Source organism: Staphylococcus sp. AntiMn-1, from assembly GCF_001663395.1.
In the GTDB taxonomy this organism is placed as follows: Bacteria; Bacillota; Bacilli; order Staphylococcales; family Staphylococcaceae; genus Staphylococcus; species Staphylococcus equorum.
In genome coordinates, this window is the sequence record NZ_CP012968.1 from 2,536,739 (window position 1) to 2,593,564 (window position 56,826).

General features: G+C 33.6%; 73 protein-coding genes and 4 pseudogenes (2 of these 77 only partly in view). 58 read left to right on the forward strand and 19 right to left on the reverse strand.

Features of this window, described 5'->3' with window-relative positions; all coding sequences use genetic code 11:
* The 6 genes from AOB58_RS12145 to AOB58_RS12170 all read left to right on the forward strand — a co-directional run.
* Positions 1-937 carry the 3' portion of a galactokinase gene (locus AOB58_RS12145; RefSeq protein ID WP_064783511.1) on the forward strand. The gene continues 224 nt to the left of window position 1, outside the view, so 937 of the gene's 1,161 nt are visible here — the last part of the coding sequence; the start codon falls outside the window, past its left edge; its stop codon occupies positions 935-937.
* Between the two features lie 35 nt (positions 938-972).
* Positions 973-1,974, forward strand: a complete 1,002-nt coding sequence (gene galE, locus AOB58_RS12150) for a UDP-glucose 4-epimerase GalE (RefSeq protein WP_064783512.1) — start codon at positions 973-975, stop codon at positions 1,972-1,974.
* A gap of 3 nt (positions 1,975-1,977) precedes the next feature.
* Positions 1,978-3,468 carry a UDP-glucose--hexose-1-phosphate uridylyltransferase gene (gene galT / locus AOB58_RS12155; protein ID WP_064783513.1) on the forward strand — a complete coding sequence of 497 codons (1,491 nt, stop codon included), beginning with the start codon at positions 1,978-1,980 and terminating at the stop codon, positions 3,466-3,468.
* A 116-nt stretch (positions 3,469-3,584) separates the two neighbouring features.
* Positions 3,585-4,370 carry a molybdate ABC transporter substrate-binding protein gene (gene modA, locus AOB58_RS12160; RefSeq protein WP_064783514.1) on the forward strand — a complete coding sequence of 262 codons (786 nt, stop codon included), beginning with the start codon at positions 3,585-3,587 and terminating at the stop codon, positions 4,368-4,370.
* A gap of 12 nt (positions 4,371-4,382) precedes the next feature.
* Positions 4,383-5,054, forward strand: a complete 672-nt coding sequence (gene modB / locus AOB58_RS12165; protein WP_064783515.1) for a molybdate ABC transporter permease subunit — start codon at positions 4,383-4,385, stop codon at positions 5,052-5,054.
* A gap of 48 nt (positions 5,055-5,102) precedes the next feature.
* Positions 5,103-5,660, forward strand: coding sequence for an ATP-binding cassette domain-containing protein (locus AOB58_RS12170; RefSeq protein ID WP_369965172.1), 558 nt, complete (start codon positions 5,103-5,105; stop codon positions 5,658-5,660).
* A gap of 135 nt (positions 5,661-5,795) precedes the next feature.
* Here AOB58_RS12170 and cudC read toward each other — a convergent pair whose 3' ends face one another.
* A complete protein-coding gene (cudC, locus tag AOB58_RS12175) occupies positions 5,796-6,350 on the reverse strand; it encodes a choline uptake/conversion transcriptional regulator CudC (protein WP_021338415.1) in 555 nt (184 codons plus the stop codon).
* Between the two features lie 271 nt (positions 6,351-6,621).
* Between cudC and AOB58_RS12180 the strand changes: the two are divergent.
* Positions 6,622-7,625 (forward strand): annotated as a pseudogene (locus AOB58_RS12180) (ThiF family adenylyltransferase).
* 12 nt (positions 7,626-7,637) lie between these two features.
* Positions 7,638-8,138: a MogA/MoaB family molybdenum cofactor biosynthesis protein gene (locus AOB58_RS12185; protein WP_064783517.1), complete on the forward strand. Its 501-nt coding sequence runs from the start codon at positions 7,638-7,640 to the stop codon at positions 8,136-8,138.
* A 193-nt stretch (positions 8,139-8,331) separates the two neighbouring features.
* Here the strand turns inward: AOB58_RS12185 and moaC are convergent, their stop codons facing one another.
* Positions 8,332-8,817 (reverse strand): cyclic pyranopterin monophosphate synthase MoaC, encoded by a 486-nt coding sequence (gene moaC, locus AOB58_RS12190; RefSeq protein ID WP_064783518.1) that lies wholly within the window; start codon positions 8,815-8,817, stop codon positions 8,332-8,334.
* 64 nt (positions 8,818-8,881) lie between these two features.
* Here moaC and AOB58_RS12195 point away from each other — a divergent pair, with 64 nt between their 5' ends.
* From AOB58_RS12195 to AOB58_RS12225, 7 genes and pseudogenes are all read left to right on the forward strand, one after another.
* Complete coding sequence (locus tag AOB58_RS12195) at positions 8,882-10,141, forward strand: molybdopterin molybdotransferase MoeA (protein ID WP_064783519.1); 1,260 nt, start codon at positions 8,882-8,884, stop codon at positions 10,139-10,141.
* A complete protein-coding gene (mobB, locus tag AOB58_RS12200; RefSeq protein ID WP_002506944.1) occupies positions 10,138-10,620 on the forward strand; it encodes a molybdopterin-guanine dinucleotide biosynthesis protein B in 483 nt (160 codons plus the stop codon). Before AOB58_RS12195 ends, mobB begins: the two co-directional genes overlap by 4 nt.
* 5 nt (positions 10,621-10,625) lie before the next feature.
* Positions 10,626-11,078, forward strand: a complete 453-nt coding sequence (locus tag AOB58_RS12205; protein WP_002506945.1) for a molybdenum cofactor biosynthesis protein MoaE — start codon at positions 10,626-10,628, stop codon at positions 11,076-11,078.
* On the forward strand, positions 11,075-11,308 hold the full coding sequence (gene moaD / locus AOB58_RS12210) for a molybdopterin converting factor subunit 1 (protein WP_002506946.1): 234 nt from the start codon (positions 11,075-11,077) through the stop codon (positions 11,306-11,308). Before AOB58_RS12205 ends, moaD begins: the two co-directional genes overlap by 4 nt.
* 7 nt (positions 11,309-11,315) lie before the next feature.
* Entirely contained in the window at positions 11,316-11,924 is a 609-nt protein-coding gene (gene mobA, locus AOB58_RS12215) for a molybdenum cofactor guanylyltransferase MobA (RefSeq protein ID WP_064783520.1), read from the forward strand.
* Positions 11,925-11,940: 16 nt separating this feature from the next.
* The gene (gene moaA, locus AOB58_RS12220) at positions 11,941-12,963 is read left to right on the forward strand and encodes a GTP 3',8-cyclase MoaA (RefSeq protein WP_056935824.1); all 1,023 of its coding nucleotides are present in this window, start codon (positions 11,941-11,943) and stop codon (positions 12,961-12,963) included.
* 441 nt (positions 12,964-13,404) lie between these two features.
* Positions 13,405-13,644 (forward strand): annotated as a pseudogene (locus AOB58_RS12225) (transcriptional regulator, SarA/Rot family); the annotation flags it as partial.
* 45 nt (positions 13,645-13,689) lie between these two features.
* Here the strand turns inward: AOB58_RS12225 and AOB58_RS12230 are convergent.
* From AOB58_RS12230 to AOB58_RS12245, 3 genes are all read right to left on the reverse strand, one after another.
* Positions 13,690-14,831, reverse strand: a protein-coding gene (locus AOB58_RS12230) for an IS3 family transposase (RefSeq protein WP_102134915.1) whose coding sequence is annotated in 2 segments (ribosomal slippage) — positions 13,690-14,561 and positions 14,561-14,831 — 1,143 coding nt in all. Because the reading frame shifts where the segments join, the coding sequence is not laid out codon by codon here.
* 137 nt (positions 14,832-14,968) lie between these two features.
* A complete protein-coding gene (locus tag AOB58_RS12240) occupies positions 14,969-16,162 on the reverse strand; it encodes an MFS transporter (RefSeq protein ID WP_064783521.1) in 1,194 nt (397 codons plus the stop codon).
* A 1-nt stretch (position 16,163) separates the two neighbouring features.
* The gene (locus tag AOB58_RS12245; protein WP_002506951.1) at positions 16,164-16,598 is read right to left on the reverse strand and encodes a MarR family winged helix-turn-helix transcriptional regulator; all 435 of its coding nucleotides are present in this window, start codon (positions 16,596-16,598) and stop codon (positions 16,164-16,166) included.
* Between the two features lie 220 nt (positions 16,599-16,818).
* On the opposite strand from AOB58_RS12245, the gene AOB58_RS12250 reads away from it, so the two are divergent.
* From AOB58_RS12250 to AOB58_RS12265, 3 genes and pseudogenes are all read left to right on the forward strand, one after another.
* Positions 16,819-17,580 carry a VOC family protein gene (locus AOB58_RS12250; RefSeq protein ID WP_064783522.1) on the forward strand — a complete coding sequence of 254 codons (762 nt, stop codon included), beginning with the start codon at positions 16,819-16,821 and terminating at the stop codon, positions 17,578-17,580.
* 367 nt (positions 17,581-17,947) lie between these two features.
* Entirely contained in the window at positions 17,948-19,198 is a 1,251-nt protein-coding gene (locus AOB58_RS12260; RefSeq protein WP_002506953.1) for a lipid II:glycine glycyltransferase FemX, read from the forward strand.
* A 209-nt stretch (positions 19,199-19,407) separates the two neighbouring features.
* Positions 19,408-22,601: pseudogene (locus tag AOB58_RS12265) on the forward strand (efflux RND transporter permease subunit).
* A gap of 224 nt (positions 22,602-22,825) precedes the next feature.
* On the opposite strand, the gene mspA reads toward AOB58_RS12265, so the two are convergent.
* Complete coding sequence (mspA, locus tag AOB58_RS12270; protein ID WP_064783523.1) at positions 22,826-23,143, reverse strand: membrane stabilizing protein MspA; 318 nt, start codon at positions 23,141-23,143, stop codon at positions 22,826-22,828.
* Positions 23,144-23,207: 64 nt separating this feature from the next.
* On the reverse strand, positions 23,208-23,384 hold the full coding sequence (locus tag AOB58_RS13690; protein ID WP_002511448.1) for an SE1832 family protein: 177 nt from the start codon (positions 23,382-23,384) through the stop codon (positions 23,208-23,210).
* A gap of 149 nt (positions 23,385-23,533) precedes the next feature.
* On the opposite strand from AOB58_RS13690, the gene AOB58_RS12275 reads away from it, so the two are divergent.
* Complete coding sequence (locus tag AOB58_RS12275; protein WP_064783524.1) at positions 23,534-24,442, forward strand: AEC family transporter; 909 nt, start codon at positions 23,534-23,536, stop codon at positions 24,440-24,442.
* Positions 24,443-24,745: 303 nt separating this feature from the next.
* Here the strand turns inward: AOB58_RS12275 and AOB58_RS12280 are convergent, their stop codons facing one another.
* From AOB58_RS12280 to AOB58_RS12290, 3 genes are all read right to left on the reverse strand, one after another.
* Positions 24,746-25,537 carry a glucose 1-dehydrogenase gene (locus tag AOB58_RS12280; RefSeq protein ID WP_064783525.1) on the reverse strand — a complete coding sequence of 264 codons (792 nt, stop codon included), beginning with the start codon at positions 25,535-25,537 and terminating at the stop codon, positions 24,746-24,748.
* Positions 25,538-25,707: 170 nt separating this feature from the next.
* Complete coding sequence (locus AOB58_RS12285; protein WP_002506959.1) at positions 25,708-26,565, reverse strand: RhaT/GlcU family sugar-proton symporter; 858 nt, start codon at positions 26,563-26,565, stop codon at positions 25,708-25,710.
* 248 nt (positions 26,566-26,813) lie between these two features.
* On the reverse strand, positions 26,814-27,683 hold the full coding sequence (locus AOB58_RS12290; protein WP_002506960.1) for a GNAT family N-acetyltransferase: 870 nt from the start codon (positions 27,681-27,683) through the stop codon (positions 26,814-26,816).
* Between the two features lie 122 nt (positions 27,684-27,805).
* Between AOB58_RS12290 and AOB58_RS12295 the strand changes: the two genes are divergently transcribed.
* The gene (locus AOB58_RS12295; protein WP_021338404.1) at positions 27,806-29,944 is read left to right on the forward strand and encodes a DNA topoisomerase III; all 2,139 of its coding nucleotides are present in this window, start codon (positions 27,806-27,808) and stop codon (positions 29,942-29,944) included.
* Between the two features lie 110 nt (positions 29,945-30,054).
* A complete protein-coding gene (locus AOB58_RS12300; RefSeq protein ID WP_064783526.1) occupies positions 30,055-31,389 on the forward strand; it encodes an NCS2 family permease in 1,335 nt (444 codons plus the stop codon).
* Positions 31,390-31,704: 315 nt separating this feature from the next.
* Here the strand turns inward: AOB58_RS12300 and AOB58_RS12305 are convergent, their stop codons facing one another.
* The gene (locus tag AOB58_RS12305; RefSeq protein ID WP_002506963.1) at positions 31,705-32,091 is read right to left on the reverse strand and encodes a hypothetical protein; all 387 of its coding nucleotides are present in this window, start codon (positions 32,089-32,091) and stop codon (positions 31,705-31,707) included.
* Between the two features lie 359 nt (positions 32,092-32,450).
* Here AOB58_RS12305 and rpsJ point away from each other — a divergent pair, with 359 nt between their 5' ends.
* From rpsJ to rpsI, 35 genes and pseudogenes are all read left to right on the forward strand, one after another.
* Positions 32,451-32,759 (forward strand): 30S ribosomal protein S10, encoded by a 309-nt coding sequence (gene rpsJ / locus AOB58_RS12310; protein WP_002482611.1) that lies wholly within the window; start codon positions 32,451-32,453, stop codon positions 32,757-32,759.
* A 27-nt stretch (positions 32,760-32,786) separates the two neighbouring features.
* Complete coding sequence (gene rplC / locus AOB58_RS12315) at positions 32,787-33,446, forward strand: 50S ribosomal protein L3 (protein WP_021338403.1); 660 nt, start codon at positions 32,787-32,789, stop codon at positions 33,444-33,446.
* Between the two features lie 26 nt (positions 33,447-33,472).
* Positions 33,473-34,096, forward strand: a complete 624-nt coding sequence (rplD, locus tag AOB58_RS12320) for a 50S ribosomal protein L4 (RefSeq protein ID WP_021338402.1) — start codon at positions 33,473-33,475, stop codon at positions 34,094-34,096.
* Positions 34,096-34,371 (forward strand): 50S ribosomal protein L23, encoded by a 276-nt coding sequence (gene rplW, locus AOB58_RS12325; protein ID WP_002506966.1) that lies wholly within the window; start codon positions 34,096-34,098, stop codon positions 34,369-34,371. The genes rplD and rplW overlap by 1 nt, the downstream gene beginning before the upstream one ends.
* Positions 34,372-34,399: 28 nt before the next feature.
* Complete coding sequence (gene rplB, locus AOB58_RS12330; protein ID WP_064783527.1) at positions 34,400-35,236, forward strand: 50S ribosomal protein L2; 837 nt, start codon at positions 34,400-34,402, stop codon at positions 35,234-35,236.
* Positions 35,237-35,300: 64 nt separating this feature from the next.
* On the forward strand, positions 35,301-35,579 hold the full coding sequence (rpsS, locus tag AOB58_RS12335) for a 30S ribosomal protein S19 (protein ID WP_002482616.1): 279 nt from the start codon (positions 35,301-35,303) through the stop codon (positions 35,577-35,579).
* A 28-nt stretch (positions 35,580-35,607) separates the two neighbouring features.
* Positions 35,608-35,961: a 50S ribosomal protein L22 gene (gene rplV / locus AOB58_RS12340; RefSeq protein WP_002482617.1), complete on the forward strand. Its 354-nt coding sequence runs from the start codon at positions 35,608-35,610 to the stop codon at positions 35,959-35,961.
* A gap of 23 nt (positions 35,962-35,984) precedes the next feature.
* The gene (rpsC, locus tag AOB58_RS12345; RefSeq protein ID WP_002506968.1) at positions 35,985-36,641 is read left to right on the forward strand and encodes a 30S ribosomal protein S3; all 657 of its coding nucleotides are present in this window, start codon (positions 35,985-35,987) and stop codon (positions 36,639-36,641) included.
* Positions 36,642-36,643: 2 nt separating this feature from the next.
* Positions 36,644-37,078, forward strand: coding sequence for a 50S ribosomal protein L16 (gene rplP / locus AOB58_RS12350; RefSeq protein WP_021338400.1), 435 nt, complete (start codon positions 36,644-36,646; stop codon positions 37,076-37,078).
* Positions 37,068-37,277 (forward strand): 50S ribosomal protein L29, encoded by a 210-nt coding sequence (gene rpmC / locus AOB58_RS12355; protein ID WP_002506970.1) that lies wholly within the window; start codon positions 37,068-37,070, stop codon positions 37,275-37,277. The genes rplP and rpmC overlap by 11 nt, the downstream gene beginning before the upstream one ends.
* A gap of 26 nt (positions 37,278-37,303) precedes the next feature.
* Positions 37,304-37,567 carry a 30S ribosomal protein S17 gene (rpsQ, locus tag AOB58_RS12360; RefSeq protein ID WP_002506971.1) on the forward strand — a complete coding sequence of 88 codons (264 nt, stop codon included), beginning with the start codon at positions 37,304-37,306 and terminating at the stop codon, positions 37,565-37,567.
* A gap of 30 nt (positions 37,568-37,597) precedes the next feature.
* Entirely contained in the window at positions 37,598-37,966 is a 369-nt protein-coding gene (gene rplN, locus AOB58_RS12365; protein WP_002506972.1) for a 50S ribosomal protein L14, read from the forward strand.
* A 41-nt stretch (positions 37,967-38,007) separates the two neighbouring features.
* Complete coding sequence (rplX, locus tag AOB58_RS12370; protein WP_002506973.1) at positions 38,008-38,325, forward strand: 50S ribosomal protein L24; 318 nt, start codon at positions 38,008-38,010, stop codon at positions 38,323-38,325.
* A 25-nt stretch (positions 38,326-38,350) separates the two neighbouring features.
* A complete protein-coding gene (gene rplE, locus AOB58_RS12375) occupies positions 38,351-38,890 on the forward strand; it encodes a 50S ribosomal protein L5 (protein WP_002506974.1) in 540 nt (179 codons plus the stop codon).
* Positions 38,891-38,911: 21 nt separating this feature from the next.
* Positions 38,912-39,097 (forward strand): type Z 30S ribosomal protein S14, encoded by a 186-nt coding sequence (locus AOB58_RS12380; RefSeq protein ID WP_002482625.1) that lies wholly within the window; start codon positions 38,912-38,914, stop codon positions 39,095-39,097.
* A 30-nt stretch (positions 39,098-39,127) separates the two neighbouring features.
* On the forward strand, positions 39,128-39,526 hold the full coding sequence (gene rpsH, locus AOB58_RS12385; RefSeq protein WP_002506975.1) for a 30S ribosomal protein S8: 399 nt from the start codon (positions 39,128-39,130) through the stop codon (positions 39,524-39,526).
* A gap of 27 nt (positions 39,527-39,553) precedes the next feature.
* Positions 39,554-40,089: pseudogene (gene rplF / locus AOB58_RS12390) on the forward strand (50S ribosomal protein L6).
* A 31-nt stretch (positions 40,090-40,120) separates the two neighbouring features.
* On the forward strand, positions 40,121-40,483 hold the full coding sequence (gene rplR, locus AOB58_RS12395) for a 50S ribosomal protein L18 (RefSeq protein ID WP_002506977.1): 363 nt from the start codon (positions 40,121-40,123) through the stop codon (positions 40,481-40,483).
* 20 nt (positions 40,484-40,503) lie between these two features.
* Complete coding sequence (rpsE, locus tag AOB58_RS12400; protein WP_002506978.1) at positions 40,504-41,001, forward strand: 30S ribosomal protein S5; 498 nt, start codon at positions 40,504-40,506, stop codon at positions 40,999-41,001.
* Between the two features lie 16 nt (positions 41,002-41,017).
* A complete protein-coding gene (gene rpmD / locus AOB58_RS12405) occupies positions 41,018-41,197 on the forward strand; it encodes a 50S ribosomal protein L30 (protein WP_021338399.1) in 180 nt (59 codons plus the stop codon).
* Between the two features lie 16 nt (positions 41,198-41,213).
* Complete coding sequence (gene rplO / locus AOB58_RS12410) at positions 41,214-41,654, forward strand: 50S ribosomal protein L15 (protein ID WP_021338398.1); 441 nt, start codon at positions 41,214-41,216, stop codon at positions 41,652-41,654.
* On the forward strand, positions 41,654-42,946 hold the full coding sequence (gene secY / locus AOB58_RS12415) for a preprotein translocase subunit SecY (RefSeq protein WP_002506981.1): 1,293 nt from the start codon (positions 41,654-41,656) through the stop codon (positions 42,944-42,946). The genes rplO and secY overlap by 1 nt, the downstream gene beginning before the upstream one ends.
* A gap of 17 nt (positions 42,947-42,963) precedes the next feature.
* Positions 42,964-43,614 carry an adenylate kinase gene (locus tag AOB58_RS12420; RefSeq protein ID WP_002506982.1) on the forward strand — a complete coding sequence of 217 codons (651 nt, stop codon included), beginning with the start codon at positions 42,964-42,966 and terminating at the stop codon, positions 43,612-43,614.
* A 171-nt stretch (positions 43,615-43,785) separates the two neighbouring features.
* Positions 43,786-44,004, forward strand: coding sequence for a translation initiation factor IF-1 (gene infA / locus AOB58_RS12425; protein WP_001118443.1), 219 nt, complete (start codon positions 43,786-43,788; stop codon positions 44,002-44,004).
* 31 nt (positions 44,005-44,035) lie between these two features.
* Positions 44,036-44,149, forward strand: a complete 114-nt coding sequence (gene rpmJ, locus AOB58_RS12430) for a 50S ribosomal protein L36 (protein WP_002482634.1) — start codon at positions 44,036-44,038, stop codon at positions 44,147-44,149.
* A 21-nt stretch (positions 44,150-44,170) separates the two neighbouring features.
* Entirely contained in the window at positions 44,171-44,536 is a 366-nt protein-coding gene (gene rpsM, locus AOB58_RS12435) for a 30S ribosomal protein S13 (protein WP_002506983.1), read from the forward strand.
* Between the two features lie 23 nt (positions 44,537-44,559).
* The gene (gene rpsK, locus AOB58_RS12440) at positions 44,560-44,949 is read left to right on the forward strand and encodes a 30S ribosomal protein S11 (protein WP_002506984.1); all 390 of its coding nucleotides are present in this window, start codon (positions 44,560-44,562) and stop codon (positions 44,947-44,949) included.
* A gap of 77 nt (positions 44,950-45,026) precedes the next feature.
* A complete protein-coding gene (locus tag AOB58_RS12445) occupies positions 45,027-45,971 on the forward strand; it encodes a DNA-directed RNA polymerase subunit alpha (protein WP_002506985.1) in 945 nt (314 codons plus the stop codon).
* A gap of 18 nt (positions 45,972-45,989) precedes the next feature.
* Positions 45,990-46,358: a 50S ribosomal protein L17 gene (gene rplQ, locus AOB58_RS12450; RefSeq protein WP_002506986.1), complete on the forward strand. Its 369-nt coding sequence runs from the start codon at positions 45,990-45,992 to the stop codon at positions 46,356-46,358.
* A gap of 619 nt (positions 46,359-46,977) precedes the next feature.
* Positions 46,978-47,787 (forward strand): energy-coupling factor transporter ATPase, encoded by an 810-nt coding sequence (locus tag AOB58_RS12455; RefSeq protein WP_064783529.1) that lies wholly within the window; start codon positions 46,978-46,980, stop codon positions 47,785-47,787.
* Positions 47,784-48,647 (forward strand): energy-coupling factor transporter ATPase, encoded by an 864-nt coding sequence (locus tag AOB58_RS12460; RefSeq protein ID WP_002511443.1) that lies wholly within the window; start codon positions 47,784-47,786, stop codon positions 48,645-48,647. Before AOB58_RS12455 ends, AOB58_RS12460 begins: the two co-directional genes overlap by 4 nt.
* Positions 48,637-49,443: an energy-coupling factor transporter transmembrane component T family protein gene (locus AOB58_RS12465; protein WP_021338395.1), complete on the forward strand. Its 807-nt coding sequence runs from the start codon at positions 48,637-48,639 to the stop codon at positions 49,441-49,443. The genes AOB58_RS12460 and AOB58_RS12465 overlap by 11 nt, the downstream gene beginning before the upstream one ends.
* 6 nt (positions 49,444-49,449) lie before the next feature.
* Positions 49,450-50,253: a tRNA pseudouridine(38-40) synthase TruA gene (gene truA / locus AOB58_RS12470; protein ID WP_064783597.1), complete on the forward strand. Its 804-nt coding sequence runs from the start codon at positions 49,450-49,452 to the stop codon at positions 50,251-50,253.
* Between the two features lie 207 nt (positions 50,254-50,460).
* The gene (gene rplM, locus AOB58_RS12475; protein WP_002506991.1) at positions 50,461-50,898 is read left to right on the forward strand and encodes a 50S ribosomal protein L13; all 438 of its coding nucleotides are present in this window, start codon (positions 50,461-50,463) and stop codon (positions 50,896-50,898) included.
* 19 nt (positions 50,899-50,917) lie between these two features.
* Positions 50,918-51,310, forward strand: coding sequence for a 30S ribosomal protein S9 (rpsI, locus tag AOB58_RS12480; protein WP_002506992.1), 393 nt, complete (start codon positions 50,918-50,920; stop codon positions 51,308-51,310).
* Positions 51,311-51,362: 52 nt separating this feature from the next.
* Here rpsI and AOB58_RS13855 read toward each other — a convergent pair whose 3' ends face one another.
* The 8 genes from AOB58_RS13855 to AOB58_RS12515 all read right to left on the reverse strand — a co-directional run bounded on the left by AOB58_RS13855 (position 51,363) and on the right by AOB58_RS12515 (position 55,890).
* A complete protein-coding gene (locus AOB58_RS13855; RefSeq protein ID WP_237283156.1) occupies positions 51,363-52,007 on the reverse strand; it encodes a site-specific integrase in 645 nt (214 codons plus the stop codon).
* Positions 52,008-52,027: 20 nt separating this feature from the next.
* Positions 52,028-52,408, reverse strand: a complete 381-nt coding sequence (locus AOB58_RS13860) for an Arm DNA-binding domain-containing protein (protein WP_237283157.1) — start codon at positions 52,406-52,408, stop codon at positions 52,028-52,030.
* Between the two features lie 83 nt (positions 52,409-52,491).
* Complete coding sequence (locus AOB58_RS12490; RefSeq protein WP_064783530.1) at positions 52,492-52,674, reverse strand: helix-turn-helix domain-containing protein; 183 nt, start codon at positions 52,672-52,674, stop codon at positions 52,492-52,494.
* A 1-nt stretch (position 52,675) separates the two neighbouring features.
* A complete protein-coding gene (locus AOB58_RS12495; protein ID WP_064783531.1) occupies positions 52,676-53,257 on the reverse strand; it encodes a replication protein in 582 nt (193 codons plus the stop codon).
* A gap of 118 nt (positions 53,258-53,375) precedes the next feature.
* Positions 53,376-53,981 carry a hypothetical protein gene (locus tag AOB58_RS12500; protein ID WP_064783532.1) on the reverse strand — a complete coding sequence of 202 codons (606 nt, stop codon included), beginning with the start codon at positions 53,979-53,981 and terminating at the stop codon, positions 53,376-53,378.
* Positions 53,981-55,057: an ATP-binding protein gene (locus tag AOB58_RS12505; RefSeq protein ID WP_064783533.1), complete on the reverse strand. Its 1,077-nt coding sequence runs from the start codon at positions 55,055-55,057 to the stop codon at positions 53,981-53,983. Before AOB58_RS12505 ends, AOB58_RS12500 begins: the two co-directional genes overlap by 1 nt.
* Entirely contained in the window at positions 55,057-55,377 is a 321-nt protein-coding gene (locus AOB58_RS12510) for a hypothetical protein (protein WP_064783534.1), read from the reverse strand. Before AOB58_RS12510 ends, AOB58_RS12505 begins: the two co-directional genes overlap by 1 nt.
* Before the next feature lie 78 nt (positions 55,378-55,455).
* On the reverse strand, positions 55,456-55,890 hold the full coding sequence (locus AOB58_RS12515; RefSeq protein ID WP_064783535.1) for an RNA polymerase sigma factor: 435 nt from the start codon (positions 55,888-55,890) through the stop codon (positions 55,456-55,458).
* A gap of 326 nt (positions 55,891-56,216) precedes the next feature.
* Here AOB58_RS12515 and AOB58_RS13865 point away from each other — a divergent pair, with 326 nt between their 5' ends.
* Positions 56,217-56,639: a helix-turn-helix domain-containing protein gene (locus AOB58_RS13865; RefSeq protein ID WP_237283158.1), complete on the forward strand. Its 423-nt coding sequence runs from the start codon at positions 56,217-56,219 to the stop codon at positions 56,637-56,639.
* Positions 56,640-56,826, forward strand: the beginning of a protein-coding gene (locus tag AOB58_RS13870; RefSeq protein WP_237283159.1) for a hypothetical protein. It continues 551 nt past the right edge of the window; only the first 187 of its 738 coding nucleotides appear in the window; the start codon lies at positions 56,640-56,642; its stop codon lies beyond the right edge, outside the window. It begins immediately after the preceding gene.

Genomic DNA, 56,826 nt, shown 5'->3' on the forward strand with positions numbered 1-56,826 from the left:
TACATTTACGTTAGATGAATTAGAATTCGAAACGGCACATGATTGGGCAAATTATCCTAAAGGTGTAGTTAAATATTTAAGTGAACAATTCTCTGACATAGATCATGGTTTCAATATTTTAGTTGAAGGAAATATTCCAAATGGGGCAAGTTTGTCATCGTCAGCGTCTATTGAATTATTAACTGGCTGGCTCATTAAGCAGTTGTTTACTTTAGATTTAGAACGCTTAGCACTTATAAAAATAGGACAGCGTGTTGAAAATAAATTTATTGGTGTCAATTCAGGTATTATGGATCAATTTATTATTGGTATGGGTAAAGCTGAACAAGCAATATTACTAGATACCGCAACTTTAGAATTTGATTATGTACCTGCGAAATTTGGAGATTATGTCATATCAATTATGAATACGAACAAGCGACGTTCTCTTACAGAAAGTAAATATAATGAACGTAGAGCACAATGTGAGTCGGCATTAGCTTCGTTGCAACAAGCACTTGATATTGCATCATTAGGGGAGCTGTCATTAGAACAATTTGAACAGCATCAAGATCTTATTGAGGATGAAGTGAAGCGTCGTCGTTCAAGACACGCAGTTTCGGAGAATGAACGCACGAAAAAAGCACATCGAGCGTTAGCAGAAAATAACTTTAATCAATTTGGAAAGTTATTAAATGAATCTCACACATCATTAAAAGAAGATTATGAAGTTACAGGGATAGAATTAGATACATTAGCAGAAACAGCTCAGCAAGTTGATGGCGTGTTGGGAGCTAGAATGACTGGTGCTGGCTTCGCAGGTTGCGCAATTGCTTTAGTGCATAAAGATAGTGTAAAACAATTGGAAAATGAAGTTTCTAAACAATATATAGAGCGCATAGGTTACGCTCCGTCATTTTATCATGTGGGTATAAGTGATGGCGTTAAATCATTATAAGTTATTAATCAATGGATAGAGAAAGGATTTTGTATATGTCTGTTTTAGTTTTAGGTGGCGCTGGTTATATAGGAAGTCATGCGGTAGATCAGTTAATTGCAAGAGGATACAACGTTATTGTAGTAGATAATCTAGGTACAGGACATAGAGCAGCTGTGCATAACGAAGCTACGTTTTATGAAGGAGACATTCGAGACAAAGCATTTTTAGATGATGTCTTTAATAACGAAAGCATCGAAGGTGTATTCCATTTTTGTGCTTATTCATTAGTTGGTGAATCTGTTGAAAAACCGTTAGCCTATTTCAATAATAATGTGCACGGATTACAAGTGTTATTAGAAGTCATGTATGACCATCAGGTAGAACATATTATTTTTTCTTCGACAGCTGCAGTTTATGGTGAGCCAAATTCAGTACCTATTACTGAGGAAGATTCTAAAACACCTACAAGTCCATATGGTGAAAGTAAATTGATGATGGAGAAAATGATGCACTGGAGTCATGAAGCATACGGGGTTAATTATGCAGCACTGCGTTATTTTAATGTTGCAGGTGCTAAAGAAAATGGCGCTATTGGTGAAGACCACCGTCCAGAGACACATCTTATACCAATTGTATTAGAAGTCGCACTTGGACAAAGAGAACACTTAACAATATTCGGTGATAATTATGATACAGAAGATGGGTCATGTATTCGTGATTATCTTCACGTCGTTGATTTAATAGATGCGCATATTTTGGCGTATCAACATTTACAAAACGGCGGAGCATCTGGTGCATTTAATTTAGGAAGCAGTCAAGGTTATTCGGTATTTGAAATTCTAGAAGCTGCAAGAACAGTAACAAATGAACCTATTGAAGCAGTAGTAGGAGAAAGAAGAGCAGGTGATCCAAGTAAATTAATCGCATCAAGTGATAAGGCGCAACAAGTGCTTGGCTGGAAACCACAGCACGATAACATTAACGATATTATTAATTCAGCGTGGCAATGGCATCATCAACATCCAAATGGATATCAAGAAAATGTGGAGGGTTAATGCATGTTATTAAATCAACAATTAGTACAACAATTTGTATCACAAGCAATTTCGTATGGTGATTATGAAGAAGAAGATAGCATTTATATTCAAAACCAGCTATTGCGTAATTTAAATGCAAAAGGTATTGATGATTCAGCAGTGTCTGAATTAAATAAAGATGCGACAGCAAATGAAATTACACAATATTGGATTCGCCAAGCTGTTAGTGAAAATTGTATTGAAGATGCATTATATAGTAAAGAAATTGTTGAAGCTCAAATTCTAGACTTAATTACACCACGCCCATCGGTAATTAACCGCAAGTTTAACGAAGCATATAAAGAGTCACCAGAAGCGGCTACAGATTATTTTTATGACATAGCTAAACGTAATCACTATGTCAAAGAAGATGCAATTGCGAATAATATTAATTATGATGTTGCTACTGAATACGGAGATATTGAAGTCACGATTAATCTATCAAAACCTGAAAAAGATGCAAAACAAATTGCAAAAGCGAAAGAAGCACCAGCTACCGCTTATCCGAAATGTGCATTATGCATAGAAAATGAAGGATTCAAAGGCTCAGTGCTACAAGCTGCAAGAACAAATCACCGCGTCATTCGCTTAAATTTAAATGGTGCAAAGTGGGGCTTCCAATTTTCGCCATATGCCTATTTTGCTGAACATAGTATTGTGTTATCTGAACAACATGTCCCTATGGAAATCAATAAAAATACTTTCATTAATTTGTTAGATTTTATAGATCAATTTCCTCATTATTTTATTGGGTCTAACGCGGATATACCTCTTGTGGGTGGATCAATTTTATCGCACAATCATTATCAAACTGGAAGACATGTATTTCCGATGGATAACGCTGCTGAAATAAATCAATTTACTATTGCTAATTATCCATCAGTTCAAGCTAGCACTTTAAATTGGCCAATGAGTGTTATTCGTTTGAAAGGCGACAATAGAGCGCAACTGATTGAAGCAGCTACTTATGTCATGACACAATGGAATCAATATTCGGATGATAGTGTGGATATTAAAGCATTTAGCATTAATGGTGAACGTCATCATACGATTACACCAATCGCAAGATATAGGGAACAACAATATGAATTAGACATTGTCTTAAGAGACAATCAAACTTCAGAACAATTCCCTGATGGCATCTTCCATCCACATAAAGACGTGCAACATATTAAGAAAGAAAATATAGGTCTAATTGAAGTAATGGGAACTGCTATATTACCAGGGCGACTAAAACAAGAATTACAACAAGTTAAAGATTATTTATTAGATAAAACTCAAATAGATTTAGGAATACATCAACAATGGGCTGAAGAAATGAAACAATCATATGATATTAATGTAAATAATGTCGATGAAGTTGTAGATAAAGAAGTAGGATTTAAATTCAAACGTGTATTAGAAGATGCTGGCGTATTTAAGAATACAGAACAAGGTCATCACGCGTTTAAACGCTTTATTGAACAACTATAAAACAGTGCATCACAATTATAAAAATATACGCTTACAAAAGGCCTAAGTACTATCATTTAGGTCTTTTGTTTTTTTATGAATAAGAATATAATTATAAGTGATAGGAGTTGTTTTATATGAAAATAAAATATTTAATCGTAATGTTTATGACGCTATGTCTAGTATTAGCAGGGTGTTCAAATGGAAACAGTAAGAGCAAAAACGATAGCAATTCTGATGGAAATGAAAAAAAACAAGAACTACATATTTCAGCAGCAGCAAGTCTGACTGACGCAACTAAAGAATTGAAACGAGCATTTGAAGCAGATCATAAAGATGCAAATGTTACATTTAATTATGGTGGGTCTGGTTCATTAAGACAACAGATTGAAAAAGGTGCACCTGTAGATGTATTTATGTCAGCAAACAAGAAAGACGTTGATGCATTACAAGATAAAGATAAAGCACAAAATACATATGAATACGCTAAAAATAAACTCGTACTTATTGGTGCCAAGTACAGTAATTATAAATCGGTTGAATCTCTACAAGAAGGCGATAAATTAGCCATTGGTGAGGTTAATTCTGTGCCAGCGGGGAAATACGCTCAGCAATATTTAAAAGATAACGGTTTATACGAACAAGTGAAACCTAATTTAGTATTTGCTAAAGATGTGCGACAAGTACTAAACTATGTTGAAAAAGGTAATGCGCAATTAGGGTATGTGTATAAAACTGACTTATATCAAAGCCAGCAAAATGGCGAGAGTCATGTTAAAGAAATCGATGCAGCTGATTTAAAGCAACCCATTGTTTATAAAGCAGCGACAACATCAGATAAGCAGTTAGCTAAAGCATGGATTGACTTTCTTAAGACAGATCAAGCTAAAGAAATATTAGAAAAATATCAATTTGAAGCATAGGAGGTTTTAGCAATGGTAGATGTTACACCATTTTGGATATCACTCAAAGTAGCTGTTATTAGTACAATCATCGTTACTTTTATTGGTATCGTTGTTTCAAGATGGTTGTATAAACGACATGGTTTTATTGCTAGAATCTTAGAAAGTATAATTATTTTACCTATTGTATTACCACCAACTGTTATGGGATTTATTTTATTAATTGTCTTTTCACCTAGAAGTTTTGTTGGTACATTTTTTACAGATGTATTAAATTTACCAGTAGTTTTTACGCTGACTGGAGCAGTTATTGCATCTGTGATTGTGAGTTTTCCATTGATGTATCAACATACTGTTCAAGGGTTTCGGAGTATAGATAATAAAATGCTCAATACTGCACGAACGATGGGTGCAAGTGAAAACAAGATATTTTTCAAATTAATTTTACCATTGTCCAAGCGTCCGATATTATCAGGAATTATGATGAGCTTTGCCCGAGCAATAGGGGAATTTGGTGCGACACTGATGGTTGCTGGTTACATACCTAATAAAACGAATACGTTACCTTTAGAAATATACTTTTTAGTAGAACAAGGTAAAGAAAATCAAGCGTGGTTGTGGGTGATTGTCCTTGTCGCATTTGCGATTACAGTAATTGGCACAATCAATGTGTTGAATAAAGACCGTTATCGGGAGGTAGATTAATTGTTGAAATTACATTTAGAGCATGCGCTCAAAAACACGCAATTGCATATGAACATACAAGATACTGAACCTAAAATTTATGCAGTTAAAGGTCCTTCCGGTATTGGTAAAACAACAATTTTAAATATTATAGCAGGATTGAAAAGTGCAAATAAGGCATATATAGAAGTTAATGAACGTATTTTAACTGATACGCCTAACAATATAGATATGAAAATTCAACAGCGTAATATTGGCTACTTATTTCAAGATTATCAATTGTTTCCTAATATGGATGTGTATCAGAATATAACTTTTATGGCGCAACCTTCTGAACATATAGAGACTTTGATGCATCAATTAAACATTACGCATTTAAAGCCACAGTTTCCAATGAGACTGTCGGGTGGAGAATCCCAGCGTGTGGCATTAGCAAGAACGTTAAGTACTAGACCAGATCTCATATTATTGGACGAACCATTTTCAAGCTTGGATGATACGACTAAAGATGAAAGTATTCAGTTAGTAAAGCGCATATTTGAAGAGTGGCAAATACCAATTATTTTTGTAACACATTCTAATTATGAAGCAGAGGCACTGGCTCATGAAGTGATTAATATTGAATAAGTGATTGCCGATAAGATGCCACAATCACAAGATCTATTCTAGGTGATTAGGTACTTGTGAAATTATAAGATATTAAAAATAAGACCCATCCATTATTAGTATTTATGGATGGGTCTTATTGTGTTGACGTGTCGATTATAATTTATTTTCCGGAATTGGAAAATAGTCAAATATTTCTCCTGAATTGAGCGCATCTGTTAGAGTAGATAGCCAAGCATAATAGAGTTTAGAATGTTCTATTTGCTCTAAAATTTCTTGTGCTTCTTCTATGATTTCAGGTGTAGCAGTTTCAGAATGAATAATGGGATTCAATAAAGATTCAGCTTTGTATATTGCTTCTGAATTCAATTTGATTTCACGTTTCCATTTTTGTGAAAAGAAGTTTCCAAAAAACGTAAAAAAGTCTTTTTCAGCAGTAAAGTGTTGTTTTCTACTTCCTCGAACAAACTCTTGTTTTACGCCATCAAATTCTTGCAGTCTTTTAACACCTGCACTCATGCTGGGCTTACTCATTTGTAATTCATAACGCATTTCATCTAGTGTCATATTACTTTGTTCAAAAACCATCGTGCCATATAGATTACCTACACTACGATTGACTCCATAAAGATCCATCGTTTCTCCAATTGAATTGATGACGATATCTTTTGCTTGCTCCAATAGTTGTTCATAGTCTTTTGAACGTGCCATTGATTCACCTCCATGTAATAGTTAACTTATTGTAACACGAACATATAATTAAAGGATATGCTTTATAAGTAACGTGCGGCATGATTTAGAGCATATTAAGTGTATTAATAAAACCATTAACATTTCTAGTTATACCAATCATTGTTAGTGCTCAGAATCAAAAAAATACATAGGGAATTCACTACTTTTTGTAATATTAATGGCAAACCGTTGTTACTCTCGCATGCAAGATTTATAATGGATACAATGATGTATAGAGAGGGTTATTGTAGTGACAAAAGACCGCTATTCAAGACAAACGTTATTTAAACATATAGGTCCTAAAGGACAAGATAAAATCATGCAATCACACGTGCTCATTGTAGGCGTGGGGGCACTTGGTACGCATCTTGCTGAAAGTTTAGTTAGAGCAGGGGTTGGTACATTAACTATTGTAGACAGAGATTATATCGAATATAGTAATCTTCAAAGACAAACGTTATTTAGTGAATCGGATGCGTTGGAAGGTTTGCCAAAAGTTGTTGCTGCTAAACAAAAATTATTAGATATTAGACAAGATTTGAAGATTTATAGTTATATTGCACATGTAAATCGTCAGTTTTTAGATGACAATGCTGGTTCAGCTCAACTTATATTAGATGCAACAGATAACTTTGAAACGAGACAGTTAATTAATGATTTTGCTTTTCGAAAAGGCATACCGTGGATTTATGGTGGGTAGTCCAAAGTACTTATGTAGAAGCTGCTTTTATTCCAGGACACACGCCATGTTTTAATTGCTTAGTGCCACAGTTACCAGCTATAAATATGACATGTGATACGGTAGGTGTAATTCAACCTGCAGTGACGATGACTACAAGTTTGCAGATGAGGGATGCGCTAAAAATTTTAACAGAACAACACGTTCCGACTAAAGTAACTTATGGAGATTTATGGGAAGGCACACACTTTACATTTGGATTTAGTAAACTACAACGGAGCGATTGCAAGACTTGTGGTTGCGCACCTACTTATCCACATTTAAATGAAACGAAACGACAGTTTGCTAGTTTGTGTGGTAGGGATACAGTGCAATACGAAAACCCTAATATTTCCCAGGAAATATTAGAAATATTTTTAACTCAGCAAAATATTGCCTATCGACGTAATCCTTATATGATTCACTTTGAATATAATGGCTATCGCATTGTTAGCTTTAAAGGTGGCAGATTACTGATACATGGTATGACCAATCCTCAACAAGCGATTACTTTAATAAACCAACTATTTGGCTAAAGGAGTGTAAAAATGCATACAAATGTTAAGTTAAATCAAGATATAAAATGTGCAGTATTGACAGTTTCTGATACAAGAGATTATAAGACAGACAAGGGTGGTAAATTAGTAATAGAGCTGTTATCGGAATTAAATGTTTCAATCGATAAGGCGCATTATAAAATAGTGAAAGATGAACAAGAAGCGATTCAAATGCAAGTTGAGCAATGGTTAAGTGAAGACATCGATGTGATTGTTACTACAGGTGGCACTGGTATTGCACAAAGAGATGTAACTATAGAAGCAGTATCTTCATTTTTTACTAAAGAAATAGAAGGATTTGGAGAGCTGTTTAGATATCTTAGTTATGCTGAGGATGTAGGTACGAGAGCATTATTGTCTCGAGCAATCGCGGGGACAGTAAATGACAAGTTAATCTTTAGTATTCCGGGATCTACTGGAGCTGTTAAATTAGCATTGGAGAAGTTAATAAAACCAGAATTAAATCATTTGGTTAAAGAAATAACTAAATAAAGAGGGTGAGAAGAATCAAAATACGAAATTTGATATCTTTCCCGCCCTCTCACAAGGTTTGCTAGAAAAAAGAATACAAGAGCTTCACACTCGTGTATTTATATATGAGATAGGCTACTGCCAAAATAATTATTGAGGCTGAGACACGTATTTATGTCTTAGAGACTTTATTCGAGTTGAGCGTAAGTATTAATTATGCTTTTCGTTCAAAATCACCAGATTTACCACCTGATTTAGATAGTAAATAAGTTTCGCCAATAACCATACCTTTGTCTAAAGCTTTTGTCATATCATATACAGTAAGTGCTACAGCAGTTGCAGCAGTTAATGCTTCCATTTCGACACCTGTTTTTCCAGTAGTAGACACAGTTGCTTGGATATTCAAAGTGAAAGATTGCGCATTCTTCTGCCACTGAAATTCAACATCAATACCTGTTAGTGGTAAAGGATGACACATTGGAATAATATCAGCAGTGTTTTTAGCTGCCATAATACCTGCAATTTGTGCAGTATTAAGAACATTTCCTTTTTTATTTGTATGATCAACAATTTGTTGATGGATTTCTGGGTTTACGGTAATGCTTGAATGTGCGATTGCAGTACGTTTCGTAATATTTTTTTCAGAAACATCTACCATTTTAGCATTGCCCTGTTCATTAATATGTGTAAATTCAGACAAACATATCCCTCCTAATCGTTTTCTAGTATATCACGAAATTAATTAATATAAGGAGTAGATTTAGATGCCAGTTGAGAAAAGAAATCCAATTCCAGTAGGTGAAGCCATTGAACGCGTTGTGAGTCAAAATATTTATAAGGATGAGGCTACAGTGCCCCTAGATGCTAGTTTAAACCATATATTGGCTGAAGATATTATTGCTACATACGAAATTCCACGTTTTAACAAATCACCCTATGATGGTTTTGCCATTAGAAGTAAAGATACAACAAATGCAAGTGGTGCGCACCGTCTAACTTTCAATGTAATTGACCATATTGGTGCCGGTGCTGTTTCGGATAAAAAAGTTGGTGCGTTTGAAGCAGTTCGAATTATGACAGGTGCCGCGATGCCTGAAGGTGCAGATGCAGTCGTCATGTTAGAACAAACTGTAGAACAAGGACAAAGTTTCACATTACGTAAAGCATTTAAACCAAATGAGAACGTCTCTTTAAAAGGTGAAGAAACTCAAATAGGTGACGTCATTTTACAAAAAGGACAACGAATTAATCCTGGTGCCATTGCAGTATTAGCTACATATGGCTATGCACAAGTTCCTGTTTTTAAAAAACCAAGCGTAGCCGTAATTGCTACAGGAAGTGAGTTATTAGATGTGAGTGATGATTTAGAACCTGGGAAAATAAGGAATTCTAATGGGCCAATGATTACTGCATTGGCTAGTAAATTAGACTTACAAGTAAAACGTTATCAAATACAACAAGATGATTTAGAAAGTAGTATTCAAGTGGTTACAGAAGCGATGCAACAGCATGATATCGTCATTACTACTGGCGGTGTATCAGTTGGGGATTTTGATTATTTACCACAAATATACGAAGCATTAAATGCTGAAGTCCTTTTTAATAAAATTGCTATGCGTCCAGGAAGTGTGACGACAGTAGCAGTAGCAGAAGGTAAGTATCTATTTGGTTTATCTGGAAATCCATCAGCATGCTTTACAGGCTTTGAGTTATACGTTAAGCCAGCAGTTCAACATATGATGCATGCAAATGCACTTTATCCTCAAGTCGTGCAAGCTACATTGATGGAAGATTTTACAAAAGCAAACCCATTTACGAGATTTATTCGTGCTACGGTCACTTTTAACGGCAAAGAAATGACAGCAGTTCCTTCAGGATTTAACAAATCAGGTGCAGTTGTTGCGATTGCACATAGTAATGCCATGATTATGTTACCAGGTGGAACAAGAGGATATAAAAAAGGTTATACGGTAAATGTAATATTAACTGAATCACAAGCTTATGAAACGGAATGCTTTATATGATTTTACAAATTGTTGGATTGAAAAGCTCTGGGAAAACCACATTAATGGAACATACAATTCAGGTATTAAAAGAACATCACCACACAGTAGCAACGGTGAAACATCATGGACATCATAACTCTGAGGACCACCCTGATATCACATTACAAAATAATCATGTTGACCATATGAAACACTTTTATGCAGGTGCAGATCAAAGTATTGTTCAAGGTAATGCTTACCAACAAAGTGTCACCAGAACACAAAACAAAACGCTTGATGAAATCATAGAAGAATCTGTTACAATAGACAGTAACGTAATATTGGTAGAGGGTTTTAAAGAAGCAAGTTACGATAAAGTGTTAGTTTATCGTGATGAAAACGACCGAAATGCACTAAATCATTTAACACATATTAAGTATGCCATTAATATATCAAAACCAGAGGCTTTACGTCAGTATGACCAATGGTTATTATCTTTTTTAATATCAAAGGAATGAATTAAATGAAGCAATTTGAAGTGACAAGCGAGCCGATACAGACAGAGCAATATAGATCTTATGTACTGAATGAACATCAAGGTGCAGTTGTTGTTTTTACAGGTCATGTAAGGGAATGGACAAAAGGAATTAAAACAGAGTATTTAGAGTATGAAGCCTATATTCCTATGGCAGAAAAAAAGTTAGCTCAAATAGGTGATGAAATTTCAGAACAATGGCCTGGTACACAAACGACAATCGTTCATAGAATTGGCCCGTTAGCTATTTCAGATATTGCAGTACTCATTAGTGTATCTTCGCCACATCGAAAAGATGCATACAGAGCAAATGAATATGCAATTGAGCGTATCAAAGAAATCGTACCTATTTGGAAAAAGGAAATATGGGAAGATGGTGCACAATGGCAAGGACATCAACATGGAAGCTATGAGGATGCGATTGAAGGAGGCCAATCATGAAAGTACTTTATTTTGCAGAGATAAAAGAAATATTAGCAAAACAATCAGAAGACATCGATTTAAGTTATGATATTACTGTAGATGAATTTATTACAGATTTATTTAAACGTTATCCTAGTATTAGTGATAAAAAATTTCAAATAGCAGTAAATGAAGAATTTGTGAAAAATGATGACATTGTCCAACCTAATGACACTGTCGCATTGATTCCACCAGTTAGCGGAGGGTAAAGAAGAGATGAAAGCAATTATACTTGCCGGAGGACAGTCAGAGAGATTCGGTGAACCTAAGGCTTTTGCACAAATTGAATCGCAAACATTTTATGAGCGAATTATAGATGTGTTAGAAGCAACGAACATGTTTAATCAAATTATTATAAGTACCAATGAAAATCTTGCGACACAATTTGATTACCCAAATATAATTATAGATGAACACCAGAATAAAGATAAAGGGCCTTTGGCAGGTATTAGATCAGTCATGAGCCAACACCTAGAGGAAGAACTTTTCTTTGTTATTTCCGTTGACACACCTATGATTACTCAAAAAGCGATAAGTAAATTATATCAATTTATGGTGGAACACCTTATTGAAGACCAGTTAGATATTGCAGGTTTTAAAGAAGCGGGTAAACCGATACCTACACTTGCCTTTTACAGTCCACATACTTTAACTTACATTGATAAGGCACTGAATTCAGATGATTATAGTTTAAAGAATGTTTATACTAAAGTTGCAAGCGATTGGTTAGATGTTAATACAATTGAATCACCTGGTTATTGGTATAAAAATATTAATTTCCAACATGATTTGGACGCTTTACAACATGAAATTATAAATAGATAAAAGGGGGGCTAACGATATGGTAGAACAAATCACTGATAAACTCGGGCGGCCGATACGTGACTTAAGATTATCAGTTACAGATCGATGCAATTTCCGTTGTGATTATTGCATGCCTAAAGAAATCTTTGGCGATGATTTTGTTTTCTTACCTAAAGACGAGCTTCTTACATTTGATGAAATGGTACGTATTTCGAAAGTATACACACAATTAGGTGTGAAAAAAATACGTATTACAGGCGGTGAACCATTACTCAGACGTGATTTATATAAATTGATTTATGAATTGAATCAGATTGATGGCGTAGAGGATATTGGTCTAACGACAAATGGCTTATTGTTAAAAAAACATGGTCAAAAATTATATGATGCGGGTTTAAGACGTATTAATGTAAGTTTAGATGCAATTGAAGACAAAGTGTTTCAAGCGATTAATAATAGAAATATAAAAGCTTCTACAATATTGCAACAGATTGATTATGCAATTTCCATAGGATTCCATGTGAAAGTAAATGTGGTTATACAAAAAGGTGTAAATGATAACCAAATTCTACCTATGATTCAGTATTTCAAAGAGAAAGATATTGAGATTAGATTTATAGAATTTATGGATGTTGGAAACGATAATGGATGGGATTTTAGTAAAGTGGTAACAAAAGATGAAATGTTAAATATGATAGAAAATGAGTTTGATATTGAATCTGTTGAGCCAAAATATTTTGGCGAAGTCGCTAAATATTATCGTCATAAAGATAATGGTGCGCAGTTTGGTCTTATCACTAGTGTATCTCAATCTTTCTGCTCTACTTGTACACGCGGTCGATTGTCATCAGACGGTAAGTTCTATAGTTGTCTATTTAGTACAGTAGATGGCTTTAATGTGAAATCATTTATGCGTGCTGGAGCAACTGATGACGAGCTATTTGAACAATTTAAAGTACTATGGAACGTTAGAGATGATAGATATTCAGATGAACGTACGGAACAAACTGTAGCAAATAGAAAGCGCAAAAAAATTAATATGAATTATATTGGTGGTTAGTATCACTAGATAGTTGTCAATCTATCTATTAGACTTGTTATAGTTTTGACGCTGACATAATATCTAAAATCATAAAACGCTGGAGTAGCTTAAATAAATATGCTCTCAGCGTTTTTTGTGTTAAATCACAAGATAAAAAATTATTCTATTTATTTAACAAAATAAAGGTTAATAATAGACATTTTCAAATTTTAAAATAAAGATTTTTTAAGATATTCTATTAGTAAAAAATGTTTATATTTACTTTAGGGATTTAATTAAAACAAAAAAATGCTTGGTATGTATAAGAAGCTATATAAATGAAAGACAATAGTAAAAAATATTTATCTATTACTTTTAAAATAATAGATTTAATGAAGAAAATGTTATATAATATTTTCGAAGCATATTCATTATAAAGCCATTAAAACAACAAGAAAAAACGATGAGGAGGCCATTATTATGGAAAGTAAAGTATCTTATTTTATAACTTCTGAAAGAGCATTAAGTCAATTAAAACATTGGTTGAAGACCGTACATCATTTATCAATTGAAGAATTTGTTGTGTTGTATAAAGTGTATGAAGCTAAAAAAATTAGCGGAAAAGAATTGAGAGATACACTTCATTTCGAAATGTTATGGGACACGAGCAAGATTGACGTGATTATACGAAAAATTTATAAAAAAGAACTCATGTCTAAAGGGCACTGAACCCTTAAAATGGGAATTTAATAAAAACACTGTTTTCTAAGCTGCTGATTTCCTGAATTCTATAGGAGCTAAGTAGCCTAGTTTTTGTTGAATTCTAACTTTATTATAGTTTTCAATGTAATTTTCGACAATATCTATTACAATGTTATTAGAGCTCTTGAGCTCTTTGTTTAAGTAGAATGTTTCAGACTTTAGTGAGGAATGAAAACATTCGATCGGGGCATTATCGGCTGGCGTTCCCTTACGGGACATGCTTCTGGTAATGCCTTTTTCTTTGCACAATTCATAATATTCATACGACGTATAAACACTACCTTGATCAGTATGAAGAATACAACCATCAGGAATTTCCACTTGATTAAGCGTATCGTTTACTAAACTTTGATTTTGGTGATTATCTATAGAATAAGCTATAATTTCTCCGTTATAGACATCCATAATTGATGAAAGATACAACATTGTATTACCGAAAGGTAAATAAGTAATATCAGTTACAAGTACTTCTAATGGACAGTTTGCGTTGAAATTTCTCTGTAGTAAATTATCTGTTTTATAAAATGGATTACCTGGTTTTTTAGATTTCTTAGGTTTAACGCGACAATTCAATCCATTTTCCTGCATAATTCTTTGTACTTTTTTGTGGTTAACTATTATTTCGCTAAATTTATTTAATTCAGCAGTTACTTTCCTATAACCATAGGTATAGTTGTGTTTATGACAAATATATTTAACTTTTTCTTCAATTGAATCTAATTCATAATTTTTACATTTCCAACGATAATAAGTGGATTTGGGAATCTTAAAAACATCTAATATTACCTTAACTGGGTACCTTGATTTCAACGCATTAACCACTTGTATTATTACTTTTGGCGCCACTTCCTTTCCAATTCCTTGTACTTTTTTAAAACATCAATTTCAGCTTGTTGACGTCTAATTTCTAATTTCAATTTCTCTTCATTACTGAATTCTTCAATTCCCTTTCCATATGAATATTGTTTTCCGACTTGTTGAGGAAACCTGTTGCTTTCACCATCTCTATACCATTTCCACCATCTTTGTACTTGAGTCTTATTTTTAATATTTAAAATGTCCATAATATGTTTAGTAGAATAACCTTGAATTTTCATTTCTATTACTTTGTTTTTAGTTTCTACTGAATATGCTACTTTTTTCATAGAAAAAAACACCTCCGAATAAATTCATTTTAATATGAATTCAACGAAAGTGTCTTTATTTTACTCCCATTAATTGGGGTCAGTTCAAAATCAAAATTTGATTCCTTTCCGTTCTCTTTTTATTACAATGAGTTAAGTTATTTAACTTTTCTGCCATGTAAGAAGAAATAAATAATAGCTGCTATAAGTACGATGACGGCCATAATAGCATATAATTGTGCATAAGATACGGAGGATGTCATAAAGCCTAAAACATATGGTCCAAACCCAACTCCTAAATCTAATCCGATAAAATAGGTTGAAGTTGCTATACCATATTTAGCAGGTGGTGATACTTTAATGGCAATAGCTTGCATACAGGATGAAATATTTCCATAACCTGCACCTAAGAACAAGCCAGCAAGAATGAGTAACCAACCATTATTTGTAATACTTAAAGTAACGAATGTAAGGATTAAGAATACAAAGGCAGGATATGCAATGACGTTCTCATTTTTTTGATCCATGAGACGACCTGCAATTGGTCGAGTGATCAATGATGCAATGGCATAAAATATAAAGAAGTAACTAGAAATCGTTACTAAATTTATCTCTTGAGCAAAGAATTGCAAAAATGTAAGTATTGAAGAATAAGTTAAACCTGAAATCAACATAATTATTGCTACAGGTATGGCTTCTTTTGCAATGTAATTATTAATGTTGAATTTTTTACTTGTTGTTTTTTGAGTAGTTGTATCAGTTGTATCGAGCTTAAATTGTAGATTTACAAAGAAAGAAATTAATAAGCTTACTACACCACAAACAAGACAAATTAAGAATAACATTTTAATTGGAAAAGTATTAATTAATAGTAAACCAAGGAAAGGGCCAATAGCTGCACCAATAACAAGGCTTAAAGAAAATAAACTAATGCCTTCACTTTTTCTATCATTAGGCGTGACATAAGCAGCGATGGTGCCTGTTGCCGTTGTAGTAATTCCTGTAGCAATACCGTTGATTAGTCTAGTAAACATGAGTAATGTTATAGAACCTTCTATAAAATATAACAATTGGGTAACGAGTAAAAATACTAATCCAATTAACAATATACGTTTCGGTCCGACTTTATTTACATATTTACCAGTTACAAAACGGCCAATTAAGGAACCTATGATAAAGAGTCCTGTTACTAAGCCAGCGGTGCTATCTGAAACATTATATTCAGATTTAGCATAACTGGCGATTATTACTATAAGTAAGTACATACATAAGTATATTAAAAAATTGGTTATAAAGTTTATATTAAAACTTTTTGTCCATATGGGTGATTTTGTTGGTATTGCTTGCTTCATATTACCCTTCCTCCATTTTTGTTATAGCTTCATGTATTGATTGAATAGTCTTAACTGCCTGTTTAAGATCGCCTTCAGATAATCCTGTGTCTTCAATAAGCTGATCTTGTACCTTATCAACTCGAGTACTAATGTTGTTATATAATAGCTGACCTTCTTTTGAGAGTGCTAATAATTTCTCCCTTTTATCAATTCCAGGCTCAATTGAAAGCAATGATTTTTCAGAAAGTACTTTTAAAATCTTACGTGTCGTTGGTTTCTCGATGGCACGGCGCTTTGATATTTGTACCAAAGTAGTAGGCGCATTGTATGCTATATCTTTAAATACTAACCATTGAGCAGGATATAGATCAAACTCTTCAAATATAGGTTGAAACAATTTTGTGTATGGTCTATAAATTGCAATAAGGTTATTAAATATAATATTTTTTTCCATAATGACCTCCTAATATAGTTAGCTTTGCTAACTTAATTTACAGCATACTTATTCTATTCTTTTTTAATAAAAAAATCAATAGTAGGCGATGTAAAATCATTAAAAATTCAAGAAAAAGTTTATGGAGATAAGAAATTTATTACGTAGCGTTAGTTAAGACAAGTAAAGTGGTATACAATTTGTTAAGATATAGTTAAAGCTAAAATAAGGGAGATACCTAATGCAGTATTTAAAATTAGATCATATGATTCATTATATTCATCAATTAGATAACTTTAAATATCCGGGGCATTTGTTTAAATTACATCAAGGTGGCCACCATGAAAGGTTGGGAACTTATAACAGATTAGCCTATTTGAATAATGCATATATAGAGTTGTTAGACGTGTATAAACCCGACGTATTATTAAAAATGATAAAAACAGATGAAGGACGTGTATCGTTTCCTTCTAAAATAGTGCAAGATAATTATAGTCAAGGTATAAAAACACTGGCATTTCGTACGCAAGATATTCATCAATTGAAAAAAGATTTGGAAACGAGAAATATAGAGGTCATTGGTCCCATAGATATGCATAGGGAAAATGTGAAAGGTGATAAAACATCTTGGAAATTGCTTTATATTGCAGATCCAGACTATAGAGTAAAACCACCATTTTTTATACAGTGGAGTGAAGCTGAAGAAGTGAGAAATGAAAAATTAGAACCGTTGCAACAAAAAGAATTTACGATTAAAACAATTAATATACACAGCACAGAACGAGAGCATACTGTAAAAAAATGGGAATATTGGTTTGATATGGAAAAAATAAGTGAAACTAAAACATATACTGCATTAAAATTAAAAAATGATGATGTCGTTTACCACATTTATGATGGTGAACATTCAGGGTATAAATCAGTCACATTAAGAGACGATAAAACTTCATCATCGTATACTTTAATTATTCGAGGAGCAAGCTATCAGTTCGAGGCAGATTAATAAATATAAAGGTATGCGCTATGTGCAATAATGAAAATGTGTATCAATGAAATAATAAGTGTTAAAATAGTTAAATACGTGGCGACTTTATGTGTACGTAATAATAATAAGTAAACACATATAACAAAAGACAACGCTGCTAAAATTACTCTTAAGCTTAAGTATGATATTGACAGTGGTTCGATAAAAGCTTGAACTACAAAGATTAAATTAATAATCAGTAATAATCCAATAATAAAAATACGCATGAAAACACCTCGTTTTTTCTTTTAATATAGTATAACAAATGAATTGTTTATATGTGAAATTATGAGCGAAGCAATGTATAATATCAAAGTATTGAATTGGTAAAGGAGACATCAGTTGTATGGAAAAGATGAATATCACAAATCAAGCACATGATGCATTTGTTAAGTCGCATCCACAGGGTGATTTATTACAATTAACAAAATGGGCAGAAACAAAAACACTAACTGGATGGTATTCAAAACGTATTGCAGTTGGAGAAGAGGGCGAAGTAAAAGGCGTTGCTCAACTATTATTCAAAAAGGTACCTAAGTTACCATATACGTTATGCTATATTTCTAGAGGTTTTGTTACAGATTACAGTAATAAACTCGCATTAGAAACGCTTTTAGAGTACGCAATGCAAATTGCAAAAGAAGAAAAAGCGTACGCTATTAAAATTGATCCAGATGTTGAAGTAGACAAAGGTGCTGACGCATTAACAAACCTAAGATCACTAGGATTTAAACACAAAGGTTTCAAAGAAGGTTTATCTAAAGATTATATACAACCAAGAATGACAATGATAACACCAATTGAAAAGTCGGATGAAGAACTTATACAAAGTTTTGAAAGACGTAATCGTTCAAAAGTCAGATTAGCTTTAAAACGTGGTACGACTGTTGAGCGTTCTAATAGAGAAGGCTTAAAAACATTTGCTAACTTAATGCAAATTACAGGTGAACGTGATGGCTTTTTAACACGTGATATTAGTTATTTCCAAAATATATACGATGCTATGAATCCAGATGGCGATGCAGAATTATTCTTAGTTAAATTAGAGCCTAAACCAGTACTCGAAGATTTAAGAGAAGACTTATCACAGCTTGAGCAAGAAAAAGTTAAATTAGCTGAAAAAAAACAAGATAAAAAAACACTAAATAAAATCAACGATGTAAATAATAAAATCGTTAAAACCCAAGAATTAATTGAGGATATGGAAAAATTAGAACTATCGCACCCTGAAGGTATTTATTTGTCAGGCGCGTTGTTAATGTTCGCAGGTAACAAATCATATTATCTATATGGTGCCTCTTCAAATGAATATCGTGATTTTCTACCAAACCATCATATGCAGTTTGCTATGATGCAATATGCTAGGGAACACGGCGCAACAACTTATGATTTTGGTGGTACTGATAATGATCCTGATAAAGACTCCGATCACTATGGCTTATGGACATTCAAAAAAGTTTGGGGCACATATTTAAGTGAAAAAATAGGTGAGTTTGATTATGTATTAAACAAACCACTGTATCAATTAATTGAAAATGTAAAACCGAAGCTTACTAAGGCAAAAATTAGAATATCTCGTAAACTTAGAAGTAAGTAAAATGTAATAAAATAGTTAAACATAAAAATGCACAGTATAAAGTTTTGATTTAAATTTTATAAAACTTTATACTGTGCATTTTTTAAATACTAAATAAATTTAAAAATTCGAAATATTTTATAAAATTATTAGCATGTATGATATTGTAAGTTAGAGACTTATGGTAAATTAGATATAACGAAATGAAAGTACGAGAGGAGATTAAGCGCATGATAAAAAAATTATTACAGTTTTCATTAGGAAATAAATTTGCAATCTTCTTAATGGTCTTGTTAGTTATATTAGCTGGCATATACTCGAGTTCTAAAATGAAACTCGAACTATTACCAGATGCCGAACCACCTATAATTACAATACAAACAGCATTACCGGGGCAACTCCAGAAACAGTAAAGGAAGACATTAGCGATAAAATAGATAGTCAAGTTAGGTCTATGTCTGATGTTAAAAGCGTAAGCGCTCAATCTATACAAAATGCTTCAATGGTATCTGTAGAATATGAAGAAACTGCAGATATGGATAAAGCGGAAAATGATTTGCAGAAAGAAATCGATAAGATTAAATTTGATGAAGAGGTTGAGGAACCGGAACTGACAAGAAGTTCAATGGATGCATTTCCTATCGTAGCTTATTCATTTAGTAATAAGGAAGATAACCTGAAAGATACGACAAATAAAATTAACAACGAACTGATCCCACGTCTAGAAACAATTGAAGGCATACAAACTGCACAACTTAACGGTCAAACGTCACGAGAAGTATCTGTGAAGTTTGATCAAGATAAATTACAAGAAAGTGGTTTAAGTGCAGAAAGTGTTCAACAATTTCTAAAGAGTGCTACAAGTGAAACGCCACTCGGATTATTCCAATTTGATAAGACAGAAAAATCTGTTGTTATCGATGGTCAATTCACATCGGTAGATGCATTGAAAGATTTAGAAATCCCACTAACTGCAGGTGCTGGCTCTAGCACTCAAGGACAAAGTGCAAGTGGTTCAACTCAACAAGGCGCAGCACAAGGTCAAGATGGTTCGGGAGCTTCTTCGCAAGGTTCAGCAATGCAAGGTGCTGGAGCAAGTAGTAGCTCAGGTGGAGCAAGCGTACCATCAGTAAAATTAGATGATATTGCTGATGTCTCTGTAGGCGATGTACGTGAGTCTATTTCCAAAACAAATGGTAAAGATGCGGTGAATGTACAGGTTACTAAATCACAAGATGCTAACACTGTAAAAGTAGCCGAAGATACTAAAAATGAAATTGATAAATTTGTTAAAGAAAATCCTGATGTCAATTCAACTAAAGTCATGGATACAGCGAAACCTATACAAGATTCTCTTTACACTATGATTGAAAAAGCAGCTTTAGGTACAATGGTGGCGATTATCGTAATCTTGTTATTCTTAAGAAACATAAGAACGACTGCAATTTCAATTGTATCCATACCAATGTCTATCTTAATAGCGATGGTGGCATTGAAATTATCAGATGTTTCATTAAATATTCTTACTTTAGGCGCATTAACCGTTGCTATAGGACGTGTGATTGATGACTCTATCGTAGTAGTAGAAAATATATACCGACGATTATCAGATAAGGAAGAGCAATTAAGCGGAGATAAATTAGTTATAAGTGCTACAAGTGAAGTATTCAAACCAATTTTATCATCTACTATAGTGACAATTATTGTATTCTTGCCACTAGTCTTTGTAACAGGTTCAGTAGGGCAAATGTTTAGACCATTTGCACTTGCAATTGCTTTTAGTTTATTAGCGTCACTTCTTGTTTCTGTAACAATTGTTCCAGCATTAAGTGCAACGTTCTTTAAAAAAGGAATCAAACAACATAAAGAAAAGAAACTAGGTTTGATAGGTAGTAATTACAAAAAAGTATTAAATTGGTCATTAAACCATAAATGGATTGTTATTATTATTAGTACAATCATTTTGATAGCAAGTATTGGGCTAGGTGCTGCTAAACTTGGTACAAGTTTCATTTCCACAGGTGAAGATAAGTATATGACACTTACATATACACCAGAACCTGGTGAAACTGAAGAAGGCGTTTTGAATCATGCGGAAGAAGTACAGAAATATTTAAATAAAAAAGATAAAGTAAATACTGTTCAATATTCAGTTGGTGGTGCGACGCCAACTGACCCTACTGGAAGTTCAAACAGCATGGCGATAATGGTGGAATATGATTCTAACACACCAAATTTTGATGAAGAACCAGATAAAGTGCTCAGTCATATTGAAAAATATAAACACCCTGGTGATTGGGGTAATCAAGATATGGGTACTGGCACAGACAACAAAGCATTAGAAATTGCAGTTACAGGTCCATCATTAGATTCGATAGAAGGAACCGTAAAAAAAGTTGAAGACGAAATGAAAGATATTAAAGGATTAGCTAATGTTAAGTCAGACTTATCACAAACTTATGAGCAATATAATATCAAAGTCGATCAAAATAAAGCTTCAAGCTATGGTTTGTCAGCTTCGCAATTAGCAATGACATTAAATCAAAATACACCTGAACAAACGGTTACGACTGTTAAAGAAAAAGGTAAATCCATAGATGTAAAAGTTAAAGAAGACAAAGATAAAAACTGGACAGAAGAAAAATTAGAAAGCACAGAAGTACAAACACCAACTGGTCAATCTATTGAGTTAAGCGAGATTGCCGATTTAGAAAAATCATCCACACCTAATAAAATAGAAACAGAAGCGGGTGATTACACTGCAACAGTTTCTACAAAAGTAACAAACGATGATGTCGGTGGTATGGCTCAAAAAGTAATATCTAAAGTGAACGATATAGATAAGCCAAATAACGTAGAAACTAAAGTAGGAGGGGCTAATGAAGATATAAGCAAAGCTATTTCTCAATTGGTGCTAGCAATGATAGCAGCAATAATAATTGTTTATTTAGTGCTTGTTCTTACGTTTAAAGGTGCGCTTGCACCATTTACAATTCTATTCTCTCTTCCATATACTGTAATAGGTGTAGTAATCGCACTTGTCTTAACTGGCGAAACAATATCAGTACCAAGTATGATAGGCATGCTTATGCTGATTGGTATCGTAGTCACAAACGCGATTGTGCTAGTAGATAGAGTTATTAATAAAGAAAAACAAGGTCTGGAAATGAAAGACGCATTATTAGAAGCTGGTGGTACGCGTATTAGACCAATTCTTATGACAGCTATAGCTACAATTGGTGCACTATTACCAATGTTGTTTGGTGAAGACAGCTCAATTATTATTTCAAAAGGTATGGCAGCGACAGTTATAGGTGGGTTAATTTCTTCTACATTATTAACGCTAATTGTAGTACCTGTTATTTACGAAATACTATTTAGTTTGAAAGATAAAATTATAAATAAACGTAACAAGAAAAAGTAAAAAATAGGTAACTCATATTAGGATGTATTAATAAACGCCTACAGAAAAACTGCTTACACAGTATTATATGTGTAAGCAGTTTTATTTGTCATTATATAGAAAAGATACAGAATAAATCATTTGTTTTCTTAGAGCTTATCTTGTCAGTTAACTGAAAATAATGCACTACGCAAAAAAAAGAGTATTGAAATAGGCAACTACTTCAATACTCAATATTTAAATAATTAATATAATATTAATACTAAAATAGCGTATACCACAAATAGTAAAATTGTAATTATATTTAAGATTTGAACGGCTTTAGAATCTTTTTTAAAGTTTTTAAATGCTGTAATTTCTACATTGCCAATGATAAGTAATAGTACGATGAACACCCACCAGTTTACTGCAGGGAAGGATAATGTTGTAATTGCTACAACAAATAATAAGAGCAAGGCCATAATAATACGTAAAATGCGTGTAATGATTGTTGGCATTTTAAATACACTGATGTAGCTTACTATAAGATATAATATTGGTAAAAAGATAAGGTACAGTTGCATTGAATTACATCCTTTCTATGTATGCACTTAATCTTAGCACGTAAAAAATTGATTTACTAGGATGTTATTTACGTTCTTTTTGACTAATTTCTGAACGAACAGATGCAATTTCTTTTTCTATGTCTTCAAGTTGTCGTAATAATGGGTCAACTTGTTGATTGACGGACTCTCTTTTTTCAAGGTCACCTTGTAGTCTCACATAATCATATTTTAGTTCAGCTAATTTTTCTTTTAAATCCATTTTTACACACTCCTTTTGTATGCAGCACTAACCACACTATTTTAGTTTAAATTATAACATGAAATTGAAAGCTTCTAAAATAACCGAGTTATATGTTAAAGTATGAAAATGGAATGAAAACGAAAAGATGTAACGAAAGAAGGTTTATTGTGACCCAACAATTTATCATAATTATTTTACTTATTGCATTAGGTTATGCACTTAAAAGAATTAATTACTTTAAGGCAAACGACAGCCAAGTCTTTGCAACATTAGTTCTAAATGTCACATTGCCTTCGCTCGTGATAGTTAATTTAAACGAAGCAGATTTAGATTTATCTCTTTCTGTCTTACCTATACTGATGATTTTATATGGTGTTTTAACAAAATTAATCATGTTATGGTTCTTTATGAAATATGATAATCAAATACGAGGGACAACTGGTATGATGATGGCTTCACTCAATATAGGCTTATTTGCATATCCACTAGTAGAAGCCATATGGCCAAATACTGGTATGATTTATTTTGGTATGGTAGATATTGGTGGCGCAATTATTATGTTTGGGGTTACTTACTTTGTAGGAAGCTATTTTAGTAGTTCAGGTGATAGTTTTGACTTTAAATATTTAGCGAAAAATCTTCTTAAATCAGTACCGTTAATGACATATATCATCATGTTTATTTTAAATATGCTCAATATTCATTTTCCAGATCCAGTAATTGATTTCTTCTCTGTACTATCAGGGGCTAATATGCCATTATCGATGATCTTGATAGGGTTAATGTTGAATTTTAGTATAGATAAACGCTTTTTACCAATTGCGATGAAGTACATTTTATTACATTATGGTCTAGGTGTTATCGCTGGCTTACTCGTATATTTCTTTTTACCAGTTGATGATCAAATGGTAAAAACAACACTACAGGTTGCATGGTTATTACCCGTAGGTGTAGCCATCATACCTTATGCAATTCAATTTAAATATAAGACATTACCACTGGTAGGTATGGTCACCAATTTAACGATTGTTATTAGTATAATTATATTATACATTTACCAAGCTTTATTTGTATAAGTGAAGGGGAGGAATCTCATTTTTCTGAAAATATTTCAGCGTATGAGCCGAGTCCCACAAGGCTGACTAGAAAATGCAATGCAAAAGCTAAAGTTCATGTATAAGAACTACTTGTTTTCATAAACGAAGTAGTAGTTATTTAAAAGCTTGATATAAGTACATTTTCAATTCAGTCATCCACTGCCAATATAATAATTGAGACTGAGACATGTATTTTGTCTCAGTCTCACCTAGGGCACGCTTGTTATTTACAAGTGTGCTTTTTGCTGGCGCTAATGATTGCTCACTAGATTAAATGTTAGTTTAACCTTTACCACCCATAAATGCAGGATAATTTGTCATACCACCATCGACATATATTGTTGTGCCATGAATATAATCCGCTAAGTCAGAAGCTAAAAATCTTGCGACGTTAGCAACTTGACTAGCTTCGCCAATGATTTTAGATGGGATCATTTCTAATGTTTCTTCACGTGTTGTTGGATCAGAGAATTTTTCTTTCGTGTGTTCAGTAACGATAGCTCCCGGTGAAATATTATTAATACGAATACCATATTGTGCATATTCCATCGACATTGTTTCCATCATTAATTTTAATCCGCCTTTACTTGCTGCGTAGTTTACATAGTTTGGCCATGGAATTTTATCATGAACACTTGACGTGTTGATAATTACACCTTTTTTATCTTCTTTTAAAAATTGGTTTATAGCTGTTTTTGAGCCTATAAATGCACCAGTCAAATTGACGTCAATTACTTTTTGCCATTCTTCTAAAGGCATTTCATGTGTAGGAATCGGTTTTTCAAATCCAGCGTTATTAATTAAGATATCGAGTGTACCAAATTGATCTACAGCAGATTGAATTAAACGTTCTACATCATCTTCTTTTGATATGTCAGCTTGTACCTTGATTGCCTTGCCGCCTGCATCTTCAATTAATCTAATAGTTTGAGATACAACTTCTAAATGGCGTTCTGAGCGATAATTTATAACGACGTTGGCTTTTTCATCACCAAACTGTTCTGCCATAGCTTTTCCAATACCGCTACCAGCACCTGTAATCACTACAACTTTACCTTCTAAGTCTTTAAACATAATGTATGACGCCTCCTTGATAGTAATAGTATAAAACAAAAAGTTTAAGACAAATATTAAATGATTAGAGGTGAAAGTCACTAATCATTTAATATGCAATGAAAAATTGTCGTTGCCTTAAACTTAATGTTGTTTATCTATTTGTAATACATGATATTTGATTGTTAATGTTAACCTTTAATATTTCCGAGTACAAAGGCAGCAATGACAATGAGAACAATACCAGCCCATATGCCAGTCATTTGACGTTTGTCTTTACGCTCACCTAATAGGAAAATACCGCCAAGTGTAGATACGATGACTAATAATTGGGATAATGAAAAACTTGTTGCTACACCGACTTTGGGTTGTGAATAGAACATAAATAAATTACCTATCCCCCAAATAACACCTGGAATTAAATTCCATACAGTACTTTTTATTGATGTTTCGTGTTTAGCTGATAGAATTAAGCCACCAATCGCCATACCTATAGATTGGAAGAAAAGGGCATTCATTCCATCTACACCGAAGATTTGAGCTATAACTACATACACGACGTAACCTACAGTAGAAATTAATAAGATAGGCATTGCTTTACCAAAGTTTTTCGTGCTTTCTGATGCTTCATTTTTGCCTTTAATAGACGTCATAGCAATACCAATAACGAGTAATACCATAGCGAGTAGGCCTAGTGTAACTTGAGTACCAGTACTCCATTCACCTAAAAATACAGCACTAAATAATGTTGTACCTACTAATTGTAAACCAGTAGAGATAGGCATTGTTTTAGACACACCAATTAAACTAATTGATTTCAATTGGTAGCCTTGACCAAGTGCCCAAAAAGCACCTGAAATTAAACCGACAATAATAATAGTGGGGTCACCAAATTCAGCATTGCCAGTTAATAATAAAATAATACCAATGATTAATGCACCAAATGTAGTACCTCTAATTTGGTTATAAGGGCCACCACCAACGAGCACATTAATTAAAACAACACTTCCCCAAAATAACGCGGGTAAAAGGGCAATTAATATATCCATACTTTATCTTCACTCACTCTCTATTTAAATAATACTTTCCTTTCAAAATAACTATCTTAGATTGCCCTTGTATGATATTTTAAAGCAAAATATTAATATAGTAAAAAATATTAGATTATATACAAAATTATTTTACATCATTGTGAAATATGATGGGTAACTGTTTTGAGTATTTTTAATAAGAATAATTAAAATAAGCTTAAAATTTGGTTGGATTCCAAATTTTAAGCTTATAAAGGTATAACGAATTAAATATGAGCAGCGACGTATTTAAATTTTTTATATTCATAATTGATATTAAAACCTAGCTCATTAAAACGTTCAACGAGTGTCGTGTTTTTACTACGTATTTTGAAAAAAACTTTTTCTATATCGTGATTAGTAAACGCGATGTGTATAGCGTGTGATAGTAAATCAAATGCTATGCCTTTAAGTCTATAATCAGAGTGTGAAGAAAAATATTTAATTTCTGCCTTATGACTATTTTCGAAAATTTGAAGGTAGAGATAACCTTTCAGTAGTCCCTCAGACATAAAGATAAATAGGCGATGATGCTCATCTAGTGATTCAACAATTTCATCTGCAGTCATTACATCATGTTTAAATGTGTGTTCGTGCAATTTACTAAATAAACGATAGTAAGCTGGCTGATATTCAGTGATGTTTTGTGCATGCTCAATTTCACCAATATCTTGTGATGCTACTAAATAATAATCTGTAAAACTATAAGAAGATTGGATAGTTTTCATAAAATCTAAATAATTTTGTTCTGTTTCTTCAAAAGAAAAGTTGAAACTTGTAGACTCAGATTTGCTTTGTGCTAAGGTTTCAAATAAGTCTTGAAAAGCTGAAACTGATGGTGAAACTGATTTATTCACGAAAGGACCAAGAACTTTATATTTATTTTGTTCATATTGAAAGGCTGAAATTAGCATAATGATTTGGTCTTGATCATTTATTTGTGCATAGACGCCTGGATCTTCAATCAGTTGTTTTATGTTAGTTGTAATGTTTTTATGTGCTGGTGGTAATTTGTATAAATAAGAAGCTGAGCGATAATCTGCGTTAATTATAAATTGCTCTATCTGGTCATAGTCGTTTAATTTGATAGTTTTCATAAAATACCTCCGTCTGTAAACTATTTAAGTTAATTATAGGAACTTTTTGAAATAAATGGAAGTTTCGATGTGCTATATACATGTTACAATAAATATTATATTGAAATTGAAAGGGCGAAATTATGAAATCACTAATTATAGCTGAAAAACCTTCAGTAGGTAGAGACATTGCAAATACTTTGAATGTTAATGAAAAGCGCAATGGCTACTTTGAAAATAATAAATATATTGTCACTTGGGCGTTAGGACATTTAGTAACGAATGCTACGCCAGAACAGTATGATAATAATTATAAAGAATGGAAACTTGATGTTTTACCTATTATACCAAATAAAATGAAAACTGTTGTTATAAGTAAGACAAGAAAACAATTTTCAACAGTTCAATCTTTAATTAAGAACAATAATGTTAAAGACATCATCATTGCCACAGATGCTGGTAGAGAGGGAGAACTAGTAGCGCGATTAATATTAGATAAAGCACATAATCATAAACCAATTAAACGATTATGGATTAGTTCTGTAACAAATAAAGCAATTAAAGATGGTTTTAATAAATTACAAGATGGTCGTAAATATGACAATTTATATCACGCTGCATTAGCACGTAGTGAAGCAGATTGGATTGTTGGTATCAATGCTACACGTGCGTTGACAACTAAATATGACGCTCAATTGTCACTTGGCCGTGTGCAAACTCCTACAATACAATTAGTACAAATGAGACAAAATGAGATTAATCAATTCAAACCACAAACTTATTTCACGATGAAATTGAATGCAGGTGGTCTTAATTTTCAGTGTATTAAACCTCAATCACATCCAGATAAAACAATTTTTGAAGATATCAAGAAGGAAATTGAAGGACAAGTGGCAACGATTGAAACAATAACTAAAAGTCATAAAAAATCATACCCACAGCAATTGTTTAGTTTAACTGACTTACAACAAGAAGCTTATAAACGTTATCACTTAGGACCTAAAGAGACATTAAATACACTACAAGCATTATATGAAAGACATAAACTTGTGACGTATCCTCGTACAGATTCAAATTATTTAACTGATGACATGGTAGATACGCTTAAAGACCGTTTGCAAGCAATTATGGCTACCACTTTAAAAGACATTGCAAAAGGACAAATGTCACAATCATTTTCTGCTAAACAAAGATTTGTAAATAATAGTAAAGTATCAGATCATCACGCTATTATACCAACAGAAGTACGTCCTGATATGAATCAATTAAGCCAACGAGAATCAAAAATATACATGATGATTGCTCAAAGATACTTAGAAAATCTAATGCCACCTCATGAATACGAAGCAGTTTCTATAGAATTAAGTGTTGGTAGATATAAATTTACTTTTAAAGATAAAATCACTACAAAATTAGGATTTAAAGCAGCCTATGATACACAAGAAAAAACAAATGAACAAATTACTCAAATGCAAAAAGGCGCAACACTTAAAATCACTCGCGTGAACATAGACCAACATGAAACAACACCTCCAGCGTATTTTAATGAAGGAACTTTACTCAAAGCGATGGAAAGCCCTCAGAAATTCTTTGCGTTAGATGATAAAAAACATAATGACACATTAAAAGAAACGGGTGGTATAGGTACTGTAGCAACTAGAGCAGATATCATAGAAAAATTATTTAATATGAATGCGATTGAAGCACGTGATGGCAAAATAAAAGTAACTTCTAAAGGAAAACAAATTTTAGAATTAGCACCAAAAAAACTTACTTCTCCATTATTGACAGCAGAATGGGAAGAAAAACTTTCACTCATTGAACAAGGCAAATATGATGTGAAACAGTTTATATCAGAGATGAAACAATTTACTAACGACGTTGTATCTGAAATTAAGGAAAGTGAACAAAGGTATAAGCATGACAATTTAACTACTACTGAGTGTCCAACTTGCGGCAAATTTATGATTAAAGTTAAAACGAAAAATGGACAAATGTTAGTTTGTCAGGATCCAACGTGTAAAACGAAAAAGAATGTTCAAAGAAAAACTAACGCACGCTGTCCTAATTGTCATAAAAAAATGACATTATTTGGAAGAGGGAAGGATGCCGTTTATCGCTGTGTTTGTGGTCATACTGAAAGTCAGGCTCAAATGGATAAACGACATAAAAATAAAAAGTCAGATAAAATAAATAAAAAAGATATGAAAAAATACATGAATAAAGATGAAGGTATAGAGAATAACCCATTCCAAGACGCGCTAAAAGACCTTAAATTCTAAAATAATCGAACAAACGAAATATATAATTTAACAAAGTTCGTGTTTGCTATTGTAAAATAGTTAATTTGATATTAAAATATGAAGGTATTTTAAAAAAAGGAGAACTAACTGTGAAAAAGTATTTCAAGTTTGATAAACATGGAACAAGCTATAAGAAAGAGATACTTGGTGGGCTAACGACTTTCTTATCTATGGCATACATTTTAGCTGTTAACCCTCAAGTACTTAGTTTAGCAGGCGTTGATGGCGTGTCTGACGATATGAAAATGGATCAAGGTGCTATTTTCGTTGCCACAGCACTTGCAGCTTTTGTTGGCTCACTATTTATGGGGCTAATCGCACGATATCCGATTGCTTTAGCACCTGGTATGGGCTTAAATGCATTCTTTGCATTTACTGTTGTATTAACTATGGGCATTCCTTGGGAAGTCGGTTTAACTGGAGTACTATTTTCTGGTTTAGTATTTGCAGTCCTCACTATGACGGGGCTACGGGAAATAATCATAAACGCAATTCCTTTCCAGATGAAAATGGCAGTTTCTGCTGGGATCGGGTTATTTATCACCTTTGTAGGGTTACAAAGTTCTGGTATTATTGTTTCCAATGATTCTACGTTAGTTACATTGGGGCAAATTACTGAGGGTCCTGTACTCTTAACTATATTTGGTATTATTATCACTGTTATACTCTATGCGGTTAGAGTGCCAGGAGCAATATTTATTGGTATGATGCTTACGTCTATTCTTGGTATGATTACTGGTCTTATACATACGCCGAGTGGCATTGTAGGTCAAATTCCAAGTATTGAACCAACTTTCGGTGCAGCTTTTGAAGCCTTTAAAGATCCATCACAATTATTTACTGTTCAATTTCTAATTGTTATCCTAACATTCTTATTCATAGATTTCTTTGACACAGCAGGAACTTTAGTAGCAGTAGCTAGTCAAGCTGGTATGATGAAAGATAACAAACTTCCAAGAGCTGGACGTGCACTTTTCTCAGATTCATTAGCAACAATCGTAGGTTCAATTTTTGGTACCACAACAACGACTACATATATTGAATCAACATCAGGTGTTGCTGTCGGAGCTAGGACAGGATTTGCAAGTGTAGTAACAGGTTTTTGTTTCTTATTAGCGATATTCTTTAGTCCACTTATGGAAGTAGTGACGAGTGCAGTTACTACACCTGCATTAGTTGTAGTTGGTGTCTTAATGGCTTCAAACTTTGCAGAAATAGATTGGAAGAAATTTGAAGTTGCAGTACCGGCTTTTGTTACAATTATTATGATGCCGTTATCATATTCAATTGCGACAGGTATTGCTTGCGGGTTTATATTCTATCCAATTACAATGTTAATCTCTAAAAGACATAAAGAAATACATCCTATTATGTATGGCTTAATGGTATTATTTATTCTCTATTTCGTGTTTGTTCACGGATAAATTAAAAGCACATTGTTGAACGTCAAAGTGACACAACAATGTGCTTTTATATTTTATAAATAATCAATTTGGAATTGTTTAGAATTCGTAGGTAGTATTATACATCAAATCTATATTATACAAGAAGTAAAAACAAGTTTCTTCATTATAATAGCAATTTTAGAAAAGGTAATAAAATTCATGCTTTACATAAAGAAGGAATTTACCTGATTGGTATGATTTAACCAAACAAAGACTCATACAATATACGCTCGATGAAAAATAGTTAATCCTAACTAACAGAACTTATAAAACAAATTTAAAAAGAAAGACTAATTACTTATGAGTTTCTCTATATTCTGTATATACTACTTTTGCATTTTTGTTAGCTACATACAGAGGAGTTGAAAAGAGTACGAATATAAAGAAAAGCATTAAAAAGAATAAAATCCAATGCACAACCATACCTATGAAAGGTAAAAATGCAATGAATGAACCGATAAGACCTAATAATGGAATAACCATCATTGGTTTAATTGAGTTTTGTTTATCTACAATAAGTATTATCATAGTTACAAGGTATAATAGGGCGTTAATGAGCAATGGTTGCCAACCAAAACTAAGAATAATGCTACCACCAAGAAACGGAATACCATAAACAAACTCTCCTATAAGGAGTATAAAACTCAAAATTATAAGCGTAGTACGAATACCGCTTTTCATATCAAATCACCACCTAATATCTACTATTATAAAACAAACCAATGGATTTAAATAATAATAAGTAATAATCAATTGTAGAGATTTAAAAAGATTTTCAAAAAGATTTCAAAAAAGGTTGAAGTGATTAGCGTATTCAAGTACAATAACAAAGTATGTGTTAGACAAAAAGTATAAAAACTTTTGCAGAAAAGCTTGATTAATCACTGCTTTTCATGTAACATATCTAATGTTGGACTTTAAGAACACGCGATGAAGCGAAAGGTTACTGACACACCCGGCCGCTTTGCCATGGCGCTGTGTGAGATAGTTTTCGTGGAGAAGTCTATCACTTAAATGTAGACGAATAAGGAGGGAAAATTATGGCAAAACAAAAAATCAGAATCAGATTAAAAGCTTATGATCACCGCGTAATCGATCAATCAGCAGAAAAAATTGTTGAAACAGCAAAACGTTCTGGTGCAGATGTATCTGGACCAATTCCGTTACCGACTGAAAGATCAGTTTATACTGTAATTCGTGCCGTGCATAAGTACAAAGATTCACGTGAACAGTTCGAACAACGTACACATAAACGTTTAATCGATATTGTTAACCCTACACCAAAAACAGTTGATGCTCTTATGGGCTTAAACTTACCATCTGGCGTAGACATCGAAATCAAATTATAATAGAAAAATTTAGGAGGTGGACTTTCGATGACCAAAGGAATCTTAGGAAGAAAAATCGGGATGACACAAGTTTTCGGAGAAAACGGTGATTTAATCCCAGTAACAGTAGTAGAAGCAAGCCAAAACGTTGTATTACAAAAGAAATCTGAAGAGATTGATGGTTACAACGCAATACAAGTAGGCTACGAAGATAAACGAGCTTATAAAAAAGGTAGCAAAACGAGCAAATATGCTAACAAACCAGCTGAAGGCCATGCTAAAAAAGCAGGCACAGCACCTAAGCGCTTCATTCGTGAATTCAAAAACGTTAATGTTGATGAATACGAAGTAGGTCAAGAAGTCTCAGTTAATACATTTGAAGCTGGAGACGTAATTGATGTAACAGGCGTATCTAAAGGTAAAGGTTTCCAAGGTGCCATTAAACGTCATAATCAAGCACGTGGTCCAATGTCACATGGTTCTCATTTCCATAGATCACCTGGTTCAATAGGTATGGCATCAGATGCTTCAAAAGTCTTTAAAGGACAAAAAATGCCTGGACGTATGGGTGGAGACACAGTAACAGTTCAAAACTTAGAAGTAGTTCAAGTTGATACTGAAAACAATGTAATTTTAGTTAAAGGTAATGTACCTGGACCTAAAAAAGGTTTCTTAGAAATCACTTCATCAATCAAAGGTAATAAATAATATAGAATGAAAGGAGGATATGCATAATGGCAAATTATGATGTATTAAAAGTAGATGGAACTAAATCAGGTTCAGTTGAATTAAACGATGCAGTATTTGCAATCGAACCAAACAATAGTGTTCTTTTTGAAGCAATTAATTTACAACGTGCTTCATTACGCCAAGGTACACACGCTGTTAAGAACCGTTCAGCAGTACGAGGCGGCGGGGCTAAACCATGGAGACAAAAAGGTACAGGACGTGCGCGTCAAGGTACAATCCGTGCTCCACAATGGCGTGGTGGTGGTATCGTATTCGGACCAACACCAAGAAGCTACTCATACAAAATGCCTAAGAAAATGCGTCGTTTAGCATTACGCTCAGCATTATCTTATAAAGTACAAGAAAAAGGTTTAACTGTTGTTGATACATTAAACTTAGAAGCTCCAAAAACTAAAGAGTTCAAAGCTGTACTTTCAAATTTAGAACAACCTAAAAAAGTATTAGTAGTTACTGAATCAGAAGATGTAAACGTAGCATTATCTGCTCGTAACATTCCTGGTGTACAAGTTACTACAGCTCAAGGTTTAAATGTTCTAGATATCACAAGCGCTGACAGTGTAGTAATTACAGAATCAGCTGCTAAAAAAGTTGAGGAGGTGCTAGGATAATGGAAGCAAGAGACGTTCTTAAGCGCCCCGTAATCACTGAAAAATCATCTGTCGCTATGGCAGAAGACAAATACACATTCGACGTTGATACTCGTGCTAATAAAACACAAGTTAAAATCGCTGTTGAAGAAATCTTTGACGTAAAAGTTGCAAATGTAAACATCATCAACTACAAACCAAAGAAAAAACGTATGGGCCGTTACCAAGGCTATACAAACAAAAGACGCGTAGCAATTGTAAAATTAAAAGAAGGATCAATCGATCTATTCAACTAAAACATTACCAATAAGGAGGTAAACGACAATGGCTCTAAAAAAATATAAGCCAATTACTAATGGTCGTCGTAATATGACTGGTTATGATTTCTCAGAAATCACTGAAACAACTCCAGAAAAATCATTATTACAACCGCTACCGAAAAGAGCGGGACGAAATAACCAAGGTAAATTGACAGTTCGCCATCGCGGTGGAGGACATAAACGTCAATACCGTGTTATTGATTTCAAACGTAATAAAGACGGCATCAACGCTAAAGTTGATTCAATACAATATGATCCAAACCGTTCAGCAAACATTGCATTATTAGTTTATGCTGATGGTGAAAAACGCTATATCATCGCTCCAAAAAACCTTAAAGTAGGTCAAGTATTGGAAAACGGTGAAAATGCAGATATCAAATTAGGTAATGCATTACCATTAATTAACATCCCAGTAGGTACAGTAGTACACAACATCGAGTTGAAACCTGGTAAAGGTGGGCAAATCGCTCGTTCAGCTGGTGCTAGTGCACAAGTACTTGGTAAAGAAGGTAAATATGTTTTAATCAGATTAAGATCTGGTGAAGTACGTATGATTCTTTCAACTTGCCGTGCTACTATTGGTCAAGTTGGTAACATCCAACATGAACTTGTTAACGTTGGTAAAGCAGGACGTTCTAGATGGAAAGGCAAACGCCCAACAGTTCGTGGTTCTGTAATGAACCCTAACGATCACCCACACGGTGGTGGTGAAGGACGTGCACCTATCGGTATGCCATCTCCAATGTCACCTTGGGGTAAACCTACGCTTGGTAAGAAAACTCGTCGTGGTAAAAAATCTTCAGACAAACTTATCGTTCGTGGACGTAAGAAGAAAAAATAAAAATGACTTATTTGCGTGTGCGGCATGATTGCTGCACGCTCACAATAAGAAGGGAGGCGCCACTATGGCTCGTAGTATTAAAAAAGGACCTTTTGCTGACGATCATCTAAAGAAAAAAGTTGAGGCTCAAAGCGGAAGCGAGAAAAAACAAGTAATCAAAACTTGGTCACGTCGTTCAACTATTTTCCCTGATTTTATCGGACATACATTCGCAGTATATGATGGACGTAAACACGTACCTGTATTCGTAACTGAAGATATGGTTGGTCATAAATTAGGAGAATTCGCACCAACACGTACTTTTAAAGGTCATGCAGCAGATGACAAAAAAACTAGAAGATAACTTCTAACAAGTAGAGGAGGAAATTCGAATGGAAGCAAAAGCGGTTGCTAAAACAATAAGAATCGCACCTCGTAAAGTTAGATTAGTATTAGATCTAATTAGAGGCAAGAGCGCTGGTGAAGCTATAGCGATTTTAAAATTAAAAAACAAAGCTTCATCACCAGTAGTTGAAAAATTATTAATGTCCGCTTTAGCAAATGCTGAACATAACTATGACATGAACACTGATGAGTTAATAGTTAAAGAAGCTTATGCTAATGAAGGACCAACATTAAAACGTTTCCGTCCACGTGCACAAGGCCGTGCAAGTGCGATCAACAAACGTACAAGCCACATTACAATCGTCGTAAGTGACGGTAAAGAAGAAGCTAAAGAAGCTTAATAATCTTTTAAGGAGGGAACACTGTGGGTCAAAAAATTAATCCAATCGGACTTCGTGTTGGTATCATCCGTGATTGGGAAGCTAAATGGTATGCAGAAAAAGACTTCGCATCATTATTACACGAAGATTTAAAAATCCGTAAGTATATTGATAACGCATTAAAAGAAGCATCAGTTTCTCAAGTTGAAATTGAGCGTGCTGCTAACCGTATCAACATCGCTATTCATACTGGTAAACCAGGTATGGTAATCGGTAAAGGCGGTTCAGAAATTGAAAAATTACGTAATAAATTGAACTCATTAACAAGCAAAAAAGTTCATATCAATGTTATTGAAATCAAGAAAATTGATTTAGATGCTAAACTTGTTGCTGAAAATATTGCAGTACAATTAGAAAATCGTGCATCGTTCCGTCGTGTACAAAAACAAGCTATTACTAGAGCTATGAAAAATGGCGCTAAAGGTATCAAAACACAAGTTTCAGGTCGTTTAGGCGGAGCTGACATCGCTCGTATTGAGCAATATTCAGAAGGAACTGTTCCACTTCATACACTACGTGCCGACATTAGTTACGCACATGCAGAAGCTGACACTACTTACGGTAAATTAGGTGTCAAAGTATGGATTTATCGTGGAGAAGTTCTTCCTGCTACTAAGAACACTAGTGAAGGAGGAAAATAATAATGTTACTACCAAAACGTGTAAAATATCGTCGCCAACATCGTCCTAAAACAACTGGTCGTTCTAAAGGCGGTAACTATGTAACATTTGGTGAGTATGGTTTACAAGCAACTACAACTTCTTGGATAACATCTCGTCAAATCGAATCAGCTCGTATTGCAATGACACGTTTCATGAAGCGTGGCGGGAAAGTTTGGATTAAAATCTTCCCACATACACCTTACACTAAAAAACCTTTAGAAGTACGTATGGGTGCTGGTAAAGGTGCGGTTGAAGGCTGGATTGCAGTAGCAAAACCAGGTAGAATTTTATTTGAAATCGCAGGCGTTGACGAAGAAGTTGCGCGCGAAGCATTACGTTTAGCTAGTCACAAACTTCCAGTGAAAACTAAGTTTGTAAAACGTGAAGAATTGGGTGGTGAAACAAATGAAAGCTAAGGAAATTAGAGACTTAACCACTTCAGAAATCGAAGAACAAATTAAATCTTCAAAAGAAGAGCTTTTTAACCTACGCTTTCAGTTAGCAACAGGTCAATTAGAAGAAACTGCACGTATTCGCACGGTAAGAAAAACGATTGCACGTCTAAAAACTGTTGTTCGTGAAAGAGAAATTGAACAAGGTAAAGCTAATCAATAATTTAATTTAAAGAGGAGGTTACTATAGTGAGCGAAAGAAATGATCGTAAGGTTTATGTAGGTAGAGTCGTTTCCGATAAAATGGATAAAACTGTAACTGTACTTGTTGAAACATACAAAATGCACAAATTATATGGTAAACGAGTAAAATACTCTAAAAAATACAAAACTCATGATGAAAACAACTCAGCTAAATTAGGGGACACAGTTAAAATACAAGAAACACGTCCTTTATCAGCAACTAAACGTTTCCGTTTGGTAGAAATTGTTGAAGAATCAGTTATTATTTAATAAATAGTGAAGATAAAGGAGGTTTAACTCATGATCCAACAAGAAACACGATTAAAAGTAGCAGATAACTCTGGTGCACGTGAAGTTCTTACAATTAAAGTATTAGGTGGATCTGGTCGTAAAACAGCGAATATTGGTGACGTTATCGTAGTAAGTGTTAAAAATGCTACACCAGGTGGCGTTGTCAAAAAAGGTGAAGTAGTTAAAGCTGTTATCGTACGTACTAAATCAGGCGTACGTCGTAACGATGGTTCATACATCAAATTTGATGAAAATGCATGTGTCATTATTCGCGACGATAAAGGCCCACGCGGTACTCGTATCTTTGGACCTGTTGCACGTGAATTACGTGAAGGCAACTTCATGAAAATTGTATCATTAGCTCCAGAAGTACTTTAATAATACATTTATAAATATATAAATTTAAGGAGGTGCCACACATGCATATCAAAAAAGGTGACAACGTAAAAGTTATCGCAGGTAAAGACAAAGGTAAAGAAGGTAAAGTTGTTGCAACTGAACCTAAAAAAGACCGTGTCGTTGTGGAAGGTGTCAATACAATCAAAAAGCACCAAAAACCAACTCAATTTAATCCTGAAGGTGGAATCTTAGAAACAGAGGCAGCAATCCATGTTTCTAACGTACAATTATTAGATCCTAAAACGAATGAACCAACACGCGTAGGTTATAAATTCGAAGATGGCAAAAAAGTTCGTATCGCTAAAAAATCAGGCGAAGAAATCAAAACTAATAATTAATAACTAATTGAAAGGAGGATCCACTGTGAACCGTTTAAAAGAAAAATTCAACTCTGAAGTTACTCAAAACTTAGTGAAACATTTTAACTATAGTTCAGTAATGGAAGTGCCGCAAATTGATAAAATCGTAGTAAATATGGGTGTCGGTGACGCTGTACAAAATACTAAAGTATTAGATGATGCTGTAGAGGAATTACAAGCTATCACTGGTCAAAAACCATTAATCACAAAAGCTAAAAAATCTGTTGCAACATTCCGTTTACGTGAAGGTATGCCAATTGGTGCTAAAACAACTTTACGTGGCGAAAGAATGTATGACTTTTTAGATAAATTAATTTCTGTATCACTACCTCGTGTACGTGACTTCCGTGGTGTATCTAAATCTGCATTTGATGGCAGAGGTAACTACACTTTAGGTATTAAAGAACAATTAATTTTCCCTGAAATCGACTATGACCGAGTAAGTAAAATACGAGGAATGGATATCGTTATCGTAACAACTGCTAACACTGACGAGGAAGCTCGTGAATTGTTAACACAATTCGGTATGCCATTTCAAAAATAATCTCTAAAGGAGGCTAATTAAGTGGCTAAAACTTCAATGGTTGCTAAGCAACAAAAAAAACAAAAGTTCCAAGTACGTGAATATACTCGTTGTGAACGCTGTGGTCGTCCACATTCCGTATATCGTAAATTCAAATTATGCCGTATTTGTTTCCGTGAATTAGCTTATAAAGGCCAAATCCCTGGCGTTCGTAAAGCTAGCTGGTAATATAAAAAGTCTGAAAGGAGGCAACAATCAATGACAATCAACGATCCAATTGCAGATATGCTAACTCGTGTAAGAAACGCCAACATGGTGCGTCACGATAAATTAGAATTACCTGCTTCAAACATTAAAAAAGAAATTGCTGAAATTTTAAAAAGTGAAGGTTTCATTAAAAACGTAGAATTTGTTGAAGACGATAAACAAGGGGTTATCCGTTTATTCCTTAAATATGGTCAAAACAATGAACGTGTTATCACTGGATTAAAACGTATTTCTAAACCAGGTTTACGTGTTTATGCTAAAGCTAACGAAGTACCTAAAGTACTTAACGGTCTTGGCATTGCATTAGTTTCTACTTCAGAAGGTGTTATCACTGATAAAGAAGCAAGAAAACGTAATATCGGCGGAGAAATCCTAGGTTACGTTTGGTAATAATAAATAACAAGGAGGTGCGATAACATGAGTCGTGTTGGTAAAAAATTATTGACATCCCTAGTGACGTAACAGTAACTATTGAAGGCAATACAGTAACTGTTAAAGGTCCTAAAGGTGAATTGTTTAAAACTATGGATGAAAGAATGACATATAAACAAGATGAAAGTACTTTAGAAGTTGTGAGACCATCTGATTCTAAAGATGATAAAACAGTACATGGTACAACTCGTACTTTAATTAATAATATGATCATCGGTGTTAAAGAAGGATACCAAAAAACATTAGAACTAGTAGGTGTAGGTTACCGTGCTCAAATGCAAGGTGAAGACTTAATCCTTAATGTTGGCTATTCACACCCAGTTGAAATTAAAGCTGATAATGGTGTTAGTTTCGCTGTTGAAAAAAATACTAAAGTTACAGTAACTGGTATTTCTAAAGAAGCAGTTGGCGCTATCGCTTCAAACATTCGTGCAACAAGACCACCAGAACCGTATAAAGGTAAAGGAATTCGCTATCAAGGAGAATTCGTTCGCCGTAAAGAAGGTAAAACTGGTAAATAATAAATAACTTTCAGAAGAAAGGAGTAATAAAATGATCAGCAAAATTGATAAAAACCAAGTGCGTTTGAAAAGACATGCTCGTGTCCGTAATAAATTGTCAGGCACAGCTGAAAAACCACGTTTAAACATCTATCGTTCAAACAAGCATATTTACGCACAAGTTATCGATGATGTTAATGGCAAAACATTAGCACAAGCATCAACACAAGAAAAAGACTTAGCAAATGAAACAGGTTCAAAAGTTGAACTTTCAGCTAAAGTCGGCGAAACTGTAGCTAAAAGAGCTAGCGATAAAGGTATTAAAACAATTGTTTTTGACCGTGGAGGATATTTATACCATGGCCGTGTTAAAGCCTTAGCAGATGCAGCTCGTGAAAATGGATTAGAATTTTAATTTGAAGGAGGGACATTTACATGGCTCGTAGAGAAGAAGTGAAAGAATTTGAAGAACGCGTTGTTACAATTAACCGTGTTGCTAAAGTTGTAAAAGGTGGTCGTCGTTTCCGTTTCACTGCTTTAGTAGTGGTTGGAGATAAAAACGGTCGCGTTGGATTCGGTACTGGTAAAGCACAAGAAGTGCCAGAAGCAATCAAAAAAGCAGTAGAAGCAGCTAAGAAAGACTTAGTAGTTGTTCCACGTGTTGAAGGTACAACACCTCACATTATTAATGGTCGTTTCAGTTCAGGTAATGTTTTAATGAAACCAGCAGCACCAGGTACTGGTGTTATTGCAGGTGGCCCTGTTCGTGCGGTATTAGAATTAGCTGGTATCACTGATATCTTAAGTAAATCTTTAGGATCAAATACACCAATCAACATGGTTCGTGCAACAATTAATGGATTAAAAAACCTTAAAAATGCTGAAGAAGTTGCGAAATTACGCGGTAAATCAGTAGAAGAATTATACAATTAAGGAGGGAAAATAAGTTATGGCTAAAGTACAAATTACCCTCACTCGTAGTGTTATAGGTCGTCCAGAAACACAACGTAAAACTGTTGAAGCTCTAGGTTTAAAAAAAACGAACTCTTCAGTAGTTGTTGAAGATAACCCTGCTATTCGTGGGCAAATCAACAAAATCAGTCACTTAGTGACAGTAGAAGAAAAATAATTAAGGAGGTGCCGAAATGAAATTACATGAGCTAAAACCGTCAGAAGGTTCTCGTAAAGTACGTAACCGTGTTGGACGTGGTGCAGCTACTGGTAACGGTAAAACTAGTGGTCGTGGACAAAAAGGTCAAAAAGCACGTTCAGGTGGTAGTGTAAGACCAGGTTTCGAAGGTGGTCAATTACCATTATTCCGTCGTTTACCAAAACGAGGTTTTACTAACATTAACCGTAAGGAATATGCTATTGTTAACTTAGACCAACTTAATAAATTTGAGGATGGTACTGAAGTAACTCCTGCTTTATTAGTAGAATCTGGTGTAGTTAAGAACGAAAAATCTGGTATTAAAGTACTAGGTAAAGGTTCACTAGACAAAAAGTTAACTGTGAAAGCTAACAAATTCTCTGCGTCTGCAGTAGATGCTATTGATGCAAAAGGCGGAGCACACGAGGTGATCTAATGTTTCAAACGCTTGTGAGCTTCTTTAAAACTAAAGAAGTTCGTAACAAGATCTTTTTTACTCTCGCAATGTTAGTTATTTTTAAAATAGGTACTTATATTCCAGCACCTGGCGTAAATCCAGCTGCTTTTGACAGTAGACAAGGATCTCAAGGTGTCACTGATTTGTTAAATACATTTGGTGGCGGAGCCTTGCAGAATTTCTCAATCTTTGCCATGGGTATAATGCCTTACATTACTGCATCAATTGTGATGCAGCTATTACAAATGGATATTGTTCCGAAGTTTTCTGAGTGGGCAAAACAAGGTGATGCAGGTAGAAAAAAACTTACTAACATCACACGTTATTTTGCTATTGTTCTTGCCTTTATCCAGTCAATTGGGATGGCGTTCCAATTTAATAATTATCTAAAGGGTCAATTGATCATTGATCAATCAATCCTTAGTTATTTATTAATAGCTGTTGTATTAACAGCAGGTACAGCATTCTTAATTTGGATGGGTGATCAAATCACTCAATTCGGTGTTGGTAATGGTATTTCGATTATCATCTTTGGTGGTATTTTATCATCACTACCTTCATCATTAATTCAGTTCTATCAACAGTCTTTCGTAGGTCAAGATGATACTACAATGGCATGGTTGAAAGTACTAGGGTTAATCATCGGAATGGTATTATTAACAGTTGGTGCAATATTTGTATTACAAGCTATTCGTAAAATTCCAATTCAATATGCGAAAAAGCAATCAACACAACGATTAGGTTCACAAGCAACATATTTACCTTTGAAAGTTAACGCTGCTGGGGTTATCCCCGTTATCTTTGCAATGGCATTCTTCTTGTTACCTAGAACATTAACATTGTTCTTCCCTGACGCTAGTTGGGCGCAGAAGATTTCAGACGTGGCAAATCCATCGAGTAATATCGGTATGATTGTTTATGTGGTGCTTATCATTGCATTCACATACTTCTATGCATTTGTTCAAGTCAATCCTGGAAAGATGTCAGATAATCTCAAGAAACAAGGAAGTTATGTTCCAGGTATTAGACCTGGTGAACAAACAAAAAAATATATTACTGGAGTTCTCTATCGTTTAACATTTGTAGGGTCAATATTCTTAGCTGTAATTGCGATTCTGCCAATCATTGCTACTAAAGTAATGAGCTTACCTCAATCTATTCAGCTTGGTGGTACCAGCTTACTTATCGTAATTGGTGTAGCAATAGAAACAATGAAGAGTCTTGAAGCTCAAGTGACTCAGAAAGATTATAGAGGCTTTGGTGGTAGATAAATTGTAGGAGGGCACTTATGAATATCATTTTAATGGGTTTACCTGGTGCAGGTAAAGGAACTCAAGCGAGTGAAATTGTAAAGAAATTCCCAATTCCACACATATCTACTGGAGACATGTTCAGAAAAGCGATTAAAGATGGAACAGATTTAGGCAAAGAAGCTAAATCATTCATGGATCGTGGAGAATTAGTCCCTGATGAAGTAACTGTGGGCATCGTTAAAGATAGAATTTCTGAAGACGATGCAAAAAAAGGATTCTTACTAGATGGCTTTCCTCGTACTATTGAACAAGCTGAAGCATTAAATGAAATTATGCAAGAATTAGATAGAAAAATTGATGCTGTTATCAATATAGAGGTAGCTGAAGAAGAATTAATGAACCGCCTAACTGGTCGTAGAATTTGCGAAAAATGCGGAACAACTTATCATCTTGTATTCAATCCTCCTAAAGTTGAAGGTATTTGTGATCTTGATGGTGGTAAATTATACCAACGTGAAGATGACAACCCAGAAACAGTTGCAAATCGTTTAAATGTCAATGTTAAACAGTCTAAACCTATCTTAGAATTCTATGATAATAAAAAAGTATTAAAAAACATTGATGGTTCAAGAGATATTAAAGTCGTAACTGAAGACGTTATCGATATCTTAGAAAACTTAAAATAATATCAACTTGTACGGTCTATGGAATGTCGAAAGTATAATTGAATAAGAGTGACAATGCGATATAGTAATTCATTTTAATTTTGTTAAACTTATTAACAACACTTATAGACTCGTATGGTTAGAGTTGATTGTTGACGATAACCAACTATTGCAAAAAGGGGAAGTTAATAAATGGCTAAACAAGATGTTATTGAATTAGAAGGTACTGTGTTAGATACTTTACCAAATGCAATGTTTAAAGTAGAATTAGAAAATGGTCATGAGATTTTAGCTCACGTAAGTGGTAAAATCAGAATGAATTATATTCGTATTCTGCCTGGCGACAAAGTAACTGTAGAAATGTCTCCGTACGATTTAACGCGCGGAAGAATTACGTATCGTTATAAATAATCGTCACTCCATAATATAGGGAGGTATTAAAATGAAAGTAAGACCATCAGTAAAACCAATTTGCGAAAAATGTAAAGTCATTAAACGTAAAGGTAAAGTAATGGTAATTTGTAGCAACCCAAAACATAAACAAAGACAAGGCTAATAAAGAGAGGTGTAAATAATTATGGCACGTATTGCAGGAGTAGATATTCCACGTGAAAAACGTATTGTTATTTCATTAACTTATGTATATGGTATCGGTACTACTACAGCTAATAAAATTGCTGAAGAAGCTAACGTTTCACCAGACACACGCGTTAACGAATTAACTGATGATGAATTAGGTCGTATCCGTGAAGTAGTAGATAGCTATAAAGTAGAAGGTGACTTACGTCGTGAGCAAAACTTAAACATTAAACGTTTAATGGAAATCTCATCATACCGTGGTATCCGTCACCGTCGTGGCTTACCAGTACGCGGACAAAAGACTAAGAACAATGCTCGTACTCGTAAAGGCCCAGTTAAAACTGTAGCTAACAAGAAAAAATAATAGGTAAAGGAGGCAAAATTTAAATGGCACGTAAACAAGTATCTCGTAAACGTAGAGTGAAAAAGAATATTGAAAATGGTGTGGCTCACATCCGTTCAACATTCAATAATACAATCGTAACAATTACTGATGAATTTGGTAATGCGTTATCATGGTCATCAGCAGGTGCACTTGGATTCAAAGGATCAAAAAAATCAACTCCATTCGCAGCTCAAATGGCATCAGAAACTGCTGCTAAATCAGCTATGGAACATGGTTTGAAATCTGTTGAAGTCACTGTAAAAGGCCCAGGTCCTGGTCGTGAATCAGCTATCCGTGCATTACAATCAGCTGGATTAGATGTAACTGCAATCCGTGACGTTACTCCAGTTCCACATAATGGTTGTCGTCCACCAAAACGTCGTCGCGTATAATTTTATTGTTATTGTCGCAGGTCACTGAGAAATTACAGTACAAATCAAGTCGACGTAATCAAGGAGGATATTTGTAAATGATTGAAATCGAAAAACCTAGAATTGAAACAATTGAAATTAGTGATGATGCTAAATTCGGTAAGTTCGTTGTTGAACCACTAGAACGTGGCTACGGTACTACACTAGGAAACTCCTTACGTCGTATCCTACTATCTTCATTACCAGGTGCTGCCGTTAAATACATTGAAATCGAAGGCGTATTACATGAATTCTCAGCTATAGATAATGTTGTTGAAGATGTTTCTGCAATTATTATGAACATCAAAAAGCTAGCATTAAAAATCTATTCTGAAGAAGAAAAAACTTTGGAAATCGATGTTAAAGATGAAGGCGAAGTAACTGCAAGTGACATTACTCATGATAGTGATGTAGAGATACTGAATCCTGAGATTAAAATTGCAACAGTTTCTAAAGGTGGACATTTAAAAATCCGTCTAGTTGCTAATAAAGGTAGAGGCTACGCATTAGCAGAACAAAATAACACTAGTGATTTACCAATTGGTGTAATTCCAGTTGATTCATTATATTCACCTGTAGAACGTGTTAACTATACTGTAGAAAACACGCGCGTAGGTCAAAGTAGTGATTTTGATAAATTAACGTTAGATGTTTGGACTAATGGTTCTATAACGCCACAAGAGTCTGTTTCATTAGCTGCAAAAATCTTAACTGAACATTTGAATATCTTTGTTGGATTAACTGATGAAGCACAAAATGCTGAAATCATGATTGAAAAAGAAGAAGATCAAAAAGAAAAAGTTCTTGAAATGTCAATTGAAGAATTAGATTTATCTGTACGTTCTTACAACTGTTTAAAACGCGCAGGTATCAACTCTGTCCAAGAGTTAGCTGATAAATCAGAAGCTGACATGATGAAAGTCCGTAATTTAGGTCGTAAATCTTTAGAAGAAGTTAAATACAAACTTGAAGATTTAGGTTTAGGATTAAGAAAAGAAGATTAATATAAAGGAGGTTAACTCATGGGTTACAGAAAATTAGGTCGTACTTCTGATCAACGTAAAGCTATGTTACGCGATTTAGCTACATCACTTATCGTTAGTGAACGTGTTGAAACTACAGAAGCACGTGCAAAAGAACTACGTAGTGTTGTTGAAAAATTAATCACTTTAGGTAAAAAAGGAGATTTAGCTTCTCGTCGTCAAGCTGCTAAAACTTTACGCAATGTAGAAATCTTAAATGATGATGAATCAATTCAAACTGCACTACAAAAATTATTCGGTGAAGTTGCTGAACGTTATACAGAACGTCAAGGCGGTTACACTCGTATTCTTAAAGTAGGCCCTCGTCGCGGTGACGGAGCTGAATCAGTAATTATCGAATTAGTTTAATTTAAATATACGTACTACTATGTATAAAGCAAATGAGTGCAACGATAATGTTTGCCACATACAAATATTGTCTAGCTCAGAGTACCCCATCAAACTTAATAAACTTTAAAGCGTGAACTCAAAAATATGATGGGGTGCGCGCTTTTTTTATTTATAAGGCCTCCACAATTCATACAGAATTGAGGGGCCTTATGCATTTGAAAATCAAGAGGTTGGGACAAAATACATGTCTCATCCTCAATTATTATATTGGCAGTGCCTGACTGGACTGAAAATGTGATTATATTAAACTTTTAAAGAACTACTTCATTTATGAAGAGCAGTAGTTCTTATTCAAGAGCTTCAACGCTTGTATGCCATTTTCTAGTCCGCTTTAGCGGGACTTGGCTCATGCGACGAAATCTTGTTAGAAAAATTAGATTTCTGTCCCACTCCCATTAGCAAGGTATGAACACTTACACTAATGCGCAAATGTCAAAAGAGTTATTTTATAAAAGTTTTAAAGTACTTATTTATAGCAGTGTTTCTTTAGACTTTACTAGTGCTTCTTTAGAAAGTTTCATGTAAAATAGGATAAGTATACAACAATGATGATTATAAATTTTGGGAGGCAATTGATGTGGACACGCGAGATAATATTATTACATTTAATCATGTTTCATTTAAATATAATAGTGATGAACGATTTGCGTTAAATGACGTATCTTTTGAGATTCCAAAAGGACAATGGACATCAATTGTAGGACATAATGGTTCAGGTAAATCTACTATTGCTAAACTAATGATAGGCATAGAATCACCATTTGATGGTGATATTTATTTGCTTAATAGATTAGTTCAAGAAGATAATTTGAGTTATTTAAGACAGCACATTGGCATTGTGTTCCAAAATCCTGAAAATCAATTTGTAGGGTCTACAGTGGAGTATGATGTTGCATTTGGTTTAGAAAATAATGGCGTAACATATGAAAGCATGCAGAGTATTGTGCCTGAAGCATTAGCTGACGTAGAAATGTTAGATAGAGCTAAATACGAACCCCAGTCTCTCTCAGGAGGCCAAAAGCAACGTGTTGCAATTGCAGGAGTCCTTGCTTTGGATACAGATATCATTATATTAGACGAAGCTACTTCTATGTTAGACCCTGCTGGTAGAAATGAGTTACTTTCATTGATTCATCGTTTAAAAGACGATAAAGATGTTACGATTATTTCTATTACACATGATTTGTCAGAAGCAGTAGAGGCCGACCATGTAGTGGTGTTAAATGAAGGTACTGTACATCAATCGGGCTTACCAGAAGAAATTTTTAGTGATGGTAATGAACTCACAAAGATTGGTTTAGATCTTCCATTTTCAATGCGGATGCATCAGCAGTTATTAGGCGTTACTGATTACGTAACTCATGAAGGGTTGGTAAGAAAATTATGACGGTTCATTTTAACCAAGTTAGTTATGTATATCAAAATGGCACACCCTTTGAGTATCTTGCGTTGGAAGACATTGTCACGTCATTTGAACAAGGAAAATACTATGCTGTAATAGGACAAACTGGTTCTGGCAAATCAACATTGATTCAACATTTCAATGGCCTTTTAAAGCCAACTAGTGGTGCGTTAGAAGTAGATGATATAACAATCACCCATAAGACTAAAGATAAGTTTTTAAAGCAAGTACGTAAACGCGTAGGTGTTGTATTTCAATTTCCGGAGTCACAGCTATTCGAAGATTCTGTTGAAAGAGAGATTCTTTTTGGTCCTCAAAACTTTAACATGCCACTTAACGAAGTAAAAGAACGTGCGTTTCGTTTACTATTAGAATTTGGTTTTAACAGGGATATATTGCAGCAGTCTCCTTTTCAAATGTCAGGTGGGCAAATGAGAAAAATCGCAATTACATCAATACTGGCAATGGATCCAGACATTGTTATTTTAGATGAACCTACTGCAGGCCTTGATCCAAAGAGTAGAAAACAAATCATGGAATTAATAAAAAAACTTCAAGTAGAACAACAAAAAACAATCATCCTTGTAACGCATGAAATGAATGACGTAGCAAAATATGTAGATGAAGTTAAAATTATGAGCAATGGCAAACTTATTGATTCATGTACACCACGTAAATTATTTAGTGATACGAACTATGTGAATCAAATGCACTTAGATGTACCAAATATTGTGAAACTGCAAAGGGATATTGAAGATAAACATCAATATTATTTTAATAAAATCGCATTAACTGAAGCAGAATTTATTGAAATGTATAAGGAGTGGCAACAACATGAGAGATAAGTTTATCATAGGCCGCTATCTGCCGTTAGATACAATAATCCATCGTTTGGACCCACGTTCAAAATTGATATTTGCCTTTTTCTTTATTGTATTAATCTTTTTTGCACATTCGTTTGCTACTTATTTTTGGTTGTTTCTATTAATATTAACTTTCATGAAGTTAGCCCATATTAAATTATGGTTTTTAGTAAAAGGATTAACGCCAATATGGATATTTCTCATATTTACCTTTCTAATGCATTTGTTTCTAACCAAGGGCGGCACAAGAATATTTGAGATGTCATTTATCTCTATCGATACACAGGGGATTTTAGAAGGTATTTATATTGTATTGAGACTCATGTTCATCATTATGATTTCAACGATATTAACGTTAACGACAAGTCCAATTGACTTAACAGATGCATTTGAAAGACTATTATCACCGCTTAAACTTGTTAAGATACCTGTGCATCTATTGAGCATGATGATGTCGATAGCGTTGAGATTTATACCAACACTGATGAACGAGTTAGATAAAATTATTTTAGCTCAAAAATCTCGTGGCTCAGAAATAAGCTCTGGAGGATTGATTAATCGAATTAAAGCATTTATACCATTATTAATACCATTGTTTATTTCAGCATTTCAAAGGGCAGAAGACTTAGCTATTGCAATGGAAGTAAGAGGTTACGATACTAAAAAACAGCGTACGAGTTATCGTAAGTTGCAATGGCGATGGACAGATGTATTAGTGCTCATATTACTAATACCAATAGCAGTGATATTGTTTGTTTTAAAATATATAGGAGTGTAATGCATGATGCGTGTTTTAGTAAATATTTCATACCAAGGAAGTCAGTTTCTTGGTTTTCAAATACAACAAAATGGTAGAACAGTACAACAACAGTTTGAAAAAATACTTAAAAGAATGCACAAACGTCATGTGCGAATTCACCCAAGTAGTAGAACCGATAAAGGCGTACACGCGTTAGAACAATATTTTCATTTTGATACAGAATTGAACATTGCTCCGCCACAATGGAAGTACGTAATGAATCGTGCTTTGCCTGATGATGTTTATGTGAATGATGTAATGATTGTCGATGATGACTTTCATTGTAGATATGATTGTGTCGGAAAGTCTTACCGTTATAAAATTTATCAATCAGAGCACAAGGATCCTTTCCAATGCGGTTTAAAAACATATATTACTGATTCATTAGATACTGAAAAAATGAATAGGGCAGCCCAATTATTCGTAGGAACGCATGATTTTACTGGTTTTTGTTCACAAAAAACAGAAGTAGAGAGTAAAGTGCGCACGATATATGAAAGTCGTATTAAAATTACAGAAAATGGTCTGGATTATATTGTCACAGGCTCAGGATTCCTATATAATATGGTACGTGTGCTTATGGCGTTTCTATTAGAAGTTGGCAAAGGAAAGCGTAATCCTGAAGAGGTACCTGAGTTATTAATGATGAAAGATCGTAATCAGGTTCCGTATACTGCACCATCTGAAGGATTATATTTAGAGCGGATTTATTTGACATCTTCAGCGTTAATCAATGACTTTGGTAGTGATATAAAAATACATCAAAAAAAATCATCACAAAATGATTAAATAAGATTGACAAAACGGCTTAAAAATTATACGATTACTAACGGTATTGTTTTATATCACCCACGATAAGCCCCGGAATCTTATTGTGTAACAAGATATAGAAGCACGTAGAACAAGAACAAAAAATTAACAAAATAAATGACATCTAAACTTAAAAGTAATAACTATTAAACAAGAAACATTTATTTATTCTAGGAGGACAATTATATGCGTCAAACATTTATGGCTAATGAATCAAACATTGAGCGCAAATGGTATGTTATTGATGCTGAAGATAAAACACTTGGTCGTTTATCATCAGAGGTAGCAACTATTTTACGCGGTAAAAATAAAGCAACTTATACACCACACGTTGATACAGGTGATTATGTGATTATCATCAACGCTTCAAAAATACATTTTACAGGTAACAAAGAACAAGATAAAATGTATTATCGTCACTCAAACCACCCAGGCGGAATTAAATCAATTTCTGCTGGTGAGTTAAAAGCTAAGAACCCAGAACGTTTACTTGAAAATTCAATTAAAGGTATGCTTCCAAGCACGCGTTTAGGCGAAAAACAAGGTAAAAAATTATTTGTATATGGTGGCGCTGAACATCCACACGCTGCACAACAACCAGAAAACTACGAGTTACGTGGTTAATTAAAAGGAGGAAATTACATTGGCACAAGTTGAATATAAAGGCACAGGCCGTCGTAAAAACTCAGTAGCACGTGTACGTTTAGTACCAGGTGAAGGTAATATTACTGTTAACGGCAGCGATGTACGTAGCTACTTACCATTTGAATCATTAATTTTAGATATAAACCAACCGTTTGATGTTACAGAAACTAAAGGTAACTATGATGTTTTAGTTAACGTTCACGGCGGTGGATTTACTGGACAAGCTCAAGCAATCCGTCACGGTATTGCTCGTGCATTATTAGAAGCAGATCCTGAATACAGAGGTTCTTTAAAACGCGCTGGATTACTTACTCGTGATCCTCGTATGAAAGAACGTAAAAAACCAGGTCTTAAAAAAGCTCGTCGTTCACCACAGTTCTCAAAACGTTAATCGATTTGTTATTAATTCAACATCAAAGGTCATTTTATGGTGTCAGTTGGTGTTAAAGAGACAATTCATTTAATAGATTTAAAGCATCGGCATCTTGCTGATGCTTTTTTTCTGGCATTAATTCAAGATAATAATTTTGAGTAGTTAGTACTGAATTATGTCCAAGACGCCTTGATATATAGTCTATACTGATATCTTTAGAGAATAAAAATGAAGCATGTGTATCTCGTAGGCCATGAAAAGTTGTTTTCTGAATATCCAACTTATTAAGTAAATCATGCAATTGTTTGGCTTGATGAAAACCATCAGTTTTGAATATATAATCAGCTTTCTTAGAAGACAATTTTAGCAAAGCGTTATAAACATCTTTATTAATAGTAATATCACGTTTAGAATGTTTTGTCTTTAAGCTAATGTCAGAGTTAGTAGGGCTTATTGAACGTTGTATTTTAATACCATACTTAAAAATATCATCTTTTGTAATACCCAATAATTCCCCTCTACGAGCTCCAGTTTCAAGTGCTAATAATACTAAAACATTAAATTCGTCTTCTTGATTTGATAGGCAATAATGTCTGAGTTTTTTAAATTCAGTGATTGAAAGAGGGATGTTCTTTTTTTCAGTATCTTTTCCTTTTGCCTTAAGTAGATGACCAAAATCATTTGGTATTAAACCACGGGCATATGCATATTTCAACGACCCTTTAATTTTTAACATTAATTCTTTAGTGGTTTTTTAGAATGAGTCTGGGAATATATATCAAGTTTTCGCTGTATCACAATATCATTTAAGTTTTTTAGCTGTATATCATTAAAGAATTTTTCAATAATTGTTGTTGTTCGCATGTAATTGATATATGTTGCTTCTCTTACCTCATCTTTTTTAATTATCTCCACCCAATTTCTATAGAAATCGGAAAACTTGGTAGTACGATCAGCAATATTTTTTCCACGACCTTTTTCTAATTCCATCTCAAGAGCCCATAATTCAGCATCTTTTTTATCTTTAAATGTTTTGGTTTCTCTTTTATACACTCCCTTTTTATATAGTGAGATTGTTACACGATATGAGTTTCCTCGTTTTTTTATAGTTGCCATTTTATCAACCTTTCTGTTTGAATGATAAAATAGACTAGTCTATATAAAGATATATAAATTTTTCATTTACTTCAACTAATTGACTAATCTAAACAGTGACTTTCAATAAATTCTATAATTTTTGATTTTACAAATCTTTCTTGTTTACCAAGTATAAATGATTTGAATTCAGGATGATTTCGGATGTATTTATCAAACGATTTAGGATCAATTCCAAGCAATTCCGATGCTTGTTGTCTAGTTAATAAGATTGGTGAGTCGTTCATTTTAATTTTCCTCCTTATTTTTAACTGGATGATGTCGTCTTGAATCTAAGTATCGTGCGAAAAAATATGTTCTATCAACTATTAGATCTAGTAAAAGGTAGTTATTATCTCTAGCGAATTTTACGAGATCTTGAAATTCAGTGAAATCATTTATTTCAATAATATCTATTACCTCATTCATGAAAGTCTTTGAGTTCTGTTCCAACAGGAATTTATCAATATCAAATCCTGCTCCATACTCTATATCATCGATACTATATGGTGTTTTATCAGGATTTTGAGCGTGTGTAAAATAGTCAAACATTCCTTTTGGAGACATAACTATTTCAACATGAGTGGGACCATTTAAGCTTTCGCTAATTAATTCAGATACTTGTGAATAACTTTTTAATGATTCAAAAAATAATGCTCCATGTTTGTGAGATTTCTTAATTTCACCTGTACTTAAATTGGTGTCTATGTTATGCCATGGACTTAAAACAAACGGGACATGGATACTTTCTAAGATTTCTAAGTAATTTTCAGGTACACTTTCTTCGTAAATAAGGAACGCCCATTTAGTTGATCGTTTTTCTTTTTTCAAAATTATTCCTGCTTTCTAATTTGATTATTGATTATTGATAGAATGGGGGTCGTAGTGACTCCATTCAATTTAAATACATTGGCGCTTGTGGTTTTCACTTTGTGAACCACAGCGCCAATTAATTTCGTTTTTGACCTTCATACCATATATGCCTTCCGATACGCTGTGGTGATGAAAAATAGTATTCTGGATGTCTACTTGAAATTTCTTCTTTGATATCTGACTCCATTGTTTTTAATAGTTTTTGTGCTTGTTGCATACGAGGTACTTTAATAAAAATCCTTACTTTATCTTTGTGAACATCGAGCACACATTTTTTAATTGCTTTATTAAAATTCTGGGTGATTGGATTATGTTTTGTGTTATGGCTCTTATCCCAATATGATGTATCTTCAGTCATATCACTTTGAGCTAAAAAATGACGGAAGGATATTGTGTAATATACAGATTTGAAATGATTCCATATGGAGTCTTTAATCATACGTTTAATTATGTCAATCACAATAAGTAAACACGCAATAATTACTAAACTGATACTGAGTTTAAGTAATATATTTGTAGATAAATTGATATAATAAATAATTCGAGTAAGAATTAATATATCAATCATTGATAGTAACGTACTTAGTAACCGAAATAGCCCACCAAAAAGTAAAATAAATAGTGCATATATGAATAGATAGATGATTAAATTATAAATATGCATGAAGTAGGTTTTAGTCATTATAAAACACCTGCTTTCGTATAATAAGTTGGACACAAGAGTGGCAGAACTTGAAACGGCGATTCATTATCAATTATTTGAATTAGACCAGTACCCTTACCAATAGGAATAACAATCCCTTCAGGGTCAAGGTCGGGGAATAAAAATTGGGTTGTTTTTTTATTGATATTACCAATTTGGATTAATACATTGAGTTGTTCCCTTACAGATATAGGAATTGTATTATGATCGAAACGTTGTGATACGAGTAATAAATGAACTTTTGTCGCACGCCCGAGTAGCGCAATTTGTGAAAGTAACGAGAAGAAGGCATCTTTAATTGTTTTATTGATACCTTCTGATAAAGCTAGTACTTCATCTATTACAACTGTAATATGTTTAAATTGATGGTCAGGATTATCATAAAGAACGGTTTGTCTTTGTTGAATAGTTGTTAAACATTGGCTTAAATTTTCGTTAACTTCAGATACAAAGTCAGACTTAGAGCGATTTTGACTTGGATGAATGACAGGAACATCATTTTCTCTTGCCCAACGGCTTGGTGTATCAAACTTGGGGTCTACGATGATTAAATCAGACATCAGTTTTAAAATACTTAACAAGTATGTCAATGTATATGATTTGCCACTACCTGAATTTCCAGCAATAGCTATAGATGTAATTTTATTATAGTTAATAGTTAAGTTTTTCATGATAGGTATTTGATCGTCTCTCAGTGATGATGTGAATTTATCTAAATCAGCAATAACAAGACGCTCTGAAACACCTCTTTTCCAAGGGAAAAATAGGGCACGTTGTATATGCATGTCATCAGTATCAATCGGTATAAAGTATGCAGAATTTTGCTTAAGTAGCGTATATCTTGGATATAGCGCTGCACTAGCAATCAAGAAAATTTTCTCATATAAATCATTATCGATTATATATCCAGAAGGTAAGTGAGGAAGAAAGATAAATCCATCTTCCTTCACTTGACAAGTAAAACTATTTGTGTAACTTGTCTCACCTTGCATGATTGAACCTAAAGCCATGTTCAAACTTTGTAAGAGGTATTGTTCTAGATCTTTCTGTTTCATTATTTTACCTCCTTGATATTTGAAGCTTTGAAGTATACGTTATTACGTATTTCACAAGCTTCTAAATCATCAAATTGAATCATTGAAATATATTTAGGAAGGCTGATTTCTGTTTCAAATTTAACTGTGAAAGGCGGTAGTCCTTCCTGAGAAAACCATGCTTTGTATGCAATAATTTCACCTGTTGGTTGATTATCTTCAAAACGTTGTTGGGGGAAAAGATCAGTACTTAAGCTATAAATTGGTTTGTTATTGCTAATGTACTCAAGTGCTGTGTTACTAGAATATCCATTTTTTCTAAATTTCGGTTGAATTTTCATAATTAAAAACTCCTTTATTAATTAATATATAACCTTCTATTGATAGGGAGAAAATTATGGAAAATCTCGGATGTATATTTACATAAAATGAATTTTTAATGATTTTTTCAAAGCAATAGTGACCTTAGTTAAGCGTTTTTTGATTGTTTTATCACTTAGACCTGTCTCTCTACTAAGTTGTGAATAGCTTTTTTTTTCTAAGTAAAAGCCAACGATAATCGCATAGTCAGTTTTATTTAGTAAAGCTAACTTTTTGTTAACGGTGATTTGAGTTTCTTTCAGTAGAAGTGATTCTAAAGGAGAATATATAGAACTAGCGATATTATCTCCAAATTCATAAGTATTTCCTTCTAGAGAATTATTAATATGATTTAAATAAAGAACATGATTGGCTCTATCTTTACGTTTTGAATTTTCATAAGGTTGATTGAGTAATTTAGATATCGTATCCCAATCTTGATTATCCAAAGCTTTTTGTATCTTAATCTCTCTTCTTTTTGTAACTTGATTCATTGATTATTTCTCTCCTTATTAGTCCGTGTTAAGATAGAAAGAAACGATAGTTATGGGTAAAAAAAGCACACCAAATAAACGGTGAAACCACTTAATACAAAGACATTATTTGTAAATGAGTCTTCGCTTCGTTTCAATCCGTCCATTTGATGCGCATCATATTGGACTGTTTAAATGTAATTAACCAAAGTTAACTTTGATTAATTATATTTTCTCAAATAATCCAGATAAAATTGTTAGTAAAATATTTGTCTCATAACTAAAAAAATCTACCAACTTTCAATATTAATAACGTAATCAAAAATACTTATATTTGAGGTGTAATGATGGACTTAGAAAAAATGATGGATGTAATTGTAGGAGATAAGATTAAAAGGTATAGAAAGTCACAGAATTTAACACAAGAGGCGTTTTGTGAACAATATATAAATGAGGTGAGTATTGATAAATATAGATTATCTGCATTGGAAAATGGTAGAAGAAATGAAAATAAAAATCCTAACTTTTTGACTTCAGAACATGAGGAGTTTTTTTCAAAGTTAATGAACATAGAAGTTACAGAATTTTGTTATGGCAGTATTGAAGAAAAACACCGAATAATTAAATTAATACTATTAAATATTTTTATGAATGGAACAACTCAAACTGGCAATTCAAATGATCCAAAAACTGAGCAATCTCCTATTTTTGATTTGAATATGACAGATGATAAAATATTTTTTAGATTGGCGTTTCATAATTTGGAATAAATGAGATTAAAAGATTTAGCTTTTGATACATATAATGATGTGTTAAATGATAAGAAACTTGGTGAGACGGTACTACAGGATAGGAAACAAATTTTTATTCATGAATTACAATCATATGATAGTTTTTTTTACAGTTACAATAACGCAAGATATTATGATTTTTTAATGGATGGAAGTCAATGTTTCT

Coding starts and splice junctions, on each gene's coding strand:
- rplM (WP_002506991.1), top strand. CDS start 50,461: ATGCGTCAAACATTTATGGCTAATGAATCAAACATTGAGCGCAAATGG.
- AOB58_RS12250 (WP_064783522.1), top strand. CDS start 16,819: ATGCAGTATTTAAAATTAGATCATATGATTCATTATATTCATCAATTA.
- rpsS (WP_002482616.1), top strand. CDS start 35,301: ATGGCTCGTAGTATTAAAAAAGGACCTTTTGCTGACGATCATCTAAAG.
- AOB58_RS12305 (WP_002506963.1), bottom strand. CDS start 32,091: ATGAAAAGCGGTATTCGTACTACGCTTATAATTTTGAGTTTTATACTC.
- rplW (WP_002506966.1), top strand. CDS start 34,096: ATGGAAGCAAGAGACGTTCTTAAGCGCCCCGTAATCACTGAAAAATCA.
- moaA (WP_056935824.1), top strand. CDS start 11,941: ATGGTAGAACAAATCACTGATAAACTCGGGCGGCCGATACGTGACTTA.
- mobA (WP_064783520.1), top strand. CDS start 11,316: ATGAAAGCAATTATACTTGCCGGAGGACAGTCAGAGAGATTCGGTGAA.
- rplQ (WP_002506986.1), top strand. CDS start 45,990: ATGGGTTACAGAAAATTAGGTCGTACTTCTGATCAACGTAAAGCTATG.
- AOB58_RS12260 (WP_002506953.1), top strand. CDS start 17,948: ATGGAAAAGATGAATATCACAAATCAAGCACATGATGCATTTGTTAAG.
- AOB58_RS12515 (WP_064783535.1), bottom strand. CDS start 55,890: ATGAATCAAGTTACAAAAAGAAGAGAGATTAAGATACAAAAAGCTTTG.
- galT (WP_064783513.1), top strand. CDS start 1,978: ATGTTATTAAATCAACAATTAGTACAACAATTTGTATCACAAGCAATT.
- moaD (WP_002506946.1), top strand. CDS start 11,075: ATGAAAGTACTTTATTTTGCAGAGATAAAAGAAATATTAGCAAAACAA.
- rplB (WP_064783527.1), top strand. CDS start 34,400: ATGGCTCTAAAAAAATATAAGCCAATTACTAATGGTCGTCGTAATATG.
- secY (WP_002506981.1), top strand. CDS start 41,654: ATGTTTCAAACGCTTGTGAGCTTCTTTAAAACTAAAGAAGTTCGTAAC.
- rplX (WP_002506973.1), top strand. CDS start 38,008: ATGCATATCAAAAAAGGTGACAACGTAAAAGTTATCGCAGGTAAAGAC.
- rpmJ (WP_002482634.1), top strand. CDS start 44,036: ATGAAAGTAAGACCATCAGTAAAACCAATTTGCGAAAAATGTAAAGTC.
- rplC (WP_021338403.1), top strand. CDS start 32,787: ATGACCAAAGGAATCTTAGGAAGAAAAATCGGGATGACACAAGTTTTC.
- AOB58_RS12290 (WP_002506960.1), bottom strand. CDS start 27,683: ATGAAAACTATCAAATTAAACGACTATGACCAGATAGAGCAATTTATA.
- AOB58_RS12240 (WP_064783521.1), bottom strand. CDS start 16,162: ATGAAGCAAGCAATACCAACAAAATCACCCATATGGACAAAAAGTTTT.
- AOB58_RS12510 (WP_064783534.1), bottom strand. CDS start 55,377: ATGAAAATTCAACCGAAATTTAGAAAAAATGGATATTCTAGTAACACA.
- AOB58_RS12205 (WP_002506945.1), top strand. CDS start 10,626: ATGAAGCAATTTGAAGTGACAAGCGAGCCGATACAGACAGAGCAATAT.
- AOB58_RS12500 (WP_064783532.1), bottom strand. CDS start 53,981: ATGACTAAAACCTACTTCATGCATATTTATAATTTAATCATCTATCTA.
- cudC (WP_021338415.1), bottom strand. CDS start 6,350: ATGGCACGTTCAAAAGACTATGAACAACTATTGGAGCAAGCAAAAGAT.
- mobB (WP_002506944.1), top strand. CDS start 10,138: ATGATTTTACAAATTGTTGGATTGAAAAGCTCTGGGAAAACCACATTA.
- rpsM (WP_002506983.1), top strand. CDS start 44,171: ATGGCACGTATTGCAGGAGTAGATATTCCACGTGAAAAACGTATTGTT.
- rplN (WP_002506972.1), top strand. CDS start 37,598: ATGATCCAACAAGAAACACGATTAAAAGTAGCAGATAACTCTGGTGCA.
- rplV (WP_002482617.1), top strand. CDS start 35,608: ATGGAAGCAAAAGCGGTTGCTAAAACAATAAGAATCGCACCTCGTAAA.
- rpsH (WP_002506975.1), top strand. CDS start 39,128: ATGACAATCAACGATCCAATTGCAGATATGCTAACTCGTGTAAGAAAC.
- rplR (WP_002506977.1), top strand. CDS start 40,121: ATGATCAGCAAAATTGATAAAAACCAAGTGCGTTTGAAAAGACATGCT.
- rpmD (WP_021338399.1), top strand. CDS start 41,018: ATGGCTAAAGTACAAATTACCCTCACTCGTAGTGTTATAGGTCGTCCA.
- AOB58_RS12460 (WP_002511443.1), top strand. CDS start 47,784: ATGACGGTTCATTTTAACCAAGTTAGTTATGTATATCAAAATGGCACA.
- AOB58_RS13860 (WP_237283157.1), bottom strand. CDS start 52,408: ATGGCAACTATAAAAAAACGAGGAAACTCATATCGTGTAACAATCTCA.
- AOB58_RS12245 (WP_002506951.1), bottom strand. CDS start 16,598: ATGGAAAAAAATATTATATTTAATAACCTTATTGCAATTTATAGACCA.
- AOB58_RS12195 (WP_064783519.1), top strand. CDS start 8,882: ATGCCAGTTGAGAAAAGAAATCCAATTCCAGTAGGTGAAGCCATTGAA.
- rplD (WP_021338402.1), top strand. CDS start 33,473: ATGGCAAATTATGATGTATTAAAAGTAGATGGAACTAAATCAGGTTCA.
- rpmC (WP_002506970.1), top strand. CDS start 37,068: ATGAAAGCTAAGGAAATTAGAGACTTAACCACTTCAGAAATCGAAGAA.
- modA (WP_064783514.1), top strand. CDS start 3,585: ATGAAAATAAAATATTTAATCGTAATGTTTATGACGCTATGTCTAGTA.
- AOB58_RS12490 (WP_064783530.1), bottom strand. CDS start 52,674: ATGAACGACTCACCAATCTTATTAACTAGACAACAAGCATCGGAATTG.
- modB (WP_064783515.1), top strand. CDS start 4,383: ATGGTAGATGTTACACCATTTTGGATATCACTCAAAGTAGCTGTTATT.
- infA (WP_001118443.1), top strand. CDS start 43,786: ATGGCTAAACAAGATGTTATTGAATTAGAAGGTACTGTGTTAGATACT.
- rpsK (WP_002506984.1), top strand. CDS start 44,560: ATGGCACGTAAACAAGTATCTCGTAAACGTAGAGTGAAAAAGAATATT.
- AOB58_RS12295 (WP_021338404.1), top strand. CDS start 27,806: ATGAAATCACTAATTATAGCTGAAAAACCTTCAGTAGGTAGAGACATT.
- rplO (WP_021338398.1), top strand. CDS start 41,214: ATGAAATTACATGAGCTAAAACCGTCAGAAGGTTCTCGTAAAGTACGT.
- rpsE (WP_002506978.1), top strand. CDS start 40,504: ATGGCTCGTAGAGAAGAAGTGAAAGAATTTGAAGAACGCGTTGTTACA.
- AOB58_RS12420 (WP_002506982.1), top strand. CDS start 42,964: ATGAATATCATTTTAATGGGTTTACCTGGTGCAGGTAAAGGAACTCAA.
- AOB58_RS12465 (WP_021338395.1), top strand. CDS start 48,637: ATGAGAGATAAGTTTATCATAGGCCGCTATCTGCCGTTAGATACAATA.
- AOB58_RS12280 (WP_064783525.1), bottom strand. CDS start 25,537: ATGTTTAAAGACTTAGAAGGTAAAGTTGTAGTGATTACAGGTGCTGGT.
- rpsJ (WP_002482611.1), top strand. CDS start 32,451: ATGGCAAAACAAAAAATCAGAATCAGATTAAAAGCTTATGATCACCGC.
- AOB58_RS12445 (WP_002506985.1), top strand. CDS start 45,027: ATGATTGAAATCGAAAAACCTAGAATTGAAACAATTGAAATTAGTGAT.
- rplP (WP_021338400.1), top strand. CDS start 36,644: ATGTTACTACCAAAACGTGTAAAATATCGTCGCCAACATCGTCCTAAA.
- AOB58_RS12185 (WP_064783517.1), top strand. CDS start 7,638: ATGCATACAAATGTTAAGTTAAATCAAGATATAAAATGTGCAGTATTG.
- mspA (WP_064783523.1), bottom strand. CDS start 23,143: ATGCAACTGTACCTTATCTTTTTACCAATATTATATCTTATAGTAAGC.
- AOB58_RS12285 (WP_002506959.1), bottom strand. CDS start 26,565: ATGGATATATTAATTGCCCTTTTACCCGCGTTATTTTGGGGAAGTGTT.
- truA (WP_064783597.1), top strand. CDS start 49,450: ATGCGTGTTTTAGTAAATATTTCATACCAAGGAAGTCAGTTTCTTGGT.
- AOB58_RS12505 (WP_064783533.1), bottom strand. CDS start 55,057: ATGAAACAGAAAGATCTAGAACAATACCTCTTACAAAGTTTGAACATG.
- AOB58_RS13690 (WP_002511448.1), bottom strand. CDS start 23,384: ATGGATTTAAAAGAAAAATTAGCTGAACTAAAATATGATTATGTGAGA.
- AOB58_RS13865 (WP_237283158.1), top strand. CDS start 56,217: ATGGACTTAGAAAAAATGATGGATGTAATTGTAGGAGATAAGATTAAA.
- AOB58_RS12170 (WP_369965172.1), top strand. CDS start 5,103: ATGAACATACAAGATACTGAACCTAAAATTTATGCAGTTAAAGGTCCT.
- galE (WP_064783512.1), top strand. CDS start 973: ATGTCTGTTTTAGTTTTAGGTGGCGCTGGTTATATAGGAAGTCATGCG.